The sequence below is a fragment of the Streptomyces sp. NPDC058697 genome (assembly GCF_042715345.1).
Taxonomy (GTDB): Bacteria; Actinomycetota; Actinomycetes; order Streptomycetales; family Streptomycetaceae; genus Streptomyces; species Streptomyces liliifuscus.
In genome coordinates this window covers 32155-89825 of the sequence record NZ_JBHXSU010000009.1, presented here as the reverse complement: position 1 = coordinate 89825, position 57671 = coordinate 32155, and the positions used below count along the sequence as shown (strand labels likewise).

Below are 57671 nucleotides of genomic sequence, written 5' to 3'. Positions count from 1 at the left end.
GGCTGGTCCTTCTTCGGGTGCACGATGGCGCCCGGTTTCACCTACGAGGGGTACGAGCACGGGGACGCGGCGGAACTCACCGCCCGCTACCCGGACCGGGCCGCGCGGATCGCCGCGCTGAGCCGCCCGTGAGCGGCCCGGAGGACGGACACCACGACGGATACCGCCCCGGACTTCTCGACGGGCAGGTCGCCCTGGTCACCGGCGCGTCGGGCGGCATCGGCCGCGGCATCGCGCTGCGGTTCGCCGCGGCGGGGGCGGCCGTGGCCGTCCACTTCCGTACGAACGCGGAGGCCGCCCGTGAAGTCGTCGGCCTCATCGAGGACTCGGGCGGACGTGCGGTCGCCCTGCGGGCCGATCTGACCGTCGAGGACGAGTGCCACCGCCTGGTGCGCGAGGCGGCCGACCGGTTCGGCGGCCGGCTGACGGCCCTGGTCAACAACGCGGGCGTACAGCCGGTCCAGGAGCTGCCCGGGATGACGGCGGGGGACTGGCGGGCGGTGGTCGACGCCAACGTGTCGAGCGTGTTCGCGTGTACGCAGGCGGCGGTGGAGGTGATGCGCGAAGGGAGGGAGCAGGGCGATCCGAGTGACCGGCGGGGCTCGTCCGGCGGGCCTGTGGGCAGCATCACGCACATCGCGTCCATCGAGGCCACACACCCCGCTCCCCTGCACGCCCACTACTCCGCGTCCAAGGCGGCCGTCGTCGCGCACGCGCGCTCGGCGGCCCTGGAGTACGGTCCCTACGGAATCCGCGTGAACACCGTCTCGCCGGGGCTGATCGACCGCGCGGGCCTCGCCGAGGCGTGGCCCGCGCGGTGTACGGCGCTGGCAACAGGCCGTCCCCACCGGGAGGCTGGGGCGTCCCGAGGACGTGGGCGACGCCTGCGTGTTCCTCGCCTCGCCGATGGCCTCCTGGATCACCGGGCACGACCTGGTCGTGGACGGCGGGGTGTCGGCGCGGCCGACGTGGTGAGCGCGGGCCGGGTTGAACAAGGTGTCGCGTACATCCGTACTCTCACCTAGGCCGCAGCAACGGACGTGGACGCATGTGCGACTGCGCGTATATGAACGTGCAGGACAAGCAGTAGGGAGAGGCGACGTGGGCCGAGGGCGCCGCATACACCGAGTGCTACGGGTACTACGGGTGTCGGCGCCACGCCGGGCACTGGCCCTCGTCGTCCTGCTGGGCACGCTGTTCCTGCTGGGCGGTGCGGGCCCGGCGTCCGCCCACTCGGCCGTGCGCGAGACGACTCCCGGCGAGGGAACCGTCCTCAAGTCCGCGCCGAAGCAGGTCACCATGACCTTCACCGAGTCGGTCGGCATCACCGACGACTCGCTGCGCGTCCTCAGCCCCGAGAACCGCCGGGTGAACGCGGGCGACACCGAGCACGCGTCCGGCCGGTCCGACACCGTCCGGGTGCCGCTCGACAACGGCCTGGCCGACGGTACGTACACCGTGGCGTGGCGGGTTGTCTCGGCGGACAGCCACCCCATCTCCGGCGCCTTCACCTTCTCCATCGGCAAACCGTCCGAGACCACTGCGTCCGTCTCCGCCGAGCCGGCCGTCAACCCCGCCTCGGGCGCCCTCTACGACATCGCCCGCTATGCCGCGTACGCCGCCGTCGCCCTGCTGATCGGCGCGGTCACCTTCGTCCTGGTCTGCCGCCCGCCCTCCGCCGAGCCGCTGCGCGGACTCGTCCGGGCCGGCTGGTGGGTCCTCGTCGCCACGACGGCCGCGCTCCTGCTCTTCCGCGGCCCGTACGAGCGCGGCACCGGCCCCGCCACTCTCCTCGACCCCGAACTCATCGAGAACACCCTGACCAGCAGGCCGGGTTGGGCCCTGTTGGCCCGGCTCGCGCTGCTTGCGGGGGCGGCGGTCTTCCTCGTACGGCTCGGTCGGGGCGCGGCAGCGGAGACGGAGGGCCCGGAGACGGAGGGCCCGGAGACGAAGGGTCCGGAGACGAAGGGTCCGGAGAAGGAGGGCCCGAAGAAGGAACAGGAGCGGCCGACGCCGGTCGTGCTCGTGGTTGGTGGGCTTCTCGCCGTCGGTCTGGCGGGCACCTGGGCCGCCGCCGAGCATGCGTCCGCCGGGATCCAGGTCCCCCTGGCGATGACCTCCTCCGTACTGCACCTGCTGGCGATGGCGGTCTGGCTGGGCGGTCTCGCGGCGCTCCTCACCACGCTCCACCGCTCGGAGGCGCTGCTCTCGGCGGCCTCTGTGGCCCGCTTCTCGCGCCTCGCGTTCGCCTCGGTCGCGGTCCTCGTGGTGACCGGCGTCTACCAGTCCTGGCGGGGGCTCGGCTCGTGGGACGCGTTGTTCGACACGTCGTACGGCCAGATCCTGGTCGCCAAGGCGTGCGCGGTGGTCCTGCTGCTGGCGGCGGCGGGTTTCTCGCGCCGCTGGACGGGCCGGCTGACGGACGCGGAGGAGCCGTTGCGGGTCCCGGTGCTGGAGACGGTGGGAGCGCGCGTGGGCGGGGGTGCGGACTCCGACGCCGGGGCCGGCGGCTCGGGCCGGGTTGCCGGGGAGTCCACGTCGGCTACCGGAGACGGTTCCGAGGAGGAGCCCGAAAGCGAGTCCGGGCCGACTGCTGCACCCGGGGCCCGTCGCGGTGCCCTGCGCCGTTCGGTCCTGGCCGAGGTCGTCGTGGGTGTGGTCGTGCTGGTCATCACGACGGTTCTCACCGGTACGCAGCCGGGGCGCGCCGAGATCGAGACGGCGGCGGCCGAGGAGACCGCGGCGGTCGGTCAGCGAACCGCGTCAACGACGCTGATCCCCTTCGACGTCGGCACCCCGGGCGGCCAGGGCAAGGTCCAGATCGTCCTGGAACCGGGCCGTGTGGGCGAGAACACGGTCGAGGCGGTCATCATCGGCCCCGACGGAGGCATCGCCACGGTCCCCGAGATCCGCCTCTCCTTCACCCTCGCGTCCCAGAAGATCGGCCCGATCGACGCCGGCCTCACCAACAAGGGCGGCTACTGGGGCACGTCGTCCCTCAACCTCCCCATCCCGGGCACCTGGACGATGAAGGTCACCATCCGTACGTCGGACATCGACCAGGTGTCGGAGACGCGCCGGGTGAAGATCCTCCGCTGACGTCCGGCTCAGGAGTCGAGCCTGAGGACGACGTATCCCTCGGCGGTGCCGACGAGCGAGTAACCGGCGCGGGGGTGGAGTTGCCGCGCGCGTGCCTCGATGTCGCGGATCCGGTCGTCGGGGTTGTGCAGGGCGATGTAGTCGGGGGTGATTCCACGGGTGTCGCCCACCCACAGGACCCGGCAGCGTGAGGTGAGGCGGCTGCTGGGGCGGATGTCGGCCTCCACGGTCGCGCCGTCCGGAATCCGGTCCAGGAGACGCTCGACCGCGGTGACGCGCGCGGGTTTGCGGTAGGCGGCGGGCTCGGCCAGCACGGCCATCGGGAGCGTGGTCGTCAGCGAGAGCGCGGCCGCGGCGACGGCCGCGGGCAGATGGTGCGCGTACGTACGCAGCCAGGGGCGCGGGCTGTACCGGGCACCGGCGAGGGCGTCGACCAGGGCGAGTGCGACGACGGGCATGAGGACCGCGCTGTAGTGCCAGTCGGTCCCCCAGTAGTGGTCGTCGGAGGAGAGGAACCGCCACCCGAGCGTGGGCAGCGCGACGACGGACAGCGGGGAGCGCAGCGCCAGCAGCCCGGTGGTCGGCACCAACAGCCAGGCGAGGGTGCGGAGTTTGGTGCCCGTACCGTCCAGGAGGGGCGAGCCGCCGTCGACCTTGGTCCAGTAGTCGTAGCCGCCCGTCGTGTTGAAGACCGGGATGACGACGACGAGTACGACGAGGGTGGCGGCGATGCCCAGGGCCGCCACGGCGAGGGCGTACAGGACAGTGCGCCGGGAGTCGCGGCGGCACCGCAGGGCGACGACGAGGGCGATGGCCGCCACCGTCACCCCGAGGTCCTCCTTGACCAGTACCAGCGGCAGCGCCCACAGCAGCGCCGCGCGCCACCGCCGGGCCAGGACCGCCTCCAGGCTGAAGGCGATGAGGGGCACGGCGAAGCAGATCTCGTGGAAGTCGAAGTCGACGGCACGCTGGATGCCCCAGGACAGTCCGTATGCGATGCCGAGCGCGAGCCCGCGCGGACGCCCGAGCAGCCCGGCGGCCGCACGGGTCACCGGTACGGCCGACAGCGCGAACAGCGCGGCCTGTGCGACGAGCAGGGTGAGCGGGGAGGGGAAGACCCGGTAGACGGGGGCGAGGAGAGCGGTGACCGGGCTGAAGTGGTCGCCCAGGACATTGGCCCCGGGCCCTTTCAGGTCGACGACGGGCGCCTGGAGGTGCGCGTACGCGCGGACGGCCTGCTCGAAGATGCCGAGGTCCCAGGAACGGGTGGCCAGGTGCCGGTAGCGGGCGAGGGAGAGAGCTGCGTAGCCGGCGAAGAGGGCGACCGCGAGGAGATACGGGTCATACCGGCCGGCCGGGCCGGCTCGGCGGGGGCGCCGGTCACGCGGGGGGAGCGCGACCGGCCCGGGTATCGCGGCCTCAGGTGCCGGTACCGAGGCCTGTGTCTGGGCCTGTGTCTGGGCCTGCGTCTGGGCCGGTGTCTGTGCTGGTGTCTGGGCCGGTATTCGTATCGGTGGGGATGTCGGTGACGTCTGCGCGGCCCGGGCGTCCTGCGGCGGGCCGGGGAGAGCCTTGGTCACGAGCGGTCCTTACGAGCCGTCGGCGCACCGGGCGACCAGGAAGTCATCGGTAGGTCACCGGTCGGGTGTCGATGTCGGCACGGCACTGGGCTTCCGGGGGACTGGAATGGAGACCAGAGCATGACACGGACCTCGATCCCCACGCGATGGAGGCCAGTGTTTCCGCAGTTCAGGGGCTGTGGAGGAGAGGGGATCCGAAGGCGCGGCCTCGCTGGAGGCGGACGGGCAGGGAAGGCGGTGCGGCGTACGCCGACGGGCTGGGCAGTCGGCGGTGCGGCGTACGCCGAGGGGCTGGGCAGTCTCTCCGCGGCACCGGGTGGCGCGGACTGGTGCCATCCGGTGCCACGCGGAGCCAATACCGGCCCGTAAAGGCATGCGAGCGCTCCTGGTGCCACGGTCGCTCAATCGGGTGCCAGCGTGTTTTCGCAGGTCAGATCGACTCTATCGGGCTGTCGACCGCCCGATGCCGCCTCGCGGCTTGCGCGTGGCACCACTGTGGTGCCATCATGGCGTCATGGACCTCACCCCGTATGTCGACAGCCTCCGCCGCGAACTCGCGGTGGCCGCCGAAGCCGGCGGCGACGAAGCCCGCGAGCTGGCGGAGAGGCTGACGGCTCCCCTGGAGTCGGCGACCCGGCTGATCATGCTCAACGTGCTCTCCGCCGCGACGGACGAGATCACCCGTGAACTCGCCCCCGGCTCGGTCGACGTACGGCTGCGCGGGCTCGACCCCGACTTCGTGGTGACACCGCCGCCGACCGACGGCGGCGCCTCCGCGGAGCCGGCCGAGCCCGTCGAACCGCTCAGGACCCCGGCACCGGCCGACGGCGACGAGAGCGGCACCGCCCGCGTCAATCTGCGTATGCCGGCCCATCTCAAGGCCCGCGCCGAGGAGGCCGCGACCCGCGAGGGCCTGTCGGTCAACGCGTGGCTGGTGCGCGCCGTGTCGGCCGCGGTCGACGGCGGCACCCGGCCGCGTACGACGGAGAAGACCCAGACCTTCGGACAGAGCATCACGGGCTGGGTGCGCTAGCCCGGCCCGCGCCCACACCACTTCACCCGCACCACTTCACCCACGTCTTTTCACCCACACCACGTCCCACCAGCGGGGACGGCCCAAGGACTCAAGAGGACGGGACAGCCATGCCTTCTTTCGAAACTCCCGAACCGATCTCGGCCACCGCCTACGTGTACGCCGGTTCCATCCGGTTCACCGCGGGCGACCGCCTCGACACCGTCGTCGACGTGCAGCCCCGCGACCCGAAGAAGGACCTGGACGTACGGACGGCCGACCAGACCGAGGTCTCCTACGCCGGCGGCACCCTGACCGTCACCACGCCCAAGGCCAATCTCCTCGGGCGCAGCGGCACGGTCGATGTGTCGGTGGAACTGCCCACGGGCTCGAACGTCGACATGACCGGCGCCGGGACCCAGATCATCGGCGAGGGCCGGCTCGGCGAGGTCCGCGTGAAGATCTCGGCGGGTGACGCCCGCCTCGACACCACCGGCCCGCTGCAGCTGAAGGTCTCGCACGGTTCGAGCACCGTCGACCGGGTCGAGGGCATGGCCGAGATCACCACCAGCACCGGCAACGTGCGCGTCGGCATCGTCGACGGCCCGGCCGTCCTGAAGAACTCGCACGGCAGCACGATCGTCGGCGCCGTGACCGGCGAGCTGCGGATGAGCGGTGCCAACGGTGCCATCGACATCGCGCGCGCCGAGGCGTCGGTCGTCGGCACCACGACCAACGGCTCCCTGCGCGTCGCCGAAGTCGTCCGCGGGAACGTCCAGTTGGAGACGTCCAACGGTGCCATCGAGGTCGGTATCCGCGAGGGCACGGCCGCCTGGCTCGACGTCAGCTCCAACCGCGGGCACGTACGCAACACGCTCGCCGCGTCCGAGGCCCCGGAGCAGACCGAGGAGACCGTCAAGGTCCGCGCACGGTCCAACTGGGGAAACATCGACGTCCTCCGCGCCAAGGCCTGAGCACTCTCGCCCCGAACCGTCTGGCCGCGGCCTGCCTCACCCCGCCCCACACCGCGCGCCCCAGCCTCATCTCTTCCAATTCCCCAGCTCCTTCAGCCTTCTAATGGGAGGGCCCCATGCCTTCATCTGTCATGCCCACGTCCAGGCAGGGTGACGGTCACCCGTCGCCGGCCGCCGTCTCCGCCGTCGGTCTGCGCAAGTCGTTCGGGGACAAGACCGTCCTCGACGGCATCGATCTGCGTATCCCGGCCGGGTCCGTGTTCGCCCTGCTCGGCCCGAACGGCGCCGGCAAGACCACCGCCGTGAAGATCCTCTCCACCCTCATCTCCGCCGACGGCGGGCAGGCCCAGGTCGCGGGCCACGACGTCGCCACATCACCGGACGGGGTGCGGGCGGCGATCGGTGTCACCGGCCAGTTCTCCGCAGTGGACGGCCTGATCACCGGCGAGGAGAACATGCTCCTCATGGCGGACCTGCACCACCTCTCCCGCGGCGAGGGCCGACGGGTCACCGCCGAACTCCTGGAACGCTTCGACCTGGTGGAGGCCGCGAAGAAGCCCGCCTCCACCTACTCCGGCGGCATGAAACGCCGCCTGGACATCGCCATGACCCTGGTCGGCAGCCCACGCATCATCTTCCTCGACGAGCCCACCACCGGCCTGGACCCGCGCTCCCGCCACAACATGTGGCAGATCATCCGGGAGTTGGTCACCGGCGGAGTGACGGTCTTCCTCACCACCCAGTACCTGGAAGAGGCCGACGAACTCGCCGACCGCATCGCGGTCCTGAACGACGGCAGGATCGCCGCCGAGGGCACCGCCGAGGAGCTCAAGCGCCTGATCCCCGGTGGACACGTACGACTGCGCTTCGACGACCCGGACGCGTACCAGACGGCCGCCGTCGCCCTGCGCGAGTCCACCCGGGACGACGAGGCACTGTCCCTGCAGATCCCCAGCGACGGGAGTCAGCGCGAACTGCGCTCCGTCCTCGACTGGCTCGACGCGGCCGGCATCGAGGCCGACGAACTCACCGTGCACACCCCCGACCTCGACGACGTGTTCTTCGCCCTGACCGGCAGCACGAAGGTGCCCAACCAGCCCGTCCAGCCCACCCAGCCTGCCCAGCCCAAGGAGGATGTCCGATGAGCTCCCTCGCCCTCGCCGTACGCGACTCGTCCACGATGTTGCGCCGCAACCTCCTGCACGTGCGGCGCTACCCGTCCCTGACCCTGAACCTGCTGCTCACGCCGGTCGTACTGCTGCTGCTCTTCGTCTACATCTTCGGCGACGTGATGAGTGCGGGCATCGGTGGCAGCGGCAGCCCGGACCGCTCGGCATACATCGCGTATCTCGTGCCGGGTCTGCTGCTGATGACCATCGGCGGAACCACGATCGGCACCGCGGTGTCCGTCTCCATGGATATGACCGAGGGCATCATCGCCCGCTTCCGCACGATGGCGATCCACCGTCCTTCGGTGCTCATCGGGCATGTCGTCGGCAGTGTGCTGCAGTGCGTGATGAGCGTGCTGCTGGTCGGGGCCGTCGCGGTGGCCATCGGCTTCCGGTCCACGGATGCCACGGTCCTGGAGTGGCTGGCGGCGTTCGGGCTGCTCGTGCTCTTCGCCCTGGCGCTCACCTGGATCGCGGTCGGCATGGGCCTGATCAGCCCGAACCCCGAGGCGGCCAGCAACAACGCGATGCCGTTGATCTTCCTGCCGTTCATCTCCAGCGCTTTCGTCCCGGTCGACGCGATGCCGGGCTGGTTCCAGCCGATCGCCGAGTACCAGCCCTTCACACCGGCCATCGAAACCCTGCGAGGCCTGCTGCTCGGCACCGAGATCGGCCACAACGGCTGGCTCGCCATCGCCTGGTCCCTGGCACTGACCGTACTGGGCTACTTCTGGTCGAAGGCATCGTTCAACCGCGACCCGAAGTAACTGCCGACTGCCTACTGCCGACCGCCGACCGCCGATTGCCGACCGCCAGCCGCCGACCGTCAGCCGTCGAACGCCAACCGCCACTCACCAAGGGCCAGGTCACCGACCTGGTCCTTCGTGTTGTGCCGTGCCCCGGGCCGGAGTGCCCCGATGACTACGAGTGGGCCGCGGCCTGCGCGGTGACTCGCTGAATGGCCTCGACGGCGAGGTCGGGGCGGTCGACGTGTATGTAGTGGCCGCTTCCGGCGGCGACGCTGATCCTGCTGCGGCCGGAGAGCGCACGCCACTGGTGCTGGCCTTCGGCCCACATCTCTTCCAGGGCGGGCCCGTAGTCGGGGACCTCGGCGTACTGGGACTCGTGCCTGATGATCTGTACCGGTATGTCCCCCGCGGAGCGGACCCTGGCGTCGGCGATGATGAACTTCTCCGGGTTCTGGCCCTCGTTCACCGCGATGGTCTGGTCACGCAGTTCGGCCGCCAGGCCGGTGGCCGACTTGGGGATCGCCTTAGAGATGCCCGCCGTCAGGGCCGGGATCGTGGCGTCCATCAGGACCAGGCCCTTGACGCGGTCCCGGTGGTCGGGGGCGTACCGGGCGGCGATCAGTCCGCCCAGCGAGTGGCCGGCCAGCACGACGGGGCGGTCACCGGTGATCCGGTCGAGCACGCCCGTAAGGATCTTGGAGCTGTCGTTGATGGTCTGGGTGCCGATCGGCTGGTCGCTCTCGCCCTCGCCGAGCCGGTCGTAGGAACAGACCCTGGCCTTCTTGCTCAAGCTCTTCTGCAGACCGGCCATCGTGTCCAGCCCGTCGCCCCCTCCGGCCATCAGGACGACCACCGGCTTACGGGCCGCCGAGTGACCGGAGCACGAGACGTTGATCGAGTAGCCGCCGACCCGGATCTTCTTGGTCCCCGAGAACGAGTCCCCCTGCCCGTGCGACGCGGTCGTGGTGGAGGCCGCCTGTACCCGGGCTTCGGTGGCCTCGGCGGTGGCCGCCCCGTAGCCGACGATGCCCGCACCGGCCACGGCGCAGAACGTCGCGGCCACGGCAGTTGTCTTGAGCATGCGGTTCACGAGGACCTCCAGGAAGACCAAGGGGAAGACAAGGGGAAGACGAGGCGAAGGCGGCTGGGAACGGGCCGGTCGGCCGGAGTCCGCCGGCGACAACTCAGACGCTACGGATCCGGCAGTCCCAATTCGTCACCCCGCAGGGCTCACTCACGCGTAGCTCTCCAGAGGGACAAGGACTACGCCACGGCGGCTTGTGGGCGTCGGGGCGAGGGCTGCGAGCCTCCGCCGGACGTGCCGTGCCAGTCACCCGCGTCGGTCGCCCGCGTCAGTCACCCATGTCGAACCGGGGCTCTTCGGTACGGGTGCGCTTGACCTCGTAGAAGCCCGGAACGCCGGCCATCAGCAGAAAGCCGTCCCACAACTGTCCGGCGGTCTCTCCGGTGGGCGCGGGGGAGACGACAGGACCGAAGAAGCCGACCCGTTCGCCACCGGGCCCGGCGACCGACAGCACCGGAGTGCCGATGTCGTCACCGGCCAGGGCGATGGCCTGAGCGTGCGAGGACCGGATCGCCTCGTCGTACGCGGTGGACCCGGCGACCTCGGCGATCCCCTCCGGCAGCCCGGCATCGGCAAGGGCCGCCGAGAGATTCCCCCACTCACCCCGGAGATGAAATCGGGTGCCCATCGCGGTGAAGAGGTCACCGAGCGCCCGCTGACCGAACCGCTCCTCCACAACGGCACACACCCGCACCGGGGCCCACATGTAGTCCCCCCACTCGCCCTCGGGATTGTCGTCCCGATGCTCGTTGAGCACCGACAGACTCATCACCCGCCACCGGACACTCACCGGCCGCACCTTGGCGACCTCCACCATCCATCGCGACGTGATCCACGTGTACGGGCAGACGGGATCGAACCAGAAGTCGACGGTCGGCTGTTCGCTCATCCGATCCCTCCTGAGACGGACAACGACGAAGTACACAACGCCGGGTGGGCTTCCGAACGGTGATGCACGGCAGTGAACGCAATCAGAACTGCAACCGCTGCTGACCTACTTGCCGTGCTCCGGGCCGTACCACTGGAGGGCTTGTCCGGTCACTGCGGCGATGCACTCGAAGTCGTGATCGCGATGGAGCAGAGTGATCCCCTGCAGCTCAGCGGTAGCGGCGACGACCAGGTCGACTGCTCCGGCGCTTCGGTGCTTCCCCTGCTTGGTGAGGGCTTCCTGGACCTGCCAGGCACGATCGTAGGCACGGTCGTCGACGGGAACCCAGCCGAAGATCAGCCGCATGTCCTCGATGCCGTTTGCCCGATCGGCGGTCGACCGTGCGCTGTAGAAGAACTCGAGCTCGGTGATGGGGCAGGTCGCGATGAGTCCAGCCGCGGCGGCCTGGTCCCAGCCGTACTGCTCCGCGTCCCCGCGCATGAACCGCGCGAGCGCGCTGGTGTCGATCAGGAACTGGGCCGCGTTCACCGGCGGTAGTTCCCCTTGTTCTCGAACAGCTCCAGATCAAAAGCGCCGTCGTCAGTCGCGGCCCGCAGCCGGGCGAGAGCCAGGGCGCGACGCCGGCTGTCCAACACCTCGCGAAGAGCGGTGTTGACGGTCTCCTTCTTGGTGCTCGTCCCGAGGGCTTTTGCGACGTCCGCGACCAGTTCGTCGTCCAGGTCGATCACGGTCCGACTCATGTCCGTCTCCCTTATATCAAATGTGGGACCAAGTATATCTCGCAAGGTGCCATCGCGCGCCTTGCCCGACTGCCGAGTCCTGAACGGGCATCCAGGCCATGGACGTGGGAGAGCGAAGACGCGTTCCGCCTCGCGCAGATGGCACCAGGCATTGAGGTGGGCCGGGTCGAGCTCCAGGCCGCCGAGAGTCCGTACGGCTCGGTTGCCCGAGTGGCGATGTACTCGATCGCGCCGGCACACCCGTGCCGATGGTGCGGGCGACCTGGCAAATGCCGCTGTGCGACAGATGCTTCGCGTACCCGGCGGCGATCTCCTCGGTGCCCGGAAGATCGCCGATGTCATCTGACGATCGGCGGCACCCGTTGTGGACAGAAATCAGGACAACGAGGGCTGAGTACAACGTCGAAGGGCCCCACCTTGCGGTGGGGCCCTTCGACGTTAGTGCCCGGTGAGGCACTGGCGGAGGATACGAGATTCGAACTCGTGAGGGGTTGCCCCCAACACGCTTTCCAAGCGTGCGCCCTAGGCCACTAGGCGAATCCTCCGCGGCAAACAATACAAGACGTTGAGGAGTGCTCGCGAACTCGTTCCCCCCGCTCAGATCGGGTACTGTGTGCGCAGCCCCTCACGTGGCGCTATCTGACTGAACTCCCCCAGGGCCGGAAGGCAGCAAGGGTAGGTTGGCTCTGGCGGGTGCGTGGGGGGCGCTTGCGTTTGCGGGGCGCCGGAGCCCAGGACGCGGCCTGGTGGAGCAGAGGGTGCGACGCCGGTGAGCCGAGGGTGTGGCCCGGTGCCGGTGGGGCGGAGCGGTGAAGTCCCGCGGGCGGTCCTCGTTGTCAGTGGGCGCCTATAACCTCGTACGCGTGTCGTCTCTCGCGCTGTACCGCCGTTATCGCCCGGAGTCGTTCGCCGAGGTCATCGGGCAGGAGCATGTCACCGACCCGTTGCAGCAGGCGCTGCGGAACAACCGGGTCAATCACGCGTACCTGTTCAGCGGGCCGCGCGGGTGCGGGAAGACGACCAGTGCGCGCATCCTGGCGCGGTGTCTGAACTGCGAGCAGGGGCCCACACCGACGCCCTGCGGTGAGTGCCAGTCCTGCCGGGACCTCGCGAGGAACGGTCCGGGATCCATCGACGTCATCGAGATCGACGCCGCCTCCCACGGTGGCGTGGACGATGCCCGTGACCTGCGCGAGAAAGCGTTCTTCGGGCCCGCCAGCAGCCGGTACAAGATCTACATCATCGACGAGGCCCACATGGTCACGTCGGCGGGATTCAACGCGCTGCTGAAGGTCGTCGAGGAGCCGCCCGAGCACCTCAAGTTCATCTTCGCCACCACCGAGCCCGAGAAGGTCATCGGGACCATCCGGTCGCGTACGCACCACTATCCGTTCCGGCTCGTGCCGCCCGGGACTCTGCGGGAGTACCTGAGCGAGGTGTGCGGGCGCGAGGGCAGTCCCGTCGAGGACGGGGTGCTTCCGCTGGTCGTCCGCGCGGGCGCCGGGTCCGTGCGTGACTCCATGTCCGTCATGGACCAGCTGCTGGCCGGGGCGGGCGACGACGGTGTGACGTATGCCATGGCCACCTCACTGCTCGGTTATACGGACGGGTCGCTGCTCGATTCCGTGGTCGAGGCCTTCGCCGCGGGGGACGGCGCCGCCGCCTTCGAGGTCGTCGACCGGATCATCGAGGGCGGAAACGATCCTCGTCGGTTCGTCGCCGACCTGCTGGAGCGGTTGCGGGATCTCGTCATCCTCGCGGCCGTGCCCGATGCCGGCGAGAAGGGGCTCATCGACGCTCCCGCCGACGTCGTGGAGCGGATGACGGCCCAGGCCGGAGTGTTCGGCGCCGCCGAGCTCAGCCGGGCCGCCGATCTCGTCAACGAAGGGCTGACGGAGATGCGCGGGGCCACCTCCCCCCGCCTGCAGCTCGAACTGATCTGCGCGCGCGTGCTCCTGCACGCCGCGTACGGCGACGAGCGGTCCCTCATGGCCCGGCTCGACCGCATCGAGCGCGGAGTGAACTTCACGGGGGCGGCGGCCGCCGGAGCGCCCGCCATGGGGTACGTGCCCGGGCCCGACGCGCATGCCGGGATGCCGACCGGAATGCAGGGGAGCGGCATGGCTGCTTCCGCTCCTCCCCCTGCTCCTCCCGGTCCCTCCGTTCCGCCCGGTGGCGGGCCTGCCGCGGCTCGTGCTGCGGTACGCGGGGCGGGGAGCCCCGGTGGTGATACGGGTCCCGGGGCGCCCCAAACCCACACGCCTGCCCAGGCCCCCGCCCCCGCCCAAACCCACACGCCTGCCCAGGCCCCCGCCCTCGCCCAGGCGCCCACGTCGGCCCAAGCCTCCCCGGGAGCCGCGCCTGCTCCCGCCCCGGCCGCGCCCCCGCCCGCCCCCGCTTCGGAACAGCCCCCCGCCCAGGCTCCCCCCACCGCCCCCGCGGCCGGCGCTGCTCCCGGTGCCTGGCCCGCCGCGACCGCAGCGGGCAGTGGCAGGCGACCCGGCGGGTGGCCGACCGCCGCACCCGCGGGCGGGGGACAGCCACCGGCCGCCGCACCCGGTCCGCCCGCGGCCCAGACCGCCCAGCCCCAGTCCCAATCCCAGCCCCAGGCTCAAGCCCCCGCCCCCCCTGCCGCATACGCCACCGCTCCTCCCAGCGGTGGCCCCGACCCCCGCATGCTGTGGCCCAACATCCTGGAGGCGGTGAAGAACCGACGCCGCTTCACCTGGATCCTGCTCAGCCAGAACGCGCAGGTGACCGGCTTCGACGGCACGACCCTCCAGATCGGTTTCGTCAACGCGGGCGCCCGGGACAACTTCGCGAGCAGCGGCAGCGAAGAGGTGCTGAAGCAGGCGCTGACCGAGCTGTTCAACGTGCACTGGAAGGTCGAGGCGGTCGTCGACCCGTCCGGCGGTTCGACCCCGCCGCCTCCGCCCGGCCCCGGGTCCGGTTACGGCGGGGGTTACGGGGCGGGTGGCGGCGCCCCGGCTCCGTCGGCGCCGCGCCCTGCCCCGCAGCAGCAGCCGCCATCGGCTCCGGCCTCCCGGCCTGCCTCCTCGGCACCCCAGTCCCAGTCCCAGTCGGCGCCCTCACCCGGTCCCGCGCCCGCTCCCCGTCCCTCCGCGCCGGAGCCGCCCCCCATCTCCCCCGAGGACGACACCCCGGAGGACGACGATCCGGACCTCGACGAGTCCGCCCTCTCGGGCCACGAACTGATCGTGAGAGAGCTGGGAGCGACGGTGGTGGAAGAGTTCTCGAACGAGCAGTGACGAGTAGCGACGAGCAGCAATGAGTAGCAGCGACGAGCAACGACCGGCAGTAGTAGCGAGCAACAACCGATAGCAGCAGCAAGCAACAACCGGTAGTAGTGAGCAGCGGCGAACCCACGCCCACCCGCCCCCGAAACACGACAGCTAGTCTGACCCCCGTGAAGGTCCTAGTTATCGGCGGCGGTGCCCGCGAACACGCCCTGTGCCGTTCCCTCTCCCTCGACCCCGACGTCACCGCGCTGCACTGTGCCCCAGGCAACGCGGGTATCGCCGAGGTGGCCGAGCTGCACCAGGTCGACGCCCTCGACGGCAAGGCCGTGGCCGCGCTGGCCACGGAGCTCGGCGCCGGGCTGGTGGTCGTCGGCCCGGAGGCCCCCCTCGTGGCCGGGGTCGCCGACGCCGTGCGCGAGGCGGGCATCCCGGTGTTCGGCCCCTCCAAGGAGGCCGCCGAGCTGGAGGGCTCCAAGGCCTTCGCCAAGGACGTGATGGCAGGCGCGGGCGTACCCACGGCCCGCTCGTACGTCTGCACGAACCCCGACGAGGTAGAGGAGGCGCTCGACGCCTTCGGAGCCCCGTACGTCGTGAAGGACGACGGGCTCGCGGCCGGCAAGGGTGTCGTCGTGACCGCCGACCTCGACAAGGCCCGCGAACACGCCAACGCCTGCGAGCGCGTGGTCATCGAGGAGTTCCTCGACGGCCCCGAGGTCTCCCTCTTCGCGATCACCGACGGCGTGACGGTCGTCCCGCTGCAGCCCGCGCAGGACTTCAAGCGCGCGCTCGACGGCGACGAGGGTCCGAACACCGGCGGCATGGGCGCGTACTCGCCCCTCCCGTGGGCCGACCCGAAGCTGGTCGAGGAGGTCATGCAGACCGTTCTGCAGCCGACCGTCGACGAGATGCGCCGCCGCGGCGCCCCCTTCTCCGGGCTCCTCTACGCCGGTCTCGCGATCACCTCGCGCGGCGTACGGGTCATCGAGTTCAACGCCCGCTTCGGCGACCCCGAGACCCAGGTCGTCCTCGCCCGTCTGAAAACCCCTCTCTCCGGCATCCTCCTCGCGGCGGCGGACGGCACCCTGGCCGACCTCGAACCCCTCCGCTGGAGCGCCGACGCGGCCGTCACCGTGGTCATCGCCTCGCACAACTACCCGGACACCCCGCGCACCGGCGACCCCATCGAGGGCCTCGACGACGTGGCGGCACAGGACGCCCCGCACGCGTACGTCCTGCACGCGGGCACCAGGCGTGACGGCGACGCGATCGTGAGCGCGGGCGGCCGGGTGCTCTCCGTCACGGCCAGCGGCAAGGACCTCACCCAGGCCCGCGCACGCGCGTACGAAGCGGTCAACCGAATCCACCTCGACGGCGGCCAGCACCGTACGGACATCGCGGCGAAGGTGGCGGGGGCCGTACAGGCGTAACCGGCAGTTACGCGACTTCACCTGCGTCAACACAGAGCGAAGAACCATCCCGGGCCCCGGATCCAGCACAGGAACCGGGGCCCGTTCGTCAGCCACCTCTGCCCAAAGCCATTCCATCGAGTGACCGATGCCCCATCCGGCTGACGAGGACCGGGGCCCCAACTAGGGTGCGGCGCAAGCGTTCCGGCACTTGGCCCACCGGCATTGCGATGTCAGTCGTGGGTGCCACAGTGGGGGAGTGAGCAACGCCATGGACGTCCGCCGGCAGTGGCTGGGTATGCACGCGCCGGGCGGGCAGTAGGGGGTGACACCGGTCGTGTCCGGTATGGGTGTGGAGGTGGGCGCGCAGGCCGCGCGCTCACGGGCTCTCGCCGTGCTGCGGGTCCGCAGCCGGGCGCTGGCCGTCGCCCTGCTGCCCGCGGCCGTCGCCGTCGTGCTGCTCGTCGGCGGGTCGACGGGCCACATCGACGGCCCCGGCTGGGCCGTCACGCGCTGGATCGTGTCGGGGTTCGCCCTGTTCGTTCTCCTCGCCGCGGTGGGCATCGCGCTGGTCGTGGTCCGTTCCCGGCCCGCCGTGAGCCCCACGGTCACGATCGCCGAGGAGTCGGCGCCCGATCTCTACCGCATGGTGCGCGACCTGGCGGACCGCCTCGAAGTGCCCGCGCCCTCCGCGATAGCGCTCACCCCGGACTGCGACAGCTGGCTGGAGGACCGCACCCACCCGGCCCACGGCCCGCCCAAGCCGGAGTCCCGCGACGAGATAGAGGGCGTACCGGGCGTACGGGGCCTGCCCTCGGCCCACCGTCGTGCGCCGGCCGCGCCCGTCCTCGTCATCGGCTCGCCCTTCCTGTGGTGGATGCGGGTCGGCGAACTGCGCGCCGTCCTCGCGCCGGTCGTCGCCGGTACGGGACCGTCGGCGCACCCCGACATAGCCGCGGCGCGGCGTTTCGTCCGGGGTCTCGACGCGGCGGTGGCGGTGACCTCGGAGCCCCGCGGACCCCTGTCCCGGACGGTGCTCGGCGGGGTCGGCTGGGTGGCGCGGCTTCTGCTGCGCAGTTGTCGCGTGCATGCCGCCGAGATGGAGCGGGGGGTCGCCGCCGCGGCGGCGGAGCGTGCACAGGCTGTGGATTACGGTCTGCGGATCGTCGCCCAGGAGCAGGTGGGGCTGGCGTACGCGGGCTGGGACCGGCTGCTGACGCGGGTCGCGCTGCCCGCCTGGCGGATGGGGCGCTGGCCGTCCCGGCTCGACGCGGGAGTGGTCGCGGCCCTCACCGAGCTCTCGCGGCGCGACCGCCTTGCCGAGGGGTTCGCCTCCCGGCTCGGCGAGCGGCCCGCCTGTGACCTGCTGGAGGAGCCCGGCGCGATCGACGAGGCGGCGTCCCTGCTGGCCGCCCGCCTCTTCCACGGCGGACCGGCCGAGACCGGGCCCGACTGGGCGCCGGTCGACTGGGACGAGTATCCGGACGAGGTCGTGGACCGGAAGTGGCGTACGGATGCGGCCCGGTTGCACCGGGTGCTGGACGCGCTCGGCGTGAGCCGGTCCTCCGGGGCCGGCGCCGGGGCCGGCCCCGGCGCCTCGGATCCGGAGGGGCCGACCCTGGCCCGGGTGATGGATCACCTGAGTGACGGGGCGCCTGGGGAATCCGGGGGATCGCGGGAGTCCGGGGACCCTGAGGATCCCGTGGTCGTGGAGAGGCTTGAGGCCGCGGCGTACGAGGACGAGGACGAGGACGGCGGGCCGGAGAACGAGCGGAGTTCGGCGCTGGCGGCGGGGCTCAGTGCGGAGGTGGCGCGGGAGGAGGCCGCCGTGTCGGCCGGGGCCGGGGCTCCCTCCGGGGCCGCCGGGCAGGTCGGGCCGGACATGGAGCTCTGGGACGACGGTTCGTTGCCGCTCTTTCCTCTGCAACCGCCTCGGACCGGGCGGGAGTTGCTGGCCGACCATGTCACCGCGATGGTCTGCTGCGCGGCGATGGACACGGCTGGGGCGGCTCCGGGGCTCGACTGGCTCGACGGGCCGTCGCTGCTCATCAACGGCGAACGGTCCGTGGACCTCGGGCCCCGAGTCCTGAGCCTCATCGAGGAGGGCGACCCCGCCCCCCTCCGCACCTGGCTCCTCCACCTCGGCATACGCCCCGAAAAGCCGGTCCGCCTGGTCTGACCCCGGGCCCTTTTCCGCCCCCGCCGCCCCTACCCGTCCCATCCCTGGGGGCTCCGCCCCCAGACCCCCGCATCGCGCTGAACGCGCTCGTCCTCAAACGCCGGACGGGCTGAAAGTCCCCGGCCAAGCCGGAAACGACCAGGCGACCCGGAAGCGGGCGGTAGCCCCTGCTTCCAAGGGGCGCGGGGAACTGCGCGACCAGCCCCCACCGGACCCGCACATCCCGCATCCACCCATAAGCCCACTCACCCGCACATCATCACCCAACCGCACCCCGCTCCCCCCAGCCCCCCGCCCAACCGCCGGAGGCAATTCGCGACGAACGGTGACGACGCGCGTGCGTAATGTGATGTGCTGGGACCGCTCATTGACAAGGCAGGGGCCTGTAAAGGCCGGCAGGGGCTGACGGGGGCACGAGGGAGGGAACGCGGTATGGGGTCGGAGCAGATTCGCCGGTGGGAGTCGGGAGCGCTGGCGCATGCCGTCACGGACCCCTTCGGACAGGGCCCCGTCCCCTGGCTGCGCGGCAGTGAGAACTACTTCGACGACACGGGCCACGTCGTCCCCTGGTACGTGGACCAGGCCCCGTCCCCCGGCACGGCATCCCCCCGCGACGGCGACGGCGGACGCAACCGCAACCAGCAGGGAACCACGGGCCCACGTGTCCCCACCCCCCGCCAGACCGCCGGAGGCCCCCGCACGGCGGACGACGTCCACCGGCAGATCAAGGGCTTCGCCTCCACCGGCGCGGCCGCCCCGGGCGAGGCGATCGACTTCCACATCACGGTCGACCCGCCACAGCAGTTCAGCGTGGACATCTACCGCATCGGTCACTACGGCGGCGACGGCGCCAGCAAGATCACCACCAGCCCCCGCCTCCCCGGCATCGTCCAGCCGCCCCCGCTCACCGCGGACCGCACGGTCTCCTGCCACCACTGGTGGCTCTCCTGGCGGCTGCAGATCCCGACGTACTGGAGCATCGGCGCGTACGTGGCCGTGCTGACCACCGACGACGGCTACCGCTCCCACATCCCGTTCACGGTCCGCGACAACCACCCCGCCGACCTGCTGCTCCTCCTCCCGGACATCACCTGGCAGGCGTACAACCTCTATCCGGAGGACGGCCGCACGGGCGCGAGCCTGTACCACGCGTGGGACGACCACGGCCGGCTGCTCGGCGAGACCGAGGCCGCCACGACGGTGTCGTTCGACCGTCCGTACGCGGGCGCGGGCCTCCCCCTCCACGTCGGCCACGCCTACGACTTCATCCGCTGGGCCGAGCGCTACGGCTACGACCTCGCGTACGCCGACGCCCGCGATCTGCACGCCGGCCGCGTCGACCCCACCCGTTACCGCGGCCTGGTCTTCCCGGGCCACGACGAGTACTGGTCGACGACCATGCGCCGGACCGTGGAGGTCGCCCGCGAGCACGGCACGTCCCTCGTCTTCCTCTCCGCCAACACCATGTACTGGCAGGCGGAGCTGGGCCCGTCCCCGTCCGGCGTCCCCGACCGCCTGCTCACCTGCCGAAAACGCCGCGGCCCGGGCAAACCCGCACTGTGGCGCGAGGTCGACCGCCCCGAGCAGGAACTCCTGGGCGTCCAGTACGCGGGCCGGGTCCCTGAGGCGCACCCCCTGGTCGTCCGCAACGCCGACCACTGGCTGTGGGAGGCGACCGGCGCCCACGAGGGCGACGAACTGGAAGGCATGGTCGCGGGCGAGGCCGACCGCTACTTCCCGCGCATCACGCTCCCCGAGCACCAGGGCCGCATCCTCCTCTCCCACTCCCCCTACCGGGACACCGAGGGAGCCATCCGCCACCAGGAGACGTCCCTCTACCGCGCCCCCTCCGGCGCCCTCGTCTTCGCGGCTGGCACCTTCGCCTGGTCCCCGGCCCTGGACCGACCGGGCCACATCGACACCCGCGTCCAGCGCGCCACGGCCAACCTCCTGGACCGCATCTGCAAACGCGACTGAGCCCGTTGAGCCGGTGGAAAACCTTCAGAACCGAGCCCGTGGAGAACCCTCACACCCGACCCCTGGCCGGGCCGGTTCCTCCCGTACGGGAGAATCGACCCAGTTGGCCAGAAAGACGGGGAGGAACCGTGTCCGGATTCGTAGAAAAGCCCGAGCCCGTCGAGGTGCCGGGTCTGGTGCATCTGCACACCGGCAAGGTGCGTGACCTGTACCAGAACGAGGCGGGCGACCTCGTGATGGTCGCCAGCGACCGCATCTCCGCCTTCGACTGGGTGCTGCCCACGGAGATCCCCGACAAGGGCAGCGTCCTGACGCAGCTCTCGCTCTGGTGGTTCGACCAGATCGCCGACCTGATGCCGAACCACGTCCTCGGTACCGACCTCCCGCCCGGCGCCCCCGCCGACTGGGCGGGCCGCACCCTGGTCTGCAAGTCGCTGCGGATGGCCCCGGTCGAGTGCGTGGCCCGCGGCTATCTCACCGGCTCGGGTCTCGTGGAGTACGACCAGACCCGTACCGTCTGCGGTCTCGCCCTCCCCGAGGGCCTGAGCGACGGCTCGGAGCTGCCCGCCCCGATCTTCACCCCGGCCACCAAGGCCGCCGTCGGCGAGCACGACGAGAACGTCTCGTACGAGGAGGTCGCCCGCCAGGTCGGCGCGGACACCGCGGCCCAGCTGCGCCAGGCGACGCTCGCCGTCTACGGCCGGGGCCGTGACATCGCGCGCGAGCGCGGGATCATCCTCGCGGACACGAAGTTCGAGTTCGGCTTCGACGGCGAGACGCTCGTCGTCGCCGACGAGGTGCTTACCCCGGACTCCTCCCGCTTCTGGCCCGCGGACCAGTGGGAGCCGGGCCGCGCGCAGCCCTCGTTCGACAAGCAGTTCGTCCGTGACTGGCTGACGTCCGCCGAGTCCGGCTGGGACCGCAAGAGCGAGCGCCCGCCGCCCGCCCTGCCCCAGCAGGTCGTGGACGCCACCCGCGCCAAGTACGTGGAGGCGTACGAACGCCTCACGGGCACCACCTGGAGCTAAGCGAGCACGCGTACACGCACGTACACGTACACGTACGAGAAAGGGCCCTGGTCGCGATGACCGGGGCCCTTCTCATTACTGCTTACCGGAGCGGACGACCAGGTTCGAACTGGCGACCTCAACCTTGGCAAGGTTGCGCTCTACCAACTGAGCTACGTCCGCAGTGCGCCGTGGCGCGAGAGCAACTATACCCAACCTCGCTCCCGCGCGAGACGCACTGCCGAGTGCCGGTTCTCCACCCCCAGCTTGGAGACGGCCGACGACAGATAGTTCCGTACGGTCCCCTGCGACAGCGCGGCCCGCTCGGCGATCTCCGCGACGGGCGCCCCGTCGGCGGCCAGTTCCAGCACCTCCGCCTCGCGCGCGGTCAGCGGCGAGTCCCCGGAGGAGATCGCGTCGGCGGCCAACTCCGGGTCGACGTAACGGTTTCCGGCATGGACGGTACGGATGATCTCCGCGAGCCGCTGCGCGCTGACGGTCTTCGGGACGAACCCGCGCACACCCGCCGCAAGCGCCCGCTTCAGATGCCCCGGCCGCCCGTGACTGGTCACGATCAGCACCCGGCAGGCGGGCAGTTCGGCCCGCAGCGATGTGGCCACCCTCACACCGTCCGCCCCGGGCATCTGGAGATCCAGTACCGCCACGTCGGGTTCGTGGGCCCGGGCCATCGCCAGCGCCTCGGGCCCACTGGCCGCCTCCGCCACCACGAGCAGGTCCTCCTCAAGCCCGAGCAGCGCGGCGAGCGCCCCCCGGATGAGGTGCTCGTCGTCGGCGAGCAGCAGCCGGATGGGTCGTACGGGGGTCATGGGGCGACCTCTTCGTTCATGGGGCGCGGAGTGGGGGACGGGGAAGAGGACGGCGGTGGTGACGTGGACGGCGGCCCCGACGCGGGAGACGAGGAGGTGGCCGTCGGGGGCAGCGGAACCTCGGCCACCACCCGGAACCGGTCACCGTCGACCGGCCCCGCCTCCAGCGTCCCGTCCACCGCCGACAACCGCTCCCGCAGCCCGGCGAGGCCGGACCCCTTGGTGCTGGGCGTACTCGGCACCCTGTCCCTCTCCACCCCGTCGTTCTCCACGGTCAGGACCACGCGGGTCCCCTTCACCCCCAGTGACACCCGGCAGTGCCCCGCGTCCCCGTGCCGCAGCACGTTCGTGGTCGCCTCCCGTACGACCCAGCCGAGCGCCGACTGGACCGCGGACGGCAGCTCCGACGCGGATCCGGTCACCGTGCACTCGACTCCGGCCGCGGTCAGCACGCCCTGCGCGCCCAGGAGTTCGACGCCGAGGTCGACCTCGCGGTAGCCGCGTACGACCTCGCGGACCTCCTTCTGGGACTCGCGGGCGATCCGCTGTACCTCGATCATCTGCTCCACGGCCTCGGGCCGTTCGCGCCGGGCGAGCTGGACCGCCAGCTCGCTCTTCAGGGCGATCACCGCGAGGTTGCGGCCCATCACGTCGTGCAGGTCCCGCCCGAAGCGCAGCCGCTCCTCGGCGACGGCGAGGCGGGTACGGGTCTCGCGGGCCGTGTCGAGTTCGAGCACGGCGTTCAGCAACCACACCGAGAACATGGAGGTGAAGCAGAGGAACCCGGCGATGAGCAGCACCGCGAGCGCGGTGGCGGCCGCGGTGGCCGCCGGCCGTCCGATCAGGAACGCGGCGGCCCAGGTACCCGCGACGAATCCGCTCAGCAGTGCCAGCAGTCGCCGTCGACGCATCCCGAGCGCCATCATGCCGATCCCGAAGGGCACCACCACGACGAAGAACGTGCCCGCCGCGGTGTCGATGTTCTCGCCGGACGGCCCGTGCTCGGAGACGGCGAGCGCGCCGATCCCGAGCAGCGCGGTCAGGACACCGAGCGCCGCGATCAGCCGGACGGGCTGCTCACGGCGGCCGCACGTCCAGTCGATCGCCCGTGACGAGGTCACCGACCCCAGCACGGCGTGCACGATCAGCGGCGGGAACAGCCAGAGGACGAGCGGCGCCCCCACCTGGCCGAAGGCCGGCAGCCCGACCGTGCTCACCTCGACCAGCGCGAAGATGTGGAAGGACCAACGGGTGTACGTCTCGACCTTCGCCGGCGTGCTCTGAGCCCGCCACCAGGCCCCAGGCCCGCGCATACCCGCCTCCGCTTTCGTCGTCGTTCCCGGCCGTCTCAGTGTCGCGGTTCCCAGCGGAACCACCGCCGTACAGCAAACACCGACAGCACGAGCCAGGCCACCGCTGTGGCGATGGCGCCCAGGGTGTCGTACGCGCCGAGGTCTCCGGTCCAGCCGCCGCGGATCAGGGTGATCACCGGGGACAGCGGCAGCAGTTCGCAGACGGTGGCGAGCCGGTCGGGCATGAGCTCGAACGGTATGAAGGTGCCGGAACCCATCATGGACACGAGCAGCAACGGCATCGCCGCGACCTGGGCGCCCTCCAGGCTCCTGCTGAAGCTCGCGACGACGGCCGCGATGGCGGGCCACATGGCGAGTCCCAACAGCAGGCCCAGCACGGCGAGGTGCGGTGCCTCGGGCGCGCCCACGTCGAGGAGCGCCGCGCACGCGATCGTCAGGACCACGCACTGCACGAGGCCGATCAGGACCGACGGCAGCGCGGCACCCGCCAGGATCTCCACGTCCCGCAGCTCCCCGGTGCGCAGCCGCTTGAGCACCAGCTCCTCACGCCGGGCGGCGTAGACGCTCACCAGCGAGCTGTAGACGGCGAAGAGCAGGGAGAAGCCGATGGCGGACGGCAGGATGACCGAGCCGACCGAGAGCCCCGCCTCGGCCAGGTCCATGTCCTCGACCGCCCCGCGAAGGCTCAACGGCATGATCAGCGGCACGAACAGGGCCGCGAAGAAGGTGGCCTTGCTGCGGCCGAGCAGCGTCAGTTCGGCCCGCGCGAGGGCCGTCATCCGCCGTGCGGCGGTCGCGGTCGGACCGGCCTGTGCGGTGTTGGTCACAGTCTCCGCGCTCATGCCACACGCTCCTTCTCCGCCGTCATCTGCGACGTCTGCGACGCCTCACGGGCTATCCGCAGGAACGCCTCCTCCAGCGACCCCGACCGGACATCGAGCCCCCGCAGCTCGACCCCTGCCCGCTGGGCCCACACGAGGAGCTCGGTGGCGGCCCGCTGCAGCTCCAGCGTCCGCAGCCGGATCGTCCGGCCCTCCATCTCGTGGCCGGTGATCCCGAGCGAGGCGAGCGGCGGCAGATCGCCGGGGAAGTAGCCGGCGGGCAGCTCGAAGGAGATCCGGGACGGCTGGGAGGCGGTCACCTCGGCCGGGGTACCGGTGACGGCGATGTGCCCGGCGTGCAGGATCGCGAGCCGGTCGGCGAGCCCTTCCGCCTCCTCCAGGTAGTGCGTGGTCAGCACCACGGTGGTGCCCGTCTCGCGCAGCTCGCGCACCAACTCCCAGGTCTCCTGGCGCCCTTCGGCGTCGAGTCCGGTCGTCGGCTCGTCCAGGAAGAGCACCTCGGGCCGCCCGAGGATCGCGCACGCCAGGTCGAGGCGCCGCTTCTCGCCCCCGGACAACTGCTTCACGCGTACGTCGGCCCGGCGCGACAGGCCGACCAGCGCCAGCGCCTCGCGCCCCGGCCGGGCCCCGCTCGTGCAGCCCGCCCACATCTGTACGGTCTCCGCGACGGTCAGCTCGGAAGAGAAGCCGCCCTCCTGGAGCATGACGCCGATGTGCGGGCGCACCTTGGCGCGTTCGGTGTACGGATCGTGGCCGAGGACGCGCACCTGGCCGCCGGACGGCGGTGCGAGCCCTTCGAGGAGTTCGACGGTGGAGGTCTTGCCCGCGCCGTTGGTCCCGAGGAGCGCGAACAGCTCCCCGCGGCCGACGGAGAAGGACACCCCCCGGACCGCCTCGAACTCTCCCCCGTACACACGTCGTAGATCCGTGACCTCAATCACGTGCTCGTTCGTGTTCATGAGACCAGCCTCCCCGCCGCCGACGGCCCGGAGCAGTGCGCGCTGTCACCGCTGCACATGACAAATGTCAGAGGGGCCCTCCGGAGGTCGGAGAGACGGCCCCGGCACACGAGAAAGGCCCCGATCGTGATGACCGGGGCCTTACTTACTGGAGCGGACGACCAGGTTCGAACTGGCGACCTCAACCTTGGCAAGGTTGCGCTCTACCAACTGAGCTACGTCCGCATTTGCCTCCGACCGGCTCTCACCGACCGGCGCAGGCACCAGCCTACCTGATCGAAAACGCTGACCAGACCGGCAGTGCAGAGCGGGTGACAGGAATTGCACACTGCGCCTTCCCCCTGGAAGGGGGATGTTCTACTACTGAACTACACCCGCGTGACTCCGGGACCGGGCCTTTCGGCCTTGCCCCTCGGCGTGCTCCAGACTCTAGCTGATCAGCAGGGGTACTACGCAAGTCGGCTGCTCCCAGGGCTGGATGGGGGGCCCGGCCCCGTCAGGGGCGCGGGGAACTGCGCGACCAGCCCAAGCGAACCCGCACCCACCCACCAACATGCGGAAGCCACACCTCCGCCGGGCGGTCACTGCGCAGCGCTGAACGCCTCATAGACCCGCTTGGGAATCCGCCCCCGAGCCGGCACCTCCATCTTGTGCGACTGCGCCCACGCCCGAACGGCGGCAGGATCGGGCGCAACGGCCGTCTGCCGGTACGCCTTGCCGGACCGAGACCGCTTGCGGCCGGCCTCCAGGTACGGCTCCAACGCCTTACGCAGTTTCTTGGCATTGGCTTGATTCAGGTCGATCTCGTACGACTTGCCGTCCAGACCGAAGGCGATCGTTTCCGCCGCTTCCGAGCCGTCGATGTCGTCGAAGAGAGTGACTACGACACGCTGCGCCACGAATATCGGTCCCTTCGTGCGGCACCTCTCCAACGACACGTGATGACGTGCGGAGATGCCGACTGTCCGGCTGTTTTTATGGGCGATTGGGCAAAGTATCGGCTATTGCCAATTCCTTTGTACAGTGCCCGGCAATCCAATGTGAAGCTCGACTAAATCTCTTGGCGTGTCTCAAGGCAATAGGAGACCGGGTCCTGATCCGGATCTTTCCCAGGATTTTTCGTGAAGGTAGCCCCTGCATCCCCGGTCGATAGCGTCTCGATGCGGAATCGTGATGGCCATCACGTAGTTTCCTACGAATCTACCCGCGTAGAAATTTTGTACGGGTAGTCTGAACGAACCTGCTCAGCACCACACACCGGGAGTGCCAGTGGCACGCGTCGTAGTCGACGTCATGCTCAAGCCGGAGATCCTCGACCCCCAGGGCCAGGCGGTGCAGCGTGCACTGCCGCGTCTCGGTTTCGAAGGCATCGCCGACGTTCGTCAGGGAAAGCGATTCGAACTGGAAGTGGACGGACCGGTGGACGAAGCCGCCCTCGCCCGCATCCATGAACTCGCCGAATCCTTCCTCGCCAACACCGTGATCGAGGACTTCACCGTCAAGGTCGAGGAAGTCGCGGAGGCAGGAAAGTGACCGCTCGTATTGGCGTCGTCACTTTCCCGGGAAGCCTCGACGACCGGGACACCCAGCGCGCGATCAGGCTCGCCGGTGCCGAAGCCGTCGCTCTCTGGCACAAGGACAAGGACCTCAAGCAGGTCGACGCCGTGGTGCTGCCCGGCGGTTTCTCGTACGGCGACTATCTGCGCGCGGGAGCGATCTCGCGCTTCTCGCCGGTGATGGAGACCGTGATTGAGCAGGCGAAGTCGGGAATGCCGGTGCTCGGCATCTGCAACGGCTTCCAGATCCTCACCGAGGCCCATCTCCTCCCGGGCGGGATGCTCGGCAACGACCACCTGCACTTCATCTGCCGTGACCAGAAGCTGCGGGTGGAGAACGCGGAGACGTCCTGGACCGCCGACTACGAGTCCGGCCAGGAGATCCACATCCCGCTGAAGAACATGGACGGTCGGTACGTCGCCGACGAGCGCACCCTCGACATGCTGGAGGCGGAGGGCCGAGTCGCCTTCCGGTACGTGGCCCGCGGCGAAGCCGCTGATGGATACGGCAACCCCAACGGCAGCCTGCGGGACATCGCGGGCATCACCAACGAGGCCGGGAACGTCGTAGGCCTCATGCCGCACCCCGAGCATGCCGTCGAGCCCCTCATCGGGTCCGGCCGCACCGACGGCCTCCCCTTCTTCACCTCGATCCTCAAGAAGCTGGTCAACGCATGAGCCGGACGCCTCTGGACACGGTCGAGCACGCGGCCGAGACCCCCGACGTCGAGCTGCCCTGGGCCGAACTGGGCCTGAAGAAAGACGAGTACGAGCGGGTCGTGGAGATCCTCGGCCGCCGCCCGACCGGCGCCGAACTCGCCATGTACTCGGTCATGTGGTCCGAGCACTGCAGCTACAAGTCCTCGAAGGTCCATCTCCGCCAGTTCGGCGAGAAGGCCCCCCAGTCGGACGCCCTCCTCGTCGGGATCGGCGAGAACGCGGGCGTCGTCGACGTCGGCCAGGGCTACGCGGTCACCTTCAAGGTCGAGTCGCACAACCACCCCTCCTACGTCGAGCCCTACCAGGGCGCGGCCACGGGAGTCGGCGGCATCGTGCGCGACATCATCGCGATGGGCGCCCGCCCGGTCGCCGTCGTGGACCCCCTCCGTTTCGGTGCGGCGGACCACCCGGACACCAAGCGCGTACTCCCGGGTGTCGTCGCCGGCATCGGCGGCTACGGCAACTGCCTGGGCCTGCCCAACATCGGCGGCGAGGTCGTCTTCGACTCCTGCTACCAGGGGAACCCGCTGGTCAACGCCGGTGCCATCGGTGTCATGCGGCACGAGGACATCCACCTCGCGAAGGCTTCCGGCTCCGGCAACAAGGTCATCCTGTACGGGGCCCGCACGGGCGGCGACGGCATCGGCGGCGCCTCGATCCTCGCGAGCGAGACCTTCGACGACGCCAAGCCCTCCAAGCGCCCCGCCGTCCAGGTCGGCGACCCCTTCCAGGAGAAGCTCCTCATCGAGTGCACCCTGGAGGCCTTCGCCGAGAAGCTGGTCGTCGGCATCCAGGACCTGGGAGCTGCCGGACTGTCCTGCGCCACCAGCGAGTTGGCGTCCAACGGCTCCGGCGGCATGCGCGTGACGCTGGACGACGTACCCCTGCGCGACTCGACTCTGTCTCCCGAGGAAATCCTCATGAGCGAGTCGCAGGAGCGCATGTGCGCGGTCGTCGAGCCGGAGAAGGTGGCCCGGTTCCTGGAGATCTGCGACAAGTGGGATGTCATCGCCACGGTGATCGGTGAGGTCACCGACGGCGACCGTCTCGAGATCTTCTGGCACGGCGGCAAGATCGTCGACGTCGACCCGCGCACGGTCGCGCACGACGGCCCGGTCTACGAGCGGCCGTACGCCCGCCCGGAGTGGCAGGACGCGCTTCAGGCGGACGACGCCAACAAGCTGGCCAGGCCCGCCACTTCGGAGGAGCTGAAGGACCAGGTCCTCCAGCTGGTCTCCTCCCCGAACCAGGCCTCCAAGTCCTGGATCACCAGCCAGTACGACCACTTCGTGCAGGGCAACACCGTGCTCGCCCAGCCCGAGGACTCGGGCATGATCCGCATCGACGAGGAGTCCGGCCTCGGTGTCGCGATCGCCACGGACGGCAACGGCCGGTACACCAAGCTGGACCCGTACCACGGCGCCCAGTTGGCCCTGGCCGAGGCGTACCGGAACGTGGCGACGACCGGTGCCAAGCCGCTCGCCGTCTCCGACTGCCTGAACTTCGGTTCGCCCGAGGACCCGGCCGTCATGTGGCAGTTCGCGGAGGCCATCCGCGGACTGGCCGACGCCTGCCAGCAGTTGGGCACCCCGGTGACCGGCGGCAACGTCTCGCTCTACAACCAGACGGGCGAGGTGGCGATCCACCCGACGCCGGTCGTGGCCGTGCTGGGTGTCATCGACGATGTCGCCCGCCGCACACCGGTCGCCTTCAAGGAGGAGGGGCAGCTGCTCTACCTCCTCGGCGACACCCGCGAGGAGTTCGGCGGTTCGGCCTGGTCGCAGGTCGTCCACGACCACCTCGGCGGACTGCCCCCGCAGGTGGACCTGGAGCGTGAGCGGCTGCTCGCCGAGATCCTGATCTCTGCCTCCCGCGACGGCATGATCGACGCCGCGCACGACCTGTCCGACGGCGGTCTGATCCAGGCCGTGGTCGAGTCGGCGCTGCTCGGCAGGAAGGGCGCGCGTCTCGTCGTACCGGACGGGCTCGACGCGTTCACCTTCCTCTTCTCCGAGTCCGCGGGCCGCGCGATCGTCGCGATCCCGCGCTCCGAGGAGCTCCGCTTCAACGACATGTGCGGGGCGCGCGGCCTGCCCGTCACCCGCATCGGTGTCGTCGACGGCGAAGAGGTCGAGGTCCAGGGCGAGTTCACCCTCTCCCTGGCGGAACTCCGCGTGGCACACGAGGGGACGATCCCGGCGCTGCTGGCGTAAGCGGTTGTACGAAGCCGAGGTCCCGTCCGACACCGGGCGGGACCTCGACGACGCTCATCGCACGTAGTTCTTGAGGATCTCCGTGTCGAGCTCGATGCCGATCGGATCGGGGAGGAGCACTTTCTCGCCGAACTTCGCGGTGTGGATGTCGCGGTAGCCACCGATCGCCCGGTCCGGTGCGCTGTGCAGCGTGATGGTGCAGGAGTCCCGGTCGATCAGGAGGTACAGAGGGATTCCGGACTGGCCGTATGCCGCCGGCTTCTCGTGCCGGTCCCGCCGGTCGGTGTCCGAGTCGTACGAGGTGACCTCGACGACCATGAGAGCCCCGTCGGGGTCGGCCCACTCGCCGTGACCCGCGAAGTGGGCTTCTGGCGCGATCACAGCGTCCGGCTTGGCCCTGCCCTCCCGATACGTAACCACCCGGAGCCCCTGGCCCTGATACAGGTCCAGGTCGGGCCTGGTCTGCATACAGCGTCGGGCCAGCCAGGTCACGATGGTGTTGTGGTCCCCGTCCGTCACGGGCTTGACTCCGATCCGTCCGTCGATGAACTCCAACGTGACGGTCTCGGGAGCGGCGGAGGCGATTGTTTCGAACTCCTCCACCGACATCTGAGACGTGCGCTCGGCCATAACCGTCATGTTGCACCCCCTTCCAGGCGAACGCCAGTGTTGGCCAGAGCAGGCGGTGAGGTGTGCTTTTCGCAGTCGATCACACTCATGGGTGACGACTCCTTCGCCTTCGCCTGCCCTTGGGGGAACCATGTCCGTCCGCAAGACCGTGATGATTCTGTACCGGGTACTCCTGCCGACCGGCTTCGCCCTGGTCCTGTGGGACGTCTTTCTTCCCGGTTACCCATTCGGCCCGGGGTGGGCACTCCTCCCGCTGCTGGTCACCTTCCCGCTCTGGATGTTCGTGAGCCGGACCGGGCCCCGGCGTGAGGCCCTCGACCATCCGCCGGTCGAGGTGGAGCCGCCCGTCAGGGGCCGCTGGTCCGCCATGAACAGTCCGGCCACCAAGGTCCCCAGCCACGGCACGCACGCGTACGGGCAGACGTACGCGATCGACATCGTCGCCGAGCCCGCCGCATCGGAGAACAGCCGCCCCGCCTTCGCCAGGCTCTGGCCGGTAGCCCGCCGCAGCCGTGCCTTTCCCGCCTTCGACGAACCGCTGTTCGCCGTGGCCGACGCCACCGTCGTGCACGCGTCCGACTGGATGCGCGATCACCTCAGCCGCAACTCCCTTCCGGGGATCGCCTACTTGCTGCTCGTCGAGGGGACGGTCAGGGGGCTCGGCGGCGCCCCCTGGATCACCGGCAACCGCATCGTGCTCGACCTCGGCGACGGGGTGTACGCGATGTACGCCCACGTGAGGCGGGGCTCTCTCACGATCAAGCCGGGCGACCGGATACGCGCGGGACAGCAGATCGCCCGCTGCGGCAACTCGGGCAACTCCACCGAGCCGCACGTGCACTTCCAGTTGATGGACACCGCGGACCTCGACGCGGCCCGCGGAATCCCCTTCACCTGGACCGAAATCGGAGTCCCGGCCAACGAGGAGACGTTCACAGCAGCGCCCCAAGGGGGCGCGGGGAACGGCGCGACCAGCCACGACCGACCCGCAGACGAAGTACCCCCCTCCCAGCGGAGCACATAGGCTCGCCGCCATGCCCCCGGCCAAGAAGCGCACCCGTACCTACGACCCGGCGAAGACCCGCGCGGCGGTGCTCGCCCAGTTCGGGAACGTGCGGGAGGCGGTGCGCGGCCTGACCCCCGAGCAGTTGGCCGGGCCGACGCGGCTCGGCGACTGGACCGTACGGGAGCTGGCCGGGCATCTCACGATGGCGCTGGAGGCGGTGAGCCGGGGCCTGGACAAGGACGAGCCCGCCGGGCAGCCCAGGCTCGCCCTGCTCGACTGGCCGTTCACCACGGCTCCGCGCGCGGAGGAGGTCGACGACGACGTGCACGCGCTCGCCGCCGCCGAGCCGGACCTCGACGCGTTGTGCGAGCGCACCCTGGCCCGTTTCTCCGAACGCCTCCCGGGCGCCCGGGACGGACGGCTGCTGGTCACACGCGTGGGAGTGATGACCCTCGCCGACTATCTGGTCACCCGCACGGTGGAGCTGGTTGTCCACACCGACGATCTCAACGCGGCCGTCCCGGGGCTCGACGTTCCGTACGACCGCCAGGCCCTCGCCGCCTGCACCCGTCTCCTCGCCGACGCGCTCGCCGCGAAGGCCCCCGGCGCCTCCACCGAGGTGCGCGTACCGCCCTACGCGGTCGTGCAGTGCGTGGAGGGTCCGCGTCACACCCGCGGCACCCCGCCGAACGTCGTCGAGACCGACCCGCTGACGTGGATCCGGCTCGCGACCGGGCGCATGGAGTGGAAGACGGCCGTCGGCGACGCGAAGGTCAGCGCCAGCGGGGAACGTGCAGACCTGGGCGGACTGCTTCCCCTTATGCGCTGACGTCGACGCCCGCCCCGGCGCCGACCCGGCACCGGGGCCACGGGCGGGGCGTTGCGCGGCCGTTATCCAGCGAGGGAACCAAGCACCCCACCCGTCCCGTCAAAGCGGCATGCACACGCAGCGTCTCAACCTCAGCGCCCTCAGCCCGCGGGTCGGCCTCAGTGCCCTGGCCGTCACCGGACTCCTCGCCACCGCCGCCTGCGGAACGGAAAGCGGCAGTGACAAATCCGGTTCCGGTTCTGTCGGCACCAGGCAGGCCACCGGGATCACCGGCAAGCAGTGGAACGTCGAGAGCGTGACGGCCGACGGCAAGACGCGGGACGCCCCGGCCGGCGCCCACATCGAGTTCGGCAAGGACGGCAAGGTGGGCGGCAACTACGGCTGCAACTCCTTCGGGGCCACCGTGGAGATCAAGGGCGACACGATCAAGATCGGCGACGACGCCATCAAGACCAAGAAGGCCTGTACGGCCGAGGGGGCGATGGACTTCGAGTCGCAGCTCGGCGGCGCGATCTCCGGCAGCACCGCCAAGGTCGTGGTCGACGACGACAAGCTGACGCTCACCACCGAGGACGGGTACACCGTGAACCTCACCGCCGACAAGCCGGCCGAGCTCTACGGCACCCAGTGGAACGTCACCGCGATGAAGAAGGGCGCGGCGAAGGGCGAATCGGGCGTGGCCCTGGCCTCCGAGGCCGAGGGCAAGGTCCACCTCACCTTCGACAAGGACGGCACCGTCCGCGGTCAGCTCGGCTGCAACAAGGTGACCGCGAAGGCGACGGTCGGCGACGGCACTATCACTCTGGGCGCGCCGGGCACCACCCGGAAGATGTGCTCCGCCTCACTCATGGACACCGAGAAGACCCTCCTGAAGCTCTTCGGCGGCACCGTGAAATACCAGCTGAAGGGCAGCACGCTCACGCTGACCAGCGAAAACGGCCCGGGCGTCGAAGCGGTCGCCGCGAAGTGATCCATTAGGGCCGCTGGATCCCCAATTCGGACCAGTGGTCGATCTCGCCTACACTCGGTGGCGTGCCACGTGGTGACGGTCGACTCAGTCATGATCTGCTCCCCGGCGAGAAAGGACCCCAGGACGCTTGCGGCGTCTTCGGAGTCTGGGCTCCCGGTGAAGAGGTCGCCAAGCTCACTTACTTCGGGCTCTACGCCCTCCAGCATCGAGGCCAGGAATCCGCGGGAATCGCGGTCAGCAACGGCTCCCAGATCCTTGTCTTCAAGGACATGGGGCTCGTGTCCCAGGTCTTCGACGAGGCGTCTCTCGGTTCGCTCCTCGGTCATATCGCGGTCGGTCACGCCCGCTACTCGACCACCGGCGCGTCCACCTGGGAGAACGCCCAGCCCACCTTCCGTGCCACCGCGCACGGCTCCATCGCGCTCGGCCACAACGGCAACCTGGTCAACACGGCCGAGCTCGCCGAGATGGTCGCCGACCTGCCCAAGCAGGAGGGCCGCACCCCGCGTGTGGCGGCGACCAACGACACGGACCTGCTCACGGCGCTGCTGGCCGCCCAGGTCGACGACGACGGCAAGCCGCTGACCATCGAAGAGGCCTCCGGGAAGGTCCTTCCGCAGATCAAGGGCGCCTTCTCGCTCGTCTTCATGGACGAGCACACGCTGTACGCGGCCCGTGACCCACAGGGCATCCGCCCACTGGTCCTCGGCCGCCTGGAGCGCGGCTGGGTCGTCGCCTCCGAGTCCGCCGCCCTCGACATCTGCGGCGCCGCCTACGTCCGTGAGATCGAGCCGGGCGAGTTCGTCGCCATCGACGAGAACGGCCTGCGGACGTCCCGATTCGCGGAAGCGAAGCCCAAGGGCTGTGTCTTCGAGTACGTGTATCTGGCCCGTCCGGACACGGACATCGCCGGCCGGAACGTGTATCTCTCCCGTGTCGAGATGGGCCGCCGCCTCGCCAAGGAAGCCCCCGCGGAGGCCGATCTGGTCATAGCGACTCCGGAGTCGGGCACGCCCGCCGCGATCGGTTACGCGGAGGCGTCCGGCATCCCGTTCGGTGCCGGTCTGGTGAAGAACGCGTATGTGGGCCGTACCTTCATCCAGCCTTCACAGACCATCCGCCAGCTGGGCATCCGTCTGAAGCTGAATCCGCTCAAGGAAGTCATCAAGGGCAAGCGCCTGGTCGTCGTCGACGACTCGATCGTGCGGGGCAACACCCAGCGCGCGCTGGTCCGGATGCTCCGCGAGGCGGGCGCGGCGGAGGTCCACATCCGGATCTCCTCGCCTCCCGTGAAGTGGCCCTGCTTCTTCGGCATCGACTTCGCGACCCGCGCCGAGCTGATCGCCAACGGCATGACGATCGAGGAGATCGGCACCTCGCTGGGCGCCGACTCCCTCTCGTACATCTCCATCGACGGCATGATCGAGGCCACGACCATCGACAAGCCGAACCTCTGCCGTGCCTGCTTCGACGGCGAGTACCCGATGGCGCTCCCGGACCCCGAACTGCTCGGCAAGCAGCTCCTGGAGACCGAGCTGGCCGCCGGGCCCGCCGCCACGGCCGCGGCCGACGCGATCCGTCGCCCGTAGACGGCCCGTAATACCTGCTCACCTGCAGTACGACACGAAAGTTCTCACCGTCATGTCTGAGACAACTGGTGCCAGCTACGCAGCTGCGGGCGTCGACATCGAAGCGGGCGACCGCGCCGTCGAACTCATGAAGGAGTGGGTGAAGAAGACGCAGCGCCCCGAGGTCCTCGGCGGCCTCGGCGGCTTCGCCGGCCTCTTCGACGCCTCCGCCCTCAAGCGGTACGAGCGCCCGCTGCTCGCCTCCGCCACGGACGGCGTGGGCACGAAGGTGGACCTCGCCCGTCAGCTCGGCGTGTACGACACCATCGGCCACGACCTGGTCGCGATGGTCATGGACGACATCGTGGTGTGCGGCGCCGAGCCGCTCTTCATGACCGACTACATCTGCGTCGGCAAGGTCCACCCGGAGCGCGTGGCGGCCATCGTGAAGGGCATCGCCGAGGGCTGTGTCCTCGCCGGCTGCGCCCTCGTGGGCGGCGAGACGGCCGAGCACCCCGGGCTCCTCGGCCCGGACGACTTCGACGTCGCGGGCGCCGGTACGGGCGTCGTGGAGGCCGACCGGCTGCTCGGCGCGGATCGTATCCGTACGGGTGACGCGGTGATCGCCATGGCGGCCTCAGGCCTTCACTCGAACGGGTACTCACTCGTCCGGCACGTCCTCTTCGACCGCGCCAAGCTGAAGCTCGACCAGCATGTCGCGGAGTTCGGCCGCACGCTCGGCGAGGAGCTCCTGGAGCCCACCAAGATCTACTCGCTGGACTGTCTGGCGCTGACCCGCACGACCGACGTACACGCCTTCTCGCACGTCACCGGCGGCGGTCTCGCGGCCAACCTGGCCCGGGTGATCCCGGACGGCCTCCACGCGATCGTCGACCGCGCCACCTGGACCCCGGCCCCGGTCTTCGACCTCGTCGGCACCACCGGCCAGGTCGACCGCCTGGAACTGGAAAAGACCCTCAACATGGGCGTCGGCATGATCGCGATCGTCCCCGAGGACTCCACGGATGTGGCCCTCGCCACACTGTCCGACCGAGGCGTCGAGGCGTGGGTGGCAGGCGAGATCACGGACCGAGGCACCCACGAGACGGGCGCGGCCCTGATCAACGACTACGCGCCCCGCTAGGGGCGGGCCCCGTAAGGGGCGCGGGGAACTGCGCGACCAGCCCAAACGGACCCGCAGATCACAACGCGCCCTGGTTACCCCGCAACCAAGCGGAGCGCCACGCGCAAAACCCGGTCCGGCGACAACTGACCCGGACCGGGTAAAACGCAGCTAGAAAGACAAGCTCAGCTGGAGCGTCAAGCGCCGCGGCGTTGAGACGTGGGACCGGACTCGTCGTCCTCGTCCTCGTCGTCGTTGTAGAGATCCGCGTACTGGGCGTACGGGTCGTCTTCCTCGTCGTCGTCCTCGAACGGCTCGCCATTCGGCGGCTGTTGCGAAGTCGAAGCGCCCAGCTCATTGGCCAGACGCGAGAGGTCAGTCCCGCCGCTGCTGTACTTCAGCTGGCGGGCGACCTTCGTCTGCTTGGCCTTTGCCCGGCCGCGCCCCATGGCTCGACCCCCTCGGATACGGGGCTCGACGGCCCCAGAGTCTTGACACGCGTTCATGATCTGGAACGGGCTCTCCGTGGAGAGACCGGTCCGTAGGGCTTCCACGGTACCTGAGCCCACGCCCATACGGTACGTCGCCCGCAGGACGCGCCTGAGCCCAGAACCCTCGGGGTGCCCTGTCCCCGCTGGTCAACCGCGATTTTAACCTCTTCTTGGCGAACGACCCGCCGACGAACGTGAGAGTTCTCTCCAACACCCGCCGACGGGTACCCGCCAGACGCCCCGGACAGGTCCCCGGGACCTCAGGGACGGCGCGCCTCCGCCATGCGGTGTTCGGCGATCCGGTCGGCTGCGGCGGCCGGCGGAATCCCGTCCTCCTTCGCACGTGCGAATATGGCCAGCGTGGTGTCGAAGATCTTCGAGGCCTTCGCCCTGCACCGCTCGAAGTCGAAGCCGTGGAGCTCGTCGGCGACCTGGATGACACCGCCGGCGTTCACCACGTAGTCCGGCGCGTAGAGGATCCCGCGGTCGGCGAGGTCCTTCTCGACGCCGGCGTGCTCCAGCTGGTTGTTGGCCGCGCCGCAGACGATCTTCGCGGTGAGCACCGGCACGGAGTCGTCGTTCAGGGCGCCGCCCAGCGCGCAGGGGGCGTAGATGTCCAGTCCGTCGACCCGGATCAGCGCGTCCGTGTCCGCGACGGCCGTCACGCCGCCGGACGGGTGTCTGTCCAGAATTCGCCGTACGGAGTCCTGCCTGACGTCCGTGATCACGACCTCGGCGCCGTCCTCCAGCAGATGCTCCACGAGGTGGTGCCCTACCTTGCCCACGCCCGCGATGCCGACCCTGCGGCCGCGCAGCGAGGGGTCGCCCCAAAGGTGCTGTGCGGAGGCCCGCATGCCCTGGAAGACGCCGAAGGCCGTCAGGACGGACGAGTCGCCCGCGCCGCCGTTCTCGGGGGAGCGTCCGGTGGTCCAGCGGCACTCGCGCGCCACGACGTCCATGTCGGCCACGTACGTACCGACGTCACACGCGGTGACGTACCGGCCGCCGAGCGAGGCCACGAAACGGCCGTAGGCGAGGAGCAGCTCCTCAGTCTTGATCTGTTCGGGATCCCCGATGATCACGGCCTTGCCGCCGCCGTGGTCGAGCCCGGCCATGGCGTTCTTGTACGACATCCCGCGGGAGAGGTTCAGCGCGTCGACGACGGCTTCCGCCTCGCTCGCGTACGGGTAGAAGCGCGTGCCGCCGAGGGCGGGGCCCAGGGCGGTCGAGTGGATGGCGATGACGGCCTTGAGGCCGCTGGCTCGGTCCTGGCAGAGCACGACTTGCTCATGGCCGCCCTGATCCGAGTGGAACAGGGTGTGCAGTACATCAGCAGGCGCGCCGGTTACGTCGGTCACGGTGGTGACTCCCAGTGAAGAAGCGGCGGTTGGGGCGGCCTCCGTACGGGTGGCGGAGGTCTGTGTGGCATGAGATTAGAGCCTGGACACGACCGTCATCCGCGCAGTGGTCAGGATCACCCTCTCCCGGAGTACGGTCACGATGGGGCGTGGGACGATTTGCAGTGTTTTCCCGCACTCCTGTGAGCGGGTTTCACGGGTTTTCCGTCGGGTCGGCGGGGGAGGGAGCAAGCGTGCCCAAGGTGTCCTCGTTGATCGTCCCGTACGCGTCCTATCTGCGCGTGTACGAACCGCTCGCGGCCTTCCCGGAGCCGGAGCGCGGCCACTGGGCCCGCTATGCGCGCCGGCCCGACCGCCCCTCCTATCAGGACGAACTGCGCCGGTCGCTGGCCGACTTGCTGCCCACCCCGCCGATCCCCGTGCCGGTGCACGAGAGCGGCGACGCGTTCGTCGCGGACGTGGACGGCGTGCTGTGCGTGTGCCCCTGGCGGACCCGGCTGCGCGGCTGGCAGGCCCTGGGAGACCTGGCCGAGGAGCTGCCGGCGCCGGTCCTGGAGGCAGTGCTCCCGGCGGTCGTACGCCATCAGGCGACCCAGGACTACGAGCGCTGGCTGAGCCGCAACCCCGACGCCCGGCCCTGGATCCGCACGTCGACCTGGCAGGTCCCGCTGAACTGGTTCGTGCTGGTGTCGGACGAGGAGCGCGAGTACGACAAGGGGGCCGGCTCGACCGGCTCCGGGGATGGCCCGGGGGCGGCGGAGGACCCGCCCGTCCTGCGCTACCGGACGCCGATGGTGCAGGCCCGGCGGCGGGTGGCGCGGGGCCTGCGGACGCTGCGGGACGCCCTCGACGAGGGGCCGCTCATCGACGGCCTGGTGGACGTGGGGCGCTGGCTGGAGGAGTTCCACCCGCGCTCGCTGGTGGAGCTCGACTACGGCGGGCTGGTGCACGTCCTGCCCGCCGGGGAGCTCGACGTCGACCATTCGGCGGCCGACGTCGCCGAGGGCATCGAGGCGCTGCGTACGGGGGACGGGCCCGGCGCCGGCGAGGCGTACGGCCGGCTCGTGGAGCGGTGGCGCTCGGTACGGGACCGTCGCTCGGCGAACTGAGGCGCCTTTCGGTGGCCCTGAAGCGGAGAGTCCGCATACTGGAGGTCCGCATACCGGGGTCGGAGGTTCGCCCGCCGGGGCGGGAGATGCCCTGTGGGACTGATGGTCCCTGTGCGTCACGGGTTCTGACAGGACGTAAGTCCCTATCCGGGTCGTACGGGGTAAGCGTGACGGACGGCACTAACGCGGACCTTGCGTCTAACGCCCCTCCTCATGCCAAAATAGGACAAGGAGTCCGGGGAGGGCTCCTTCTGCCCACGTATGGGTGGAATCTCCGCATTGCACGCTATGGGGGGTCTGTTGACTCCTGATCGCCCTGTGACTGATCGTCACAGCGGCGTGACTGTCCGCTATGGCATGGTCCATTGGCTTCCGTCGCCGATGGACACCTGGGAGGGCAATTCCATCGGTTTGGCCGACGCGGTTGGACAGATGGTGTAGTTGTAGTGCCGAGGACAAGCCGTTCGTCCTATAACCGACTCGACCCGCATCCGCCATTTCGGGCAACGCGGGTCAAGGTGCAGAATTTAGAGGAATGAACCGAGAAGGTTCGGTTCTCCCGAGGAGGCCGCTCATGACCGCTCGCACCCCTGATGCCGAGCCGCTGCTGACCCCCGCTGAGGTTGCCACGATGTTCCGCGTGGACCCGAAGACGGTGACGCGGTGGGCGAAGGCCGGCAAGCTCACTTCGATCCGCACGCTCGGCGGCCATCGCCGTTACCGCGAGGCCGAGGTTCGTGCCCTGCTCGCGGGCATCCCGCAGCAGCGCAGCGAAGTCTGAACAACAACTCCATAGCAGGGCATTTCGGCAGGTCCCCTAACTTGTCGGACTGCCCGAACCCAAGCTCCAAGCGACGCGGATCCTGCCCCAACGGGGTCCACGCCCGAGCGAGAACCACAAGCAACAAGGGTGCGTCGTAGATCGCGCTGGACTCCGCCGGGTCCAGTGCGATCTTTTTTGTGCGCCGATGGTCCGTCGGCGGTGTTCGGTCATGTGCTGGTCATGGCGTACGCACAGGGTGCGGGGCCGGTCTGTGAGCGGCCTTGTCGCAGTCTGGGGAGACCTGTCGGATCAGCTGTGCGTGACCCCGGGGCGGGGTGCAATTGCACATATTAAATTGACCAGTTGTAGGTGGGGGGTAAGTTCCGCGGGTTTGAAAACTTATGCGGTGACACCCGTCACATGCCATGGTCCTTGTTGTGGATGGCGTTTCTGCGCTAAAGGGGGCCGTGCGCATCTGGCGTCGCCCGAGGGGCAGTTGGGGTGCGGTCGGCTGCGGGGCGCGTCGTGCGGTCCGCTCACGCCGGGGAGGGTGTCTCGTCCTCGTAGGGGGTCTCGGGGCTCTCCTGGTCGTAGGGAGCGCTCTCGGAGGCCAGCCGGAGGAGTCTGTGGCAGATCGGGCAGTGCCGTGTCAGGTGGCGGTAGCCGGAGGCGGCCGACAGGTGGGCGCGGAGCAGGGCTCGCGTCTCATGTCGAGCGGTCGCCGCCATGGTCACCTCCGGTGGGGTGTGCGGTGGGGTGTCTTGGGCCCTGGTTTCTAGGTACTGGGGGAATGTGACGGCGTCAAGCCCGCGGTGTGCTGTGCGGGGCTTGTGGGGTTCGGGTGGTGGGGTGTGGTGTGCGGGTGCCGGTCCGTGGGGGCTTGTCGCGCAGTTCCCCGCGCCCCTGAGGGGCGCCCTTGACGCCGTGGGAATGACAGTGGGCCCGCATCCGGTTTAGGATGCGGGCCCACTCATCTGATGCGGTCCTGACGGGATTTGAACCCGCGGCCTCCACCTTGACAGGGTGGCGAGCACTCCAAACTGCTCCACAGGACCTGGTTTCGCAGTGCGGATCTTGCGTTGCGCTGCGAGACAGGACTCTACAGGAGGGTGAGCCCCCTGGGCGAACTCACCCACTGTGCAGGCGCCGTTACGGGACAGCGGCGTCGATCGCCTTCACGATGCGCTTGTCGGAGACGGGATACGCCGTGCCCAGCGCGTGGGCGAAGTAGCTGACCCGGAGCTCCTCGATCATCCAGCGGATGTCCAGGACCGACGAGGGCACGGGACGCCCCTGCGGCATCTGCTCCAGGAGCCAGGCGTACTCGTCCTGCATCTCGTGGACCTTCTCCATGCGGCTGGTGTCCCGCTGGACGTTGGTAGGCATCTGCTGGAGCCGGCGGTCCGCGGCCACCAGATAGCGCATCAGGTCCGGCAGCCGCCGCAGACCCGTCTCCGTCACGAAGCCGGGCTTCACGAGGGCGTCCAGCTGCTTCCGTACGTCCGTGAGGTTCGCGAGCAGCACCGCGCTCCGTACGCCCTTCAGGCGGCGCTCACAGGCCTGCCAGGCGGCCAGGACCTGCTGCACCTGGTCGACCGTACGGACCGTCGTGTCGACGATCTCCGCGCGCACCTTCTCGTACAGCTTGCGGTACGACTCCTCGTCCCAGGCGGGGCCGCCGAAGTCGGCGATCAGCTTGTCGGCGGCGGCTGTCGCGCAGTCGTCGAAGAGGGCCTGGACCGAGCCGTGCGGGTTCGCGGACAGGGCCAGCTTGTGGGCGTTCGTGAGCTTGTCCGAGGCGAACTTCGCCGGGTTCACCGGGATGTTGCGCACGATGAGCCGCCGCGTGCCCTTCCACATGGCCTGCTGCTGCTCGGCCTCGGTGTCGAAGAGGCGTACGGACACGGTGTCGCCGTCGTCGACCAGGGCCGGGAACGCCTTCACCGGCTGGCCGGCCCGGCGCGTCTCGAAGACACGGGTGAGGGAGCCGATGGTCCAGTCCGTGAGGCCCGTCCGTTCGATGGCCCCGCCGCCCTCGCGCTCGGCCGTCGCCGCGGCGGCCTGCGAGATCGCCTGGCGCGCCTTCGGCTTCAGGCGCAGCTTCAGGGTCTCCAGGTCCTTGTCCTCGGCCAGCTTGCGCCGCCGCTCGTCGACGATCCGGAAGGTGATCTTCAGGTGGTCGGGGACCCGGGACCAGTCGAAGTCGTCGGCCGTGAGGGGTACGCCGACCATGCGCTTCAGCTCGCGCGACATCGTCGTCGTCAGCGGCTCCTGCAGGGGCACCGCCCGGTCCAGGAAGCGCTGGGCGAAGTTCGGGGCGGGGACGTAGTTGCGGCGGATCGGCTTCGGGAGGGAGCGGATCAGCTCCGTCACGACCTCCTCGCGCAGGCCCGGGATCTGCCAGTCGAAGCCCTCGTCCGTGACCTGGTTCAGCACTTGGAGCGGGACGTGGACGGTGACGCCGTCCGCGTCCGCACCTGGCTCGAATTGATAGGTCACCCGGAACTTCAGCGGGCCCTGGCGCCAGGTGTCCGGGTAGTCGTCCTTGCTGACGTCTCCGGCCCGTTCGTTGATGAGCATCGACCGCTCGAAGTCGAGCAGTTCGGGCTCCTCATGGCGTTTGTGCTTCCACCAGGAGTCGAAGTGCGCCCCCGACACGACGTGCTCGGGCACCCGCTGGTCGTAGAAGTCGAACAGCGTCTCGTCGTCCACGAGGATGTCGCGGCGCCGGGCGCGGTGCTCCAACTCCTCGACCTCGGTGAGGAGTTTGCGGTTGTCCGCGAAGAACTTGTGATGCGTACGCCAGTCGCCCTCGACCAGTGCGTTGCGAATGAAAAGCTCGCGGCTGGCCTCCTGGTCGATCCGCCCGTAGTTGACCTTCCGCTGGGCGATGATCGGCACGCCGTACAGCGTGACCTTCTCGTACGCCATCACCGCGGCCTGGTCCTTCTCCCAGTGCGGTTCGCTGTACGTGCGCTTCAGCAGGTGTTCCGCTAGCGGCTCGACCCACTCGGGCTCGATCCTCGCGTTGACCCGGGCCCAGAGGCGGGACGTCTCGACGAGCTCGGCGGACATCACGAACCGCGGGGGCTTCTTGAAGAGCGCCGAGCCGGGGAAGATCGCGAACTTGGCGTTCCGCGCGCCCACGTACTCGTTCTTCGCCCCCTCCTTCACGTCCTTCATGCCGATGTGGGACAGCAGGCCGGCGAGCAGGGAGAGATGGACCTGCTGCTCGGGGGCGTCGTCCTCGTTGAGATGGATGCCCATCTGCTTGGCGACGGTCCGCAGCTGGGTGTAGATGTCCTGCCACTCGCGGATCCGCAGGAAGTTCAGGTACTCCTGCTTGCACATCCGGCGGAAGGACGAGGAGCCGCGCTCCTTCTGCTGCTCGCGCACGTACCGCCAGAGGTTGAGGTACGCCAGGAAGTCCGACGTCTCGTCCTTGAAGCGGGCGTGCTGCTGGTCGGCCTGCGTCTGCTTGTCGGCCGGGCGCTCGCGCGGGTCCTGGATGGAGAGCGCGGCGGCGATCACCATGACCTCGCGCACACAGCCGTTCTTGTCGGCCTCCAGGACCATCCGGGCCAGCCGCGGGTCCACGGGCAGCTGGGCGAGCTTGCGGCCCCGGTCCGTGAGCCGCTTGCGGGCGTCCTTCTGGGAGGGGTCCAACGCGCCCAGTTCTTCGAGGAGTTGGACGCCGTCGCGGATGTTGCGGTGGTCCGGCGGGTCGATGAACGGGAATTTCTCGATGTCCCCGAGTCCGGCCGCGGTCATCTGGAGGATGACGGACGCCAGGTTCGTACGGAGGATCTCGGCGTCGGTGAACTCCGGGCGGGCGAGGAAGTCGTCCTCGGAGTAGAGGCGGACGCAGATGCCGTCGGACGTACGGCCGCAGCGGCCCTTGCGCTGGTTGGCGCTGGCCTGCGAGACCGGCTCGATCGGGAGGCGCTGGACCTTTGTGCGGTGGCTGTATCTGGAGATGCGGGCGGTGCCCGGGTCGATCACGTACTTGATGCCCGGGACCGTGAGGGAGGTCTCGGCGACGTTGGTCGCCAGAACGATCCTGCGGCCGGTGTGCTGCTGGAAGACCCTGTGCTGCTCGGCGTGCGAGAGGCGCGCGTACAGGGGAAGTACCTCGGTGAAGCGGTAGTTCCTCTTCGTGATCGCGTCCGCGGTGTCGCGGATCTCCCGCTCACCGGAGAGGAAGACGAGGATGTCTCCCTTGCCCTCGCCCTGGAGCTCCTCGACGGCGTCGCAGATCGCGGTGATCTGGTCGCGGTCGGAGTCCTCGCCCTCCTCTTCGAGGAGGGGCCGATAGCGGACCTCGACCGGATACGTACGGCCGCTGACCTCGACGATCGGGGCGTCCCCGAAGTGCCGGGAGAAGCGCTCGGGGTCGATGGTCGCGGAAGTGATGACGACCTTGAGGTCGGGGCGCCTGGGCAGCAGCTGGGCGAGATAGCCCAGCAGGAAGTCGATGTTGAGGGACCGCTCGTGGGCCTCGTCGATGATGATCGTGTCGTACGCGTACAGCTCGCGGTCCGTCTGGATCTCGGCGAGCAGGATGCCGTCCGTCATCAGCTTGACGAAGGTGCCGTCCGGGTTCACCTGGTCGGTGAAGCGCACCTTCCAGCCGACGGCCTCGCCGAGCGGGACGTCGAGCTCGTCCGCCACGCGTTCGGCGACGGTCCGGGCGGCGATACGGCGGGGCTGCGTGTGCCCGATCATGCCGCGGACGCCACGGCCGAGCTCCATGCAGATCTTGGGGATCTGGGTGGTCTTACCGGAACCGGTCTCGCCGGCGACGATGACGACCTGGTGATCGCGGATGGCCGCCGCGATGTCGTCCTTCTTCTGGCTGACCGGGAGCTGCTCGGGGTAGGTGATGGCGGGCACGCGCGAGGCGCGCTCGGCCATCCGGGCCTCGCCCTTGGCGACCTCCGCCTCGATCTCGGCGAGGACGGCGGCCCGGGCCTCGGGCTTACGGATCTTGCGCGCGCCTTCGAGCCTGCGCCCGAGCCGGTGCGCGTCGCGCAGGGACAGCTCGGTCAGGCGGGGGGCGAGGGCGCCGAAGGCGGGGGCAGGAGTCGTTGACATACGCCCTCCAGGATCTCACCTCGGGGAAACGAGGGGCGAACGCTTTTGTGCGGCATGCTTTTGCGCGACGTACAACCGCGACATACAACAAGGCCCCGATCCGGGGATCGGGGCCTTTGCTGTGGCTGGGGCCGGGGTCGAACCGGCGACCTACCGCTTTTCAGGCGGTCGCTCGTACCAACTGAGCTACCCAGCCGAGAGATTCACGAGGAATCTCAGCGGTCCTGACGGGATTTGAACCCGCGGCCTCCACCTTGACAGGGTGGCGAGCACTCCAAACTGCTCCACAGGACCAAGCTGTTGTGTGCGAACAGTGTCGCACACGCTGTTGCGTGTCCCCAACGTGATTCCGTCTGCCGCCGACGCCGGGAAGGTGATTCCTGGTGAGGGAGGAGGTGCTGGTCAGCTGGGGTGACGTCGCTGAAGCAGCGTATCAGAGGATGAGCGGTGGGCCGAAAACGTGCTGAGTGCGGGGCAGGTGACCCGGTGGAGGGCGCGGCTCGGGACGGAGAGGCGTGACGGTTATGCGTACGGCCCGGTCGTGATGCCGATTTTCGCGGCGGCGTTCCGGGCGGTCCGCCGGGCCTCGTGACGGCTTTCGCCGGTGGCGAGGACGCAGCACAGGCGGTCGGTGTTCGAGCCGGTGATGGTGACCGTGTCGCCGGTGGTGACGGAGCAGACGACGTCGTGGACTCCGGGCGAGGTGCGGGCGGCGTCGATTCCCTCGACGGCGGTGACGCGGCCGTCGGCCGGGATCGTGAGGTGGGCGAGACAGGCCGCGCCGTCGGCCCGTGGGGGCGGCAGCGGGAGGCCGAGGTAGCCGCGGAGCACCTGTTCCGCGCAGGAGGCGCCGGTGGCGAGGTCGATGGCCCGGTGGATTCCGGCGCCGACGAGACGGGTGTTGATCTCGACGAGGACCGGGCCGGTGCCGGTCAGTACGGCCTCGAAGTGGAAGGGGCCGTTGCGGTAGCCGAGCGCCTTGCAGACGGCGGCCGCGTAGTCGTCCAGGTCGGGGTGGAGGGGCTCCGCCGAGAAGGCGACGCTTGTCTCTATGTAGTGGGGAGGCGGGCTGAGGGTGCGGTCGGTGTGACCCCATATCTCCAGGCGGCCGTCGACGGCCATGCCCTCGGCGCTGACCAGCGGACCCTGCAGTTCCTGTTCGCAGATCAGCCGGCCGGCCGGGGTCACCGCGTCTCCGTAGCCGGTGCGGCGGCGGTGGGCGGCGACCGCCTGCCGGAGTTCCGTGAGGGTGGCGGCTCGTACGGTGTCGAGGCTGGAGAAGCCGTCCACGGGTTTGACGACGGTCGGTGCCGGCAGGGGCATGGCCGCGAGGTCGTGGTGCGGGGCGATGACCGACCAGCGGGCGTTGTTCAGGCCGTGGTCGTCCAGCCGGGCACGTACGGCGGCCTTGTCGTTCCAGCCGTTCCTCGGCCAGTCGGGGTTGGCCGTGTCTAGGCGGAGCCGGGTGGCGGCTTGTTGGGCGATGCCGGCGAACGGGTCGGCCCAGCTGATCAGCGCGTCGAGGCGCTGCCCCGCCACGGCGTCGGCGACGCTGTCCGCGCTGGTGGTGTCGCAGGCGATCCAGGTGTCGACGAGTTCACCGACGGCCGGTTCCAGCCGGTGGCGGCGGGCGGTGACGACGACGGTCTCGCAGTGGAGCGCGCGGGCGGCGCGCAGTCCGGCGACGCCGTTGGCGCCCGGGGTCGGCCGGACGCCGGGCGGCAGGAGTTCGACGAACCCGATACGTCCGCCGGAGTGCGGGTCGGGGGCAGCCATCACGGTGTCTCCTCGCTGGTGGGCAGCCGGCGCATGTGACGGATCTCCTTGCGCAGCAGGAACGGCAGTCCGCAGACGGTGACCAGGCCCGCGACGGCCAGGGCGGCGGCGAGCCCGGTGCCCTCGCCCCACACGCCGGAGGCCCAGCCGGCGAGGAGGCCGCCGGTCACCGCTCCCACCGGGATGGTGCACAGGTTGATCGTGCGGGCGGTGGCGTGCACCCGGCCCAGGAGGTGGGGCGGGGTGATCAGCTGGCGCAGGGTGATGACGGTGATGTTCCAGACCGGCAGCCACAGCGCGGAGACGAAGGCGATGGCGATGACCACCGCGCTCGATCCGGTGGCCAGGGCCAGCGGGGCCCCGGCCCAGACGATCCCCTCGGTCGCGGTGGCGAGCAGGACCGGGCCGGCTCCCAGCCGGTGGACGAGCCGACGGCTGACGACGGCGCCGAGCACGGCGGCCAGCGCCCCGGCGGTCAGGACGGCGGCGGCCAGTGCCGGGGACAGGTCCATGGCGCGATAGAGGAACAGCAGCAGGATGGTGTCGACCATGGCCATGCTGAAGTTGCGCAGCGCGGCGGCGGCCGAGAGCCAGCGCAGGACGGGCGTACGCCACATGTACCGCGCGCCGTCCAGGATCTGCTTCCGCCAGGGGGCGCCGGTCGGGTCCGGTACGGCGGACTCGGGGCTGCGGATGGTGAGCAGGCCGGCCGCGGAGGCGAGGAAGCTGAGCGCGTTGGCCGCGACGGCGAGCGCGGGACCCAGCAGCTGGGTGACCGCGCCGGCGATGGCGGGGCCGCCCGCGCGGGCCACGCTGCTGGACATTTCGAGGCGTGCGTTGCCCAGCGGCAGGAAGTCGCGGCTGACCAGGCGGGGCAGGTGTGTCTGGTAGCCGACGTCGAACACGACGGTGCACACGCTCGCGAGCGCCGCTGCGGCATAGAGGTGCCACAGCCCGAGCGCGTCCGTCAGCGCCAGCACCGCGATGGACAGGAAGAGGACCAGCCGCAGCAGATCCGCGCCGATCATGAAGGGGCGGCACCGGACGTGATCCATGAAGGCGCCCACGAACAGGCCGAGCGCGGGAAAGGCGATCGTCGCCATAGCGTGCAGCACGCCGACCTGGGGCCCGGTGGCGTCCAGCACCAGAATGGCCAGGCTGGGCAGGGCGAACAGGGACACCTGGTCGCCGACGAGGCTGATGCTCTGCCCCGTCCACATCCGGCGGAAGTCCCGGCGGCCCGCGTCCCCCGCGGTGACGTCCGTGCCGACGGCGGCCGACCTCACCGCTCTCCCCGGCCGGACTCGTCGTGCAAGGCCGAGGCGCACATCCCGAACGGGCCTTCCATGCCGGTGACGATCACCTTGGCCACCGGTACCCCGGCATCGGGGCGGGTCAGGTCGACCGCGGTCACGGTGTGCCGGGGGTCGGCGGTGACGGCTCGCAGTACGGCACGGAGATCGTCCGCCCAGGTGCCGGTGGCGAGCGTCGGCCGGTCCCGGAGGTCCAGGTCGGCGGGCTCGGCGGCCAGTTCGTCCCAGACGGCGTCGATCAGCTCAGGTGCGCGGACCCGCTCGACCTCTTCGCGGCTGAGGTCGTCCCGGCTGCCGGCGATGTAGGTCAGCCGCTTCTGGAGCGCTTCCACCACCGCCCCGGCGAAGGCCGCCGCGGGAGAGGGACGGCAGCTGAAGCCGTCGTGCACTCCCGCGTCCAGGTCTCCGTCGAGGCCCGGCGGGGCCAGTACGACACAGCCGTAGCAGGGCACCCCGGTGTGCGAGGTCACGTCCCAGGCCGCGAGGTGGAGACCCGCCGCCCGGATCATCCCGATCAGCCGCCGGCAGTCCGGGTCCTCCACCGTGTCCAGCCGTATCCGGTACGAGTCCGAGGAGGCACGCCAGCGGGATTCGGCGTCCCGCTCGACGACCTCGCACAGGCCGTGCAGCATCGCCTGCTCCAGGCTGTTCCCGGAGGCGAGGCCGTTGGAGTTCCTGGCGAGTCCGGGCTCGCCGAGCCGGTCGGCGACGAAGTCCATCGAGACGGAGTGGACCGGGACCCAGGTGGGTGCCCGGGTGGAGAGGTCGGCTCCCTTTACCCAGGAGCGTGGTTCGTGCGGGTCGACCACCGTGCCGACGGCCCGGGGCAGTTCGGTCACGTCCAGGGCCCGCTCGCCGTCGGCGGTGAGTTCGGCGGGTGTGGCGGTCCGGGTGGGCAGCTGGAGGTGCTCCGCGTGCCAGGTCTCGATGCTCTCCATCAGGGCGCCGACCTTGGCCGCGGCGGGGGTGAGGCCCTTTCCGATGCTCGTCACCAGCGAACGGGCCGTGGGCCGGAGCGCGAGACAAACCGGCAGACCGACGCGGTCGAGGCCGGTCACATCGGCCAGCCGGGTTATCCCGATTCGCTTTCCCACGGGGCCGAAACGCCGCAATGTCACTTCGGGCGGTATTCCGGAAACAGATCGGCCGCTCCGCCCGTACGGGGGATCGGCCCTGCGGAAATCTGTCAACGCCTAACAGGTGCCGTTGGCCGCGCCTGCGCTGGACACCGAAGACTTCACGGCATTGGCGGCGCCGGCGGAGCTCACCCGATTTTTCACGGAGTTCGCCGCACCCGCGCTGTGCACGGAGGTCCTGACGGAATTGGCGGCTCCGGCACTGGCCACCTGCTGCCGCACTACCTTCGACATGTGCCCTCCTTTAGCTGGATGACAGTCAACGATTCAAACGCTAGCCATGATCACTACAGGCGTCAACGTGGCCTCACCATCCAGTCAATTCACGCCTTCCGCCGCGCGCAGCACGAGGAAGCTGTGGGTCTCCTCAAAGGTGAAGTCCTCGGCCGTTTCAGGCTGCTTCAGATCTCCGTCGGCAATGCGCCACAGTGTCTCGATGGCGTCGGCGCGTTTCAGATCGGTGTCGGTCTCCCGCAGGAACCGGCGCAGCCGCGCGGCCTCGTCCTCGGAGCGGGTGAGTCTCGCCAGGTCCGCCACCACACGGGCCCAGTGCCGGTCCGCGTAGAACAACCCCTTGGCGTGCCCGACCAGTTGCCGCTCCAGCGCGGCGGGGACGACCCCTGCCCGGCGGGCCAGCTCCAGTCCGTGACGGATGTTGACCAGGGGCTCCGACGCGCAGCGGTAGCCGGATTCCTCGTCCCCGTGCAGCACGGCGACCTCGTCGTCGCTCTCGTACGTTCCGTCGCGGTATGCCTCGAAGATCCGACCGCTTCCGGCCATTCCGTAGGGCCATAGCTCGGCCGCGCGAAGTGCTCCCATACTGGAGCAGCCGGCCACGCCGATATCCAGCGACAGTGCGTACATGATTTCCTTGTGCCACACCGACGGAACGCCGTGGAAGTATCCGTCGATCAGCACCAGGTTCTCGTATCCGTCCCGTACGGCCCTGAGTACGTCCCCGACCGAAACAGGGGGCAGGAAATCGGCCATCGGCAGTATCTTTTCGGCCTCCGCCAATGGCAGGGTCGGCCCCAGGAACACACACGTCCTCATTGCGACACCCCTAGTGGTATTCGGCCGGAAAGAAAAACGGAAAGAAAAGGCGAGGGACGTGCCGGGGCGGTCGGGGTAGCATCGCTCGCCGAATACCCGAACGTCCCGAACGTTTCGAAACGGGGGTAGCGGTGGGTGAATCCGTATGGCTGCTCGACCGGGTGCAGAGCGACTGGGAAGTCGACACGCTCTGTGCGGCACTGGCCGACCGGGGCATCGACTCGGAGCGGGTGGACTGGGGCGAGATCCTGCCCCACGGCTCCCCGCCCGGATTCGCGGGGCCGCAGGGACTCCGCGAGGCGCCCGCACTCGCCGTCGTGACCGCCCGCGTCCTCACCCGGCACACCGAGGGTGATGTGGCGCTGCTCTACGACTGGCTGGCCATGCTGGAGGAGAGCGGCACCCGGCTGGTCAACCCGGTCGCCTCGCTCCGGGTCTGCCAGAACAAGATCCGGCAGGCGGCGACCCTCGCCGCGGCCGGGGTGCCGGTCCCCGAGACCCGCGCCGTGCGCAGCGCCGCGGACGTCGAGCGGTGCCTCCTGGACTGGGACGACATCATCGTCAAACCGATCACCGGACACGCCTCGGTGGATGTGATCCGGCTCGTTCCCGGCCGCGGAGGGCAGCCCGGCAGTCTCCTCGGGCTCCGCGAGGACATCGTGATCTGGCACTGGCTGAAGCGCCATCACGTGCTCTGCGCCCAGAAGTTCGTCGAGAATCCGGGGCGCGACCTGCGCGCGGTCGTCATCGGCGACCAGGTCGCCTCCTGCCACTTCCACATCAGCACCGCACCCGACGGAAGTGTGCGCAGCCTGCTCCACCCGCTGCGCTGGGCACCCGCCCCGCTCACCGGTGAACTGGCGGAGCTGCTGGTCACGAGTGTCCGCGCGCTCGGGCTCGACCTGGCGACCATCGACGTCGTCGAGGGCCCCGACGGTCCGGTCGTCATCGAGGTCAACCCCACCGTCAGCCGCTGGGAGCCCGTCGAGGGAACGGAGTTGGACCTCACCCCGGGCGGTATCACCGCGGCCCAGGCCGAGCTGATCACCGGCCTGCTCCGGCACCCTGCGGTGTGAGCCCGCCGGGCAGCCGCGCCCACGGCGAGCCGTCCGGGACGCCGGCGACCGGTTCGAGCTGGGAGAACCAGGTGGCCCGCGGATCGAAGCGGGCCAGGAACGGCCGCCCCACCCAGGACGGCCGGCGCGCCTGCAGATACCTCAGGACGAACACCTCGTCCTCGCCGAGGTTCAGCACTCCGTCCACACAGACCTTGCCCTCGTCCGCGGACATCACGGGCCCCCGGGCAGTACGGCCGAGCCCCGAGACCCGCGCGGAGGAGTCCCGGTGGATCTCCCAGGCCCGGACGAGCGGTACGGCGAAGTAGTCCTGCGGTCCCGTGTCCCGCTCGACGAACATGTAGTACGGCACCATGCCGAGCCGTACCGCCGAGGACCACAGCTCCGTCCACAGCCCGGCCTCGTCGTTGACCCCGCGGATGACCGGGGCCTGCACCCGGACGGTCGCGCCCGTCTCCCGCACCCGGCGGACCGCCTCCAGGGCGACGCCGGTCGACAGCTCCCGGGGGTGCGAGTAGTGCGCCATGACCACCAGATGCCGGCCGGCCGCCACGATCCGCCGGAACAGCGCGAGCAGTTCCTCGGAGTCCGGGTCGGTGAGGAAGCGATGCGGCCAGTAGCTCAGCGACTTGGTGCCGAGACGGATCGTCGACACGTGCTCCAGGCCGCCGTCGAGCAGGGGTTCGACACAGCGGGCCAGCAGCCCCGCGGACATCACCAGGGGATCGCCGCCGGTCACCAGCACATCGGTGACCTCGGTGTGCTCGCGCAGATACCCCACCAGCGGCTCCACGTCACCGGCGAACTTCAGGTCCGTGTCCCCCACGAACTGCGCCCACCGGAAGCAGTACGTGCAGTAGGCGTGACACGTCTGCCCCCGGCGCGGAAAGAACAGCACGGTCTCGCGGTACTTGTGCTGGATCCCCGGGATCCCCCGCTCGTCCCGCTCCCCCTGCTCCCCGGTCCGTCCTTCGGCCCTCGGCACGTTCCGTTCCCGCTGGCCCGCGGGGTGGGGGTTCAGCCGGCTCCGTATGCCGCGCACCGCCTCGCCGAGCCGGGCCCGCGAGGCGCCCGTGTCCAGGAGGTCGGCCACCTCGATCCGGTCGTCGAGGGGCAGCATGTCCGGCTGCGGAAAGGTCAGCCGGAAGATCGGGTCGTCGGGGACGGCCGACCAGTCGATGAGATGGTCGACGACGTACGAGTTCGTGCGGAACGGGAGCACTTCGGCGACGGCCTGTGCCTCGCGCCGGTACTGCTCGGTCAGCGAAGACCGGCGTAACAGCGCCGCGAGCTCCTTGCGTCCGTACGGCCGGAAGACGTCGGCCGGTGCCCCCTGGACCGCCAAGCCGGGCCCTCCTCATCGCACGCCGGCGCCTCTTGCGCAGCTCTGCTCGCTCTCTTCTAGCAAACGCCGCACGTCGCAACCAGTACGCCTCGGAGCGGAGGGTCGGTTCCCGGACACGTCACGGACCGAAGCCGGGGAAAAAGAAATCGCAGGCCAGAGAAGACTCTGACCTGCGACCCATACAAGTAGCTGGTGCCCCCAACGGGATTCGAACCCGTGCTACCGCCTTGAAAGGGCGGCGTCCTAGGCCGCTAGACGATGAGGGCTATCGGCCCGCCTGGGCGCCTTGCAGCGCGTCGGGGACGTGAGAAGCATATGGGATGTCGGGAGGGATCGCCAAAACGGTTTACGGGGTGGGTGCGGAAGGGGTCGGGGTGGCCGGGGTGGTGACGGCGCCCGGCTGGTTCTCCTTGGGGAGGTGACGGCTGACCTCGGCCGTGGTGAGGCCCAGGCCGCCGAGTTTGATCTCGTCCCAGGCCTGGAGACGGCGGGTGTCGCGGTCGAGGTAGAGGATCGACGTCTCGATCGGGGCGGGATCCTCGCCCTCCAGCGCGCGCAGCCCGCCGCCGCCCGTGGAGCCCTCGATGCGCAGCCGGGTGCCGTACTTCATGATCTCCATCTCCTGGTGGTGGAGGTGGCCGGCCAGGACCAGGGGCACATCGCCGTCCGTCTGGCGCGCTGCCGTCGGGTTGTGCGCGATGGCGATGTCGACCGGGGTGCCGGCCGCCTTCTGGTCGCGCAGGGAGGAGGCGAGGCGGGCGCCCGCGAGCACCTCCGACTGGTCGCCACCCAGCTTGGCCGTGCGGTCGGGGGTGAACTGCGGGTCGCCGACGCCCGCGAAGCGCAGGCCCGCCACCGAGACGGCCCGGCCGTTGTCGAGCACGTGCACGTTCTTCATGCGCTCCAGATAGCTCTGGGTGACCCGGCCGTCGTGGTTGCCGCGCACCCAGACGTACGGGGCGCCGAGGTCGGCCGCCGGGTCCAGGAAGCCGTTCTCCGCCGCCGTGCCGTGGTCCATGGTGTCGCCGGAGTCGACGATCACATCGATCTTGTACTGCTTCACCAGCGAGGCGATGATCTTCCAGCTCGCCGGGTTGAGATGGATGTCGGAGACGTGCAGGACGCGGATGGTGGAGGGGTCGGGCGCGTAGGCGGGGAGCGTGGACGTGACGTCGTACAGCTTCGTCACGTTCGTCACCAGGCGGGCCAACTCCTTCTGGTAGACGTCGAATTCGCTGACGATGCTGCGGGCGTTGCCGACGACCGAGGGGGCGGAGGAGAGCAGGCCCGAGAACTTCGGCTCCAGGACCGAGTTGGGGTTCCAAGTCGCGAAGGCCGTCGCTCCCGAGGCCGTCAGCAGGGTCAGGGCGAGGCCGCCCGCAGCCAGGGCCCGGCGTGGGCGGCGGTAGACCGCGAGGCCGAGGGCGGTCGCCCCGGAGACGACCGCGACGACGGACCGTACGGCCAGGTCGAGGGTGCCGTCGCCGACGTCCTGGGCGACCTCGTCCTGGAGGCCGGAGAGGCGTTCGGGGTGGTCGACGAGGGCCTGGGAGCGGACGGGGTCGAGCTGGTCGACGTCCACGTCCAGGCGGAGCGGGGCCGTGTGGCTGCGCAGTTCCAGGGCGCCGAGCGGCGAGACGTTGATCTTCGTGCCGCCCGTGAGGGAGGGGCGCAGGGTCATCGTGGTGTCCATGGGGCCCACCGGCGCCCGGACGTTCCCGACGACCAGCAGGCCCAGCCACGCGCCGAACAGCACGACGGTGACGAGGCCCAGGGCGCGGGCCCACGGGCGCGGTTGGCGGACGAGTTCGACGACGGGGGCTACGGGGTGTGTGCGGCGGCGTGCGCGGAAGCGGCGTACGAGGGCGCGGGGAGCCCTTCGTACACGGTGCAGAGCGGTGGCGGCAGCGGGGACGCGGGCCATTGGTCCCGTATGCCCAGAGGTGGGGGCGGATATGCGGCGCGGCTCCCGCTGCCGGGCGTGCCCCGGGGTGTGTTCCCGTACGCCGCGTCCCATGGCGTCCGCGCGTCGGTGCCGGACAATGGCCCTGTGCTGGAGATGACGCGCGAGGAGTTCGAGGAACAGGTCGCCGAGGCGCTGGACCGGATTCCGCCGGAACTGACGCGGCTGATGGACAACGTGGCGGTGTTCGTCGAGGACGAGCCGCCCGCCGACGACCCCGAGCTGCTCGGGCTCTACGAGGGGACTCCGCTGACCGACCGCGGCGAGTGGTACGCCGGGGTGCTGCCCGACCGGATCACCATCTACCGGGGGCCCACGCTGCGGATGTGCGCGACGCGCGAGGAGGTCGTGGCCGAGACCGAGGTGACCGTGGTCCACGAGATCGCCCACCACTTCGGCATCGACGACGCACGGCTGCACGCGCTCGGGTACGGGTGACGGCGGGCTAGCGCATGCCCTGGGGCGCGGGTGACGGCGGGCGGGCGCGTGCTCTCGGGCGCGGGTGACGGCGGGCGGGCGCGTGGCGTGGGCCGTGGGTGACGGCGGGCGGGCTCATGGTCTCGGGTGCGGGTAACCACGGGCGAGCGCGCGCTCTCGGGTAGGGGCGGGCGCGCGCTCTCGGGTGTGGGTGACATATCTCTCGTGGTGTGCGGGCGGTTCTCCCGTGTCTCTCCGGCGTTCGCGTGTCTTCTTGTGGGCGGCGGGAGTTGGGCAGGGGGACTCCTCACACCGCCCGGAGGTGGCTGCCCGTGCGCGCCAAGTACGTACCCGTCCGTCTGGCCGCCGCCGCCCTGGCCGTCGCCGCGTCCGCCGGCTGCATGAGCGTCGGTGACGACGGGGGCGACCACGCGAAGCCCTCGCACTCGGCCGGGCAGCGGGGCGGTGAGGCGCCCGACGGCGGGTCCGCGGTGAGCGGCGGGGGCCCCGGCCACCGCGGGGCGGGTGACGGAAAACACGGTCGGGCCAAGCCCCACGAGTCGGCGTCCGGGTCGGCGTCGCCGTCCGCGGGGGAGAGCGGAACGGCCGCTCCGCCCAAGCCGGGCAAGGACGGTAAGGACGGGAACAAGCCCAAGCCGGGGGCCCCTTCACCGACGAAGGCCCAGCCCACGCCGACGCGACCGGACCCCGAGCCGACGCCCACCAAGGAGGAGCCGCCGCCTCCGTCGCCGGACCCGACCACCGCCGAGCCGTCGTCCTCGGCGCACCCGGAGCCCGAGCCGCAGCTCGTGGAGCGGCGGGAACCGGCACCCCAGGCCGGTGTCGAGGCCTGAACGGGCCTGGTCACAACTGGCCTGGCCGCGACGGGCCTGGTCGCAGGGGGTGCGCCCGGGTTCGGCGGGAGGGCCCGCAGGCCGTGTGACCAGAGCCTCTCGGAGCCGGTTTGCCTTACCGGGTGGGGGGTGCGTATGGTGGTAGATCGTTTGATCCCATTGCCCGGCGCCAGTTAGAGCGCGCCGTGTGGCGCGTACTCTCCCTTGCCGTGGCTGACCGCATTGAGGCGGTCGTTTGCGAAATCACGGAGTTGACGGGCGCGTGCCGTACGAGACTCCGGAAGGTTTCGCATTCGCATGTCCATTTCCAGTACTGATCACGTCGTCGTGCCCGAGAACGAGAACATCGGGGACGCCGCCGACGAGACTGCCGCGCCCGCGGCTCCCGAGGTTCCCGAGGTCACCTTCAGCGACCTGGGTCTCCCCGAGGGCGTCGTGCGCAAGCTCGCTCAGAACGGCGTGACCTCCCCCTTCCCGATCCAGGCCGCGACCATCCCGGACGCCCTGGCCGGCAAGGACATCCTCGGCCGCGGCCGCACCGGCTCCGGCAAGACCCTCTCCTTCGGTCTGCCGATGCTCACGCAGCTCTCCGGCGGCCACACCGAGAAGAAGAAGCCCCGCGGCATCATCCTCACGCCGACGCGTGAGCTCGCGATGCAGGTCGCGGACGCCCTCCAGCCGTACGGCGACGTGCTCGGCCTGAAGATGAAGGTCGTCTGCGGCGGTACGTCGATGGGCAACCAGATCTACGCCCTGGAGCGCGGTGTCGACGTCCTCGTCGCCACCCCGGGCCGGCTGCGCGACATCATCAACCGCGGCGCCTGCTCCCTGGAGAACGTCCAGGTCGCGGTCCTCGACGAGGCCGACCAGATGTCCGACCTGGGCTTCCTGCCCGAGGTCACCGAGCTGCTCGACCAGATCCCCGGCGGCGGCCAGCGCATGCTGTTCTCGGCCACGATGGAGAACGAGATCTCCACGCTGGTCAAGCGCTACCTGACCAACCCGGTCACGCACGAGGTCGACAGCGCCCAGGGCAACGTCACGACGATGTCCCACCACATCCTCATCGTGAAGCCCAAGGACAAGGCGCCGGTCACGGCCGCGATCGCCTCCCGCAAGGGCCGCACGATCATCTTCGTCCGCACCCAGCTGGGCGCCGACCGCATCGCCGAGCAGCTCTGCGACTCCGGTGTGAAGGCCGACGCGCTGCACGGCGGCATGACCCAGGGCGCTCGTACCCGCGTCCTCGAGGACTTCAAGAAGGGTTACGTCAACGCGCTCGTCGCGACCGACGTGGCCGCCCGCGGTATCCACGTCGACGGCATCGACCTGGTCCTGAACGTGGACCCGGCCGGCGACCACAAGGACTACCTGCACCGCTCCGGCCGTACGGCCCGCGCCGGCCGCTCCGGCACGGTCGTCTCGCTCTCCCTGCCGCACCAGCGCCGCCAGATCTTCCGGCTGATGGAGGACGCGGGCGTCGACGCCTCGCGCCACATCATCCAGGGCGGTACGAGCTTCGACCCGGAGGTCGCCGACATCACCGGTGCCCGGTCGATGACCGAGGTCCAGGCCGAGTCCGCGGGCAACGCGGCGCAGCAGGCCGAGCGCGAGGTCTCCGACCTCACCAAGCAGCTGGAGCGCGCGCAGCGTCGTGCCGTCGAGCTGCGCGAGGAGTCGGACCGGCTGATCGCCCGGGCCGCGCGTGAGCGTGGCGAGGACCCGGAGGCCGCGCTCGCCGAGGCCGCCGCCGTGGTCGAGGCCGCTGCCGCGGCCGTCGCCGAGCAGGCGGTGGCCGAGGAGGCCGCCGCCGCTGCCGCCCGCGAGGAGCAGCCGCGTCAGCGTCGTGACGAGCGCGGCAACTACGAGCGCCGTGACCGTCGTGACGACCGCCCCTCGGGTGGCTTCAACCGCGACCGCGGTGGCGACCGGGGTGGCGACCGTGGCGGTTTCCGCCGCGACGACCGTCCGTCCGGTGGCTTCAACCGTGACCGTCGTGACGACCGCGGTGGTGACCGTGGCGGCGACCGTGGTGGTTTCCGTCGTGACGACCGTCCGTCGGGCGGTTTCAACCGTGACCGTCGTGACGACCGTCCCGCCGGTGGCGACCGCGGCGGCTTCCGCCGTGACGACCGTCCGTCGGGTGGCTTCAACCGTGACCGTCGTGACGACCGCGGTGGTGACCGTGGCGGCGACCGTGGTGGTTTCCGTCGTGACGACCGTCCGTCGGGCGGTTTCATAC

The 57671-nt window shown here is 70.2% G+C and carries 47 protein-coding genes, 8 tRNA genes, 1 other RNA gene and 1 pseudogene (1 of these 57 running past the window's edge); 27 read left to right on the top strand and 30 right to left on the bottom strand.

Annotated features, from left to right (window positions below; all coding sequences use genetic code 11):
• From ACFWXQ_RS22445 to ACFWXQ_RS22435, 3 genes and pseudogenes are all read left to right on the top strand, one after another.
• On the top strand, positions 1–132 hold the end of the coding sequence (locus ACFWXQ_RS22445; protein ID WP_383937718.1) for a cupin domain-containing protein. 348 nt of this gene lie to the left of the window's left edge; only the last 132 of its 480 coding nucleotides appear in the window; its start codon lies off the left edge, out of view; it ends in the stop codon at positions 130–132.
• Positions 129–975, top strand: a pseudogene (locus ACFWXQ_RS22440) (SDR family NAD(P)-dependent oxidoreductase). The gene ACFWXQ_RS22445 and the pseudogene ACFWXQ_RS22440 overlap by 4 nt, the downstream one beginning before the upstream one ends.
• A gap of 171 nt (positions 976–1146) precedes the next feature.
• Positions 1147–3099 carry a copper resistance CopC/CopD family protein gene (locus tag ACFWXQ_RS22435; RefSeq protein ID WP_383937643.1) on the top strand — a complete coding sequence of 651 codons (1953 nt, stop codon included), beginning with the start codon at positions 1147–1149 and terminating at the stop codon, positions 3097–3099.
• 8 nt (positions 3100–3107) lie between these two features.
• Here the strand turns inward: ACFWXQ_RS22435 and ACFWXQ_RS22430 are convergent, their stop codons facing one another.
• Positions 3108–4511: a DUF2079 domain-containing protein gene (locus ACFWXQ_RS22430; protein WP_383937720.1), complete on the bottom strand. Its 1404-nt coding sequence runs from the start codon at positions 4509–4511 to the stop codon at positions 3108–3110.
• Positions 4512–5193: 682 nt separating this feature from the next.
• Here ACFWXQ_RS22430 and ACFWXQ_RS22425 point away from each other — a divergent pair.
• The 4 genes from ACFWXQ_RS22425 (at position 5194) to ACFWXQ_RS22410 (ending at position 8601) form a co-directional block, all read left to right on the top strand.
• Positions 5194–5712 (top strand): toxin-antitoxin system HicB family antitoxin, encoded by a 519-nt coding sequence (locus tag ACFWXQ_RS22425; protein ID WP_383937645.1) that lies wholly within the window; start codon positions 5194–5196, stop codon positions 5710–5712.
• Between the two features lie 110 nt (positions 5713–5822).
• Entirely contained in the window at positions 5823–6665 is an 843-nt protein-coding gene (locus ACFWXQ_RS22420; protein WP_383937647.1) for a DUF4097 domain-containing protein, read from the top strand.
• 131 nt (positions 6666–6796) lie between these two features.
• Entirely contained in the window at positions 6797–7810 is a 1014-nt protein-coding gene (locus ACFWXQ_RS22415; RefSeq protein WP_383937722.1) for an ATP-binding cassette domain-containing protein, read from the top strand.
• Entirely contained in the window at positions 7807–8601 is a 795-nt protein-coding gene (locus tag ACFWXQ_RS22410) for an ABC transporter permease (protein ID WP_383937649.1), read from the top strand. Before ACFWXQ_RS22415 ends, ACFWXQ_RS22410 begins: the two co-directional genes overlap by 4 nt.
• Positions 8602–8755: 154 nt before the next feature.
• Here the strand turns inward: ACFWXQ_RS22410 and ACFWXQ_RS22405 are convergent, their stop codons facing one another.
• The 5 genes from ACFWXQ_RS22405 to ACFWXQ_RS22385 form a co-directional block, all read right to left on the bottom strand.
• On the bottom strand, positions 8756–9664 hold the full coding sequence (locus ACFWXQ_RS22405; RefSeq protein ID WP_383937723.1) for an alpha/beta fold hydrolase: 909 nt from the start codon (positions 9662–9664) through the stop codon (positions 8756–8758).
• 271 nt (positions 9665–9935) lie between these two features.
• Positions 9936–10556 carry a disulfide bond formation protein DsbA gene (locus ACFWXQ_RS22400; protein ID WP_383937651.1) on the bottom strand — a complete coding sequence of 207 codons (621 nt, stop codon included), beginning with the start codon at positions 10554–10556 and terminating at the stop codon, positions 9936–9938.
• 105 nt (positions 10557–10661) lie between these two features.
• Complete coding sequence (locus tag ACFWXQ_RS22395; RefSeq protein ID WP_383937653.1) at positions 10662–11084, bottom strand: PIN domain nuclease; 423 nt, start codon at positions 11082–11084, stop codon at positions 10662–10664.
• Positions 11081–11296, bottom strand: a complete 216-nt coding sequence (locus ACFWXQ_RS22390; protein WP_383937655.1) for a type II toxin-antitoxin system VapB family antitoxin — start codon at positions 11294–11296, stop codon at positions 11081–11083. Before ACFWXQ_RS22390 ends, ACFWXQ_RS22395 begins: the two co-directional genes overlap by 4 nt.
• Before the next feature lie 457 nt (positions 11297–11753).
• Positions 11754–11841, bottom strand: a tRNA-Ser gene (locus ACFWXQ_RS22385).
• Positions 11842–11912: 71 nt separating this feature from the next.
• Between ACFWXQ_RS22385 and ffs the strand changes: the two genes are divergently transcribed.
• The 6 genes from ffs to ACFWXQ_RS22355 all read left to right on the top strand — a co-directional run bounded on the left by ffs (position 11913) and on the right by ACFWXQ_RS22355 (position 21146).
• Positions 11913–12011, top strand: an RNA gene (gene ffs / locus ACFWXQ_RS22380) — signal recognition particle sRNA small type.
• A gap of 148 nt (positions 12012–12159) precedes the next feature.
• On the top strand, positions 12160–14565 hold the full coding sequence (locus ACFWXQ_RS22375) for a DNA polymerase III subunit gamma and tau (protein ID WP_383937657.1): 2406 nt from the start codon (positions 12160–12162) through the stop codon (positions 14563–14565).
• 158 nt (positions 14566–14723) lie between these two features.
• On the top strand, positions 14724–15983 hold the full coding sequence (gene purD / locus ACFWXQ_RS22370) for a phosphoribosylamine--glycine ligase (RefSeq protein WP_383937659.1): 1260 nt from the start codon (positions 14724–14726) through the stop codon (positions 15981–15983).
• Positions 15984–16299: 316 nt separating this feature from the next.
• Positions 16300–18141 carry a hypothetical protein gene (locus tag ACFWXQ_RS22365; RefSeq protein WP_383937661.1) on the top strand — a complete coding sequence of 614 codons (1842 nt, stop codon included), beginning with the start codon at positions 16300–16302 and terminating at the stop codon, positions 18139–18141.
• Between the two features lie 432 nt (positions 18142–18573).
• Positions 18574–20118: a N,N-dimethylformamidase beta subunit family domain-containing protein gene (locus tag ACFWXQ_RS22360; RefSeq protein ID WP_383937662.1), complete on the top strand. Its 1545-nt coding sequence runs from the start codon at positions 18574–18576 to the stop codon at positions 20116–20118.
• A gap of 128 nt (positions 20119–20246) precedes the next feature.
• Positions 20247–21146: a phosphoribosylaminoimidazolesuccinocarboxamide synthase gene (locus ACFWXQ_RS22355; RefSeq protein ID WP_383937664.1), complete on the top strand. Its 900-nt coding sequence runs from the start codon at positions 20247–20249 to the stop codon at positions 21144–21146.
• 89 nt (positions 21147–21235) lie between these two features.
• Here the strand turns inward: ACFWXQ_RS22355 and ACFWXQ_RS22350 are convergent.
• From ACFWXQ_RS22350 to ACFWXQ_RS22315, 8 genes are all read right to left on the bottom strand, one after another.
• Positions 21236–21308: transfer RNA gene (locus ACFWXQ_RS22350), tRNA-Gly, on the bottom strand.
• Positions 21309–21331: 23 nt separating this feature from the next.
• Complete coding sequence (locus ACFWXQ_RS22345; RefSeq protein WP_383937666.1) at positions 21332–21952, bottom strand: response regulator; 621 nt, start codon at positions 21950–21952, stop codon at positions 21332–21334.
• Positions 21949–23265: a sensor histidine kinase gene (locus ACFWXQ_RS22340; RefSeq protein ID WP_383937668.1), complete on the bottom strand. Its 1317-nt coding sequence runs from the start codon at positions 23263–23265 to the stop codon at positions 21949–21951. Before ACFWXQ_RS22340 ends, ACFWXQ_RS22345 begins: the two co-directional genes overlap by 4 nt.
• Before the next feature lie 35 nt (positions 23266–23300).
• Positions 23301–24107: an ABC transporter permease gene (locus tag ACFWXQ_RS22335; RefSeq protein WP_383937670.1), complete on the bottom strand. Its 807-nt coding sequence runs from the start codon at positions 24105–24107 to the stop codon at positions 23301–23303.
• Complete coding sequence (locus ACFWXQ_RS22330; protein ID WP_383937671.1) at positions 24104–25066, bottom strand: ABC transporter ATP-binding protein; 963 nt, start codon at positions 25064–25066, stop codon at positions 24104–24106. The genes ACFWXQ_RS22335 and ACFWXQ_RS22330 overlap by 4 nt, the downstream gene beginning before the upstream one ends.
• A 149-nt stretch (positions 25067–25215) precedes the next feature.
• Positions 25216–25291: transfer RNA gene (locus tag ACFWXQ_RS22325), tRNA-Gly, on the bottom strand.
• 81 nt (positions 25292–25372) lie between these two features.
• A tRNA-Gly gene (locus ACFWXQ_RS22320) sits at positions 25373–25444 on the bottom strand.
• 203 nt (positions 25445–25647) lie between these two features.
• Entirely contained in the window at positions 25648–25965 is a 318-nt protein-coding gene (locus ACFWXQ_RS22315; protein ID WP_055613837.1) for an Lsr2 family protein, read from the bottom strand.
• A 370-nt stretch (positions 25966–26335) separates the two neighbouring features.
• Here ACFWXQ_RS22315 and purS point away from each other — a divergent pair, with 370 nt between their 5' ends.
• Genes purS through purL form a run of 3 tightly spaced genes read left to right on the top strand, consistent with a single transcriptional unit; the run spans position 26336 to position 29555 of the window.
• On the top strand, positions 26336–26599 hold the full coding sequence (gene purS / locus ACFWXQ_RS22310) for a phosphoribosylformylglycinamidine synthase subunit PurS (RefSeq protein ID WP_055613836.1): 264 nt from the start codon (positions 26336–26338) through the stop codon (positions 26597–26599).
• Positions 26596–27300: a phosphoribosylformylglycinamidine synthase subunit PurQ gene (purQ, locus tag ACFWXQ_RS22305; RefSeq protein WP_383937673.1), complete on the top strand. Its 705-nt coding sequence runs from the start codon at positions 26596–26598 to the stop codon at positions 27298–27300. Before purS ends, purQ begins: the two co-directional genes overlap by 4 nt.
• Entirely contained in the window at positions 27297–29555 is a 2259-nt protein-coding gene (gene purL, locus ACFWXQ_RS22300; RefSeq protein ID WP_383937674.1) for a phosphoribosylformylglycinamidine synthase subunit PurL, read from the top strand. The genes purQ and purL overlap by 4 nt, the downstream gene beginning before the upstream one ends.
• A gap of 54 nt (positions 29556–29609) precedes the next feature.
• Here the strand turns inward: purL and ACFWXQ_RS22295 are convergent, their stop codons facing one another.
• Positions 29610–30194, bottom strand: a complete 585-nt coding sequence (locus ACFWXQ_RS22295; RefSeq protein WP_383937676.1) for a Uma2 family endonuclease — start codon at positions 30192–30194, stop codon at positions 29610–29612.
• 121 nt (positions 30195–30315) lie between these two features.
• Here ACFWXQ_RS22295 and ACFWXQ_RS22290 point away from each other — a divergent pair, with 121 nt between their 5' ends.
• The 5 genes from ACFWXQ_RS22290 to purM all read left to right on the top strand — a co-directional run bounded on the left by ACFWXQ_RS22290 (position 30316) and on the right by purM (position 35702).
• Positions 30316–31209 carry a M23 family metallopeptidase gene (locus tag ACFWXQ_RS22290; protein WP_383937678.1) on the top strand — a complete coding sequence of 298 codons (894 nt, stop codon included), beginning with the start codon at positions 30316–30318 and terminating at the stop codon, positions 31207–31209.
• A 10-nt stretch (positions 31210–31219) separates the two neighbouring features.
• Complete coding sequence (locus ACFWXQ_RS22285; RefSeq protein ID WP_383937680.1) at positions 31220–32020, top strand: sterol carrier family protein; 801 nt, start codon at positions 31220–31222, stop codon at positions 32018–32020.
• A gap of 109 nt (positions 32021–32129) precedes the next feature.
• Positions 32130–32990 (top strand): META domain-containing protein, encoded by an 861-nt coding sequence (locus ACFWXQ_RS22280; RefSeq protein ID WP_383937682.1) that lies wholly within the window; start codon positions 32130–32132, stop codon positions 32988–32990.
• Between the two features lie 62 nt (positions 32991–33052).
• Positions 33053–34579, top strand: coding sequence for an amidophosphoribosyltransferase (purF, locus tag ACFWXQ_RS22275; RefSeq protein WP_383396684.1), 1527 nt, complete (start codon positions 33053–33055; stop codon positions 34577–34579).
• Positions 34580–34631: 52 nt separating this feature from the next.
• A complete protein-coding gene (gene purM / locus ACFWXQ_RS22270) occupies positions 34632–35702 on the top strand; it encodes a phosphoribosylformylglycinamidine cyclo-ligase (protein ID WP_383937684.1) in 1071 nt (356 codons plus the stop codon).
• Between the two features lie 176 nt (positions 35703–35878).
• On the opposite strand, the gene ACFWXQ_RS22265 is transcribed toward purM, so the two are convergent.
• Entirely contained in the window at positions 35879–36130 is a 252-nt protein-coding gene (locus ACFWXQ_RS22265; RefSeq protein ID WP_055613827.1) for a DUF3073 domain-containing protein, read from the bottom strand.
• A 302-nt stretch (positions 36131–36432) separates the two neighbouring features.
• Positions 36433–37530 carry a Leu/Phe/Val dehydrogenase gene (locus ACFWXQ_RS22260; protein ID WP_383937686.1) on the bottom strand — a complete coding sequence of 366 codons (1098 nt, stop codon included), beginning with the start codon at positions 37528–37530 and terminating at the stop codon, positions 36433–36435.
• A 233-nt stretch (positions 37531–37763) separates the two neighbouring features.
• On the opposite strand from ACFWXQ_RS22260, the gene ACFWXQ_RS22255 reads away from it, so the two are divergent.
• Both ACFWXQ_RS22255 and bldC read left to right on the top strand, forming a co-directional pair.
• Complete coding sequence (locus ACFWXQ_RS22255) at positions 37764–38639, top strand: hypothetical protein (protein ID WP_383937688.1); 876 nt, start codon at positions 37764–37766, stop codon at positions 38637–38639.
• A gap of 574 nt (positions 38640–39213) precedes the next feature.
• On the top strand, positions 39214–39420 hold the full coding sequence (bldC, locus tag ACFWXQ_RS22250; protein WP_027749187.1) for a developmental transcriptional regulator BldC: 207 nt from the start codon (positions 39214–39216) through the stop codon (positions 39418–39420).
• Between the two features lie 518 nt (positions 39421–39938).
• Here bldC and ACFWXQ_RS22245 read toward each other — a convergent pair.
• The 10 genes from ACFWXQ_RS22245 to ACFWXQ_RS22200 all read right to left on the bottom strand — a co-directional run bounded on the left by ACFWXQ_RS22245 (position 39939) and on the right by ACFWXQ_RS22200 (position 49711).
• The gene (locus ACFWXQ_RS22245; protein WP_200396847.1) at positions 39939–40130 is read right to left on the bottom strand and encodes a DUF6274 family protein; all 192 of its coding nucleotides are present in this window, start codon (positions 40128–40130) and stop codon (positions 39939–39941) included.
• A 252-nt stretch (positions 40131–40382) separates the two neighbouring features.
• Positions 40383–40457, bottom strand: a tRNA-Asp gene (locus ACFWXQ_RS22240).
• Positions 40458–40551: 94 nt separating this feature from the next.
• Positions 40552–44496, bottom strand: coding sequence for an ATP-dependent RNA helicase HrpA (hrpA, locus tag ACFWXQ_RS22235; protein WP_383937690.1), 3945 nt, complete (start codon positions 44494–44496; stop codon positions 40552–40554).
• Positions 44497–44618: 122 nt separating this feature from the next.
• Positions 44619–44692: transfer RNA gene (locus ACFWXQ_RS22230), tRNA-Phe, on the bottom strand.
• Positions 44693–44715: 23 nt separating this feature from the next.
• A tRNA-Asp gene (locus ACFWXQ_RS22225) sits at positions 44716–44790 on the bottom strand.
• A gap of 228 nt (positions 44791–45018) precedes the next feature.
• Positions 45019–46272, bottom strand: a complete 1254-nt coding sequence (locus ACFWXQ_RS22220) for an ATP-grasp domain-containing protein (RefSeq protein ID WP_383937692.1) — start codon at positions 46270–46272, stop codon at positions 45019–45021.
• Positions 46272–47558 (bottom strand): MFS transporter, encoded by a 1287-nt coding sequence (locus tag ACFWXQ_RS22215; protein ID WP_383937694.1) that lies wholly within the window; start codon positions 47556–47558, stop codon positions 46272–46274. The genes ACFWXQ_RS22220 and ACFWXQ_RS22215 overlap by 1 nt, the downstream gene beginning before the upstream one ends.
• Positions 47555–48703: a YcaO-like family protein gene (locus tag ACFWXQ_RS22210; RefSeq protein WP_383937695.1), complete on the bottom strand. Its 1149-nt coding sequence runs from the start codon at positions 48701–48703 to the stop codon at positions 47555–47557. Before ACFWXQ_RS22210 ends, ACFWXQ_RS22215 begins: the two co-directional genes overlap by 4 nt.
• A gap of 75 nt (positions 48704–48778) precedes the next feature.
• Positions 48779–48955, bottom strand: coding sequence for a hypothetical protein (locus ACFWXQ_RS22205; RefSeq protein WP_383937697.1), 177 nt, complete (start codon positions 48953–48955; stop codon positions 48779–48781).
• An 84-nt stretch (positions 48956–49039) separates the two neighbouring features.
• Complete coding sequence (locus ACFWXQ_RS22200) at positions 49040–49711, bottom strand: TfuA-like protein (protein ID WP_383937699.1); 672 nt, start codon at positions 49709–49711, stop codon at positions 49040–49042.
• A 194-nt stretch (positions 49712–49905) separates the two neighbouring features.
• On the opposite strand from ACFWXQ_RS22200, the gene ACFWXQ_RS22195 reads away from it, so the two are divergent.
• Positions 49906–50850, top strand: coding sequence for a RimK family alpha-L-glutamate ligase (locus ACFWXQ_RS22195; RefSeq protein WP_383937700.1), 945 nt, complete (start codon positions 49906–49908; stop codon positions 50848–50850).
• Here ACFWXQ_RS22195 and ACFWXQ_RS22190 read toward each other — a convergent pair.
• From ACFWXQ_RS22190 to ACFWXQ_RS22180, 3 genes are all read right to left on the bottom strand, one after another.
• Positions 50819–52195, bottom strand: coding sequence for a KamA family radical SAM protein (locus ACFWXQ_RS22190; protein ID WP_383937702.1), 1377 nt, complete (start codon positions 52193–52195; stop codon positions 50819–50821). The two genes, ACFWXQ_RS22195 and ACFWXQ_RS22190, sit on opposite strands and share 32 nt — an antisense overlap.
• A 190-nt stretch (positions 52196–52385) precedes the next feature.
• Positions 52386–52461, bottom strand: a tRNA-Glu gene (locus ACFWXQ_RS22185).
• An 80-nt stretch (positions 52462–52541) separates the two neighbouring features.
• Complete coding sequence (locus tag ACFWXQ_RS22180) at positions 52542–54119, bottom strand: metallophosphoesterase (RefSeq protein WP_383937704.1); 1578 nt, start codon at positions 54117–54119, stop codon at positions 52542–52544.
• Between the two features lie 126 nt (positions 54120–54245).
• On the opposite strand from ACFWXQ_RS22180, the gene ACFWXQ_RS22175 reads away from it, so the two are divergent.
• The 3 genes from ACFWXQ_RS22175 to ACFWXQ_RS22165 all read left to right on the top strand — a co-directional run.
• Positions 54246–54596, top strand: coding sequence for a metallopeptidase family protein (locus ACFWXQ_RS22175; RefSeq protein WP_055613650.1), 351 nt, complete (start codon positions 54246–54248; stop codon positions 54594–54596).
• A gap of 311 nt (positions 54597–54907) precedes the next feature.
• Entirely contained in the window at positions 54908–55429 is a 522-nt protein-coding gene (locus ACFWXQ_RS22170; protein WP_383937706.1) for a hypothetical protein, read from the top strand.
• A 297-nt stretch (positions 55430–55726) separates the two neighbouring features.
• Positions 55727–57671 (top strand): DEAD/DEAH box helicase (locus tag ACFWXQ_RS22165; protein ID WP_386268934.1); only part of this gene is annotated, 1945 nt, incomplete at its 3' end.

Excerpts from the sequence above, each read along its gene's own strand:
- ACFWXQ_RS22425 (WP_383937645.1), top strand. The coding sequence starts at position 5,194 with ATGGACCTCACCCCGTATGTCGACAGCCTCCGCCGCGAACTCGCGGTG.
- ACFWXQ_RS22420 (WP_383937647.1), top strand. The coding sequence starts at position 5,823 with ATGCCTTCTTTCGAAACTCCCGAACCGATCTCGGCCACCGCCTACGTG.
- ACFWXQ_RS22415 (WP_383937722.1), top strand. The coding sequence starts at position 6,797 with ATGCCCACGTCCAGGCAGGGTGACGGTCACCCGTCGCCGGCCGCCGTC.
- ACFWXQ_RS22410 (WP_383937649.1), top strand. The coding sequence starts at position 7,807 with ATGAGCTCCCTCGCCCTCGCCGTACGCGACTCGTCCACGATGTTGCGC.
- ACFWXQ_RS22405 (WP_383937723.1), bottom strand. The coding sequence starts at position 9,664 with ATGCTCAAGACAACTGCCGTGGCCGCGACGTTCTGCGCCGTGGCCGGT.
- ACFWXQ_RS22400 (WP_383937651.1), bottom strand. The coding sequence starts at position 10,556 with ATGAGCGAACAGCCGACCGTCGACTTCTGGTTCGATCCCGTCTGCCCG.
- ACFWXQ_RS22390 (WP_383937655.1), bottom strand. The coding sequence starts at position 11,296 with ATGAGTCGGACCGTGATCGACCTGGACGACGAACTGGTCGCGGACGTC.
- ACFWXQ_RS22360 (WP_383937662.1), top strand. The coding sequence starts at position 18,574 with ATGGGGTCGGAGCAGATTCGCCGGTGGGAGTCGGGAGCGCTGGCGCAT.
- ACFWXQ_RS22345 (WP_383937666.1), bottom strand. The coding sequence starts at position 21,952 with ATGACCCCCGTACGACCCATCCGGCTGCTGCTCGCCGACGACGAGCAC.
- ACFWXQ_RS22340 (WP_383937668.1), bottom strand. The coding sequence starts at position 23,265 with ATGCGCGGGCCTGGGGCCTGGTGGCGGGCTCAGAGCACGCCGGCGAAG.
- ACFWXQ_RS22335 (WP_383937670.1), bottom strand. The coding sequence starts at position 24,107 with ATGAGCGCGGAGACTGTGACCAACACCGCACAGGCCGGTCCGACCGCG.
- ACFWXQ_RS22330 (WP_383937671.1), bottom strand. The coding sequence starts at position 25,066 with ATGAACACGAACGAGCACGTGATTGAGGTCACGGATCTACGACGTGTG.
- purL (WP_383937674.1), top strand. The coding sequence starts at position 27,297 with ATGAGCCGGACGCCTCTGGACACGGTCGAGCACGCGGCCGAGACCCCC.
- ACFWXQ_RS22295 (WP_383937676.1), bottom strand. The coding sequence starts at position 30,194 with ATGACGGTTATGGCCGAGCGCACGTCTCAGATGTCGGTGGAGGAGTTC.
- ACFWXQ_RS22290 (WP_383937678.1), top strand. The coding sequence starts at position 30,316 with ATGTCCGTCCGCAAGACCGTGATGATTCTGTACCGGGTACTCCTGCCG.
- ACFWXQ_RS22285 (WP_383937680.1), top strand. The coding sequence starts at position 31,220 with ATGCCCCCGGCCAAGAAGCGCACCCGTACCTACGACCCGGCGAAGACC.
- ACFWXQ_RS22280 (WP_383937682.1), top strand. The coding sequence starts at position 32,130 with ATGCACACGCAGCGTCTCAACCTCAGCGCCCTCAGCCCGCGGGTCGGC.
- purM (WP_383937684.1), top strand. The coding sequence starts at position 34,632 with ATGTCTGAGACAACTGGTGCCAGCTACGCAGCTGCGGGCGTCGACATC.
- ACFWXQ_RS22265 (WP_055613827.1), bottom strand. The coding sequence starts at position 36,130 with ATGGGGCGCGGCCGGGCAAAGGCCAAGCAGACGAAGGTCGCCCGCCAG.
- bldC (WP_027749187.1), top strand. The coding sequence starts at position 39,214 with ATGACCGCTCGCACCCCTGATGCCGAGCCGCTGCTGACCCCCGCTGAG.
- ACFWXQ_RS22245 (WP_200396847.1), bottom strand. The coding sequence starts at position 40,130 with ATGGCGGCGACCGCTCGACATGAGACGCGAGCCCTGCTCCGCGCCCAC.
- hrpA (WP_383937690.1), bottom strand. The coding sequence starts at position 44,496 with ATGTCAACGACTCCTGCCCCCGCCTTCGGCGCCCTCGCCCCCCGCCTG.
- ACFWXQ_RS22220 (WP_383937692.1), bottom strand. The coding sequence starts at position 46,272 with ATGGCTGCCCCCGACCCGCACTCCGGCGGACGTATCGGGTTCGTCGAA.
- ACFWXQ_RS22205 (WP_383937697.1), bottom strand. The coding sequence starts at position 48,955 with ATGTCGAAGGTAGTGCGGCAGCAGGTGGCCAGTGCCGGAGCCGCCAAT.
- ACFWXQ_RS22200 (WP_383937699.1), bottom strand. The coding sequence starts at position 49,711 with ATGGCCGATTTCCTGCCCCCTGTTTCGGTCGGGGACGTACTCAGGGCC.
- ACFWXQ_RS22180 (WP_383937704.1), bottom strand. The coding sequence starts at position 54,119 with ATGGCCCGCGTCCCCGCTGCCGCCACCGCTCTGCACCGTGTACGAAGG.